The organism is Providencia stuartii, assembly GCF_029277985.1.
GTDB lineage: Bacteria > Pseudomonadota > Gammaproteobacteria > Enterobacterales > Enterobacteriaceae > Providencia > Providencia zhejiangensis.
Window position 1 is genome coordinate 1 of sequence record NZ_CP119546.1, and the last position, 57671, is coordinate 57671.

A 57671-nucleotide genomic window follows, 5' to 3' on the forward strand; every position below is an offset into this window, starting at 1 on the left:
GTGTCACTTTCGCTTTGGCAGCAATGTCTTGCCCGATTGCAGGATGAACTACCTGCCACAGAATTCAGTATGTGGATACGCCCTCTTCAAGCTGAATTAAACGATAATACACTGGCACTTTATGCCCCGAATCGTTTTGTCCTTGATTGGGTAAGAGATAAGTACATCAATAATATCAATGAATTATTGAATGACTTTTGTGGTACTGATGCACCAGTACTACGTTTTGAAGTGGGGAGCAAACCAATAACGACTCCTCCAGCGAGTACGCAATCTCGCCATGCTCATGAAGTGCCTGCGATTGCCATTCCATCGGCACCTGTGAAACCAAGTTGGGACAACTCAACCAAAGCACAGCCTGATGTCGCCTATCGCTCAAATGTGAATCCAAAACACACATTTGATAACTTTGTTGAGGGTAAATCAAACCAACTCGCTCGCGCTGCTGCGAGGCAAGTAGCTGAAAATCCCGGCGGAGCCTATAACCCTTTATTTCTTTATGGGGGAACGGGTTTAGGTAAAACGCACTTATTACACGCCGTTGGTAATAGCATCATGCAACACAAAGCAAATGCGCGCGTGGTGTATATGCATTCTGAACGTTTTGTTCAAGATATGGTCAAAGCTTTACAAAACAATGCGATTGAAGAGTTCAAACGCTATTACCGTTCTGTCGATGCATTGCTTATCGATGACATCCAATTTTTTGCGAACAAAGAGCGTTCTCAGGAAGAATTTTTCCATACCTTCAACGCATTACTAGAAGGTAATCAACAAATTATTTTAACTTCCGATCGCTACCCTAAAGAAATCAACGGGGTCGAAGATCGTTTAAAATCGCGTTTTGGCTGGGGGCTAACTGTCGCCATTGAGCCACCAGAGCTAGAAACTCGAGTCGCGATTTTGATGAAAAAAGCCGATGAGAATGAGATCCAACTTCCAGGAGAAGTGGCCTTTTTTATCGCAAAACGCTTACGTTCCAACGTTCGTGAGTTGGAAGGGGCGCTAAACCGTGTTATTGCAAATGCAAACTTTACAGGCCGCGCCATCACCATCGATTTTGTACGTGAAGCGCTGCGAGATTTACTAGCACTACAAGAAAAACTGGTAACTATTGATAACATTCAGAAAACTGTCGCTGAATATTACAAAATAAAGGTTGCAGATTTACTTTCTAAACGCCGTTCCCGTTCTGTCGCTCGCCCGCGTCAGATGGCAATGGCACTGGCGAAAGAACTGACGAATCATAGTTTGCCTGAAATCGGGGATGCCTTTGGTGGCCGTGATCATACAACGGTATTGCATGCTTGCCGTAAAATTGAACAATTACGGGAAGAAAGCCATGACATCAAAGAGGATTTTTCTAATTTAATCAGAACTTTATCATCTTAATTGCTATGAAATTTACTATTGAACGCGAGCAGTTATTAAAACCGTTACAACAGGTTAGTGGTCCATTAGGCGGGCGTCCAACGCTACCTATTTTGGGCAACCTTCTCTTACAAGTTAAAGAAGGTGCTTTGCTATTGACGGGAACCGACTTAGAAATGGAGATGATGGCCAATGTTCCTTTAACACAGGAACATGACGTTGGAGCAACAACCGTTCCAGCACGCAAGTTTTTTGATATCTGGCGTGGGCTACCTGAAGGTTCTGAAATTCGAGTCGAACTTGATGACGACAGATTGCTCGTTCGCTCTGGACGTAGCCGTTTTTCACTGTCAACCTTACCGGCGACCGATTTCCCAAATTTAGATGATTGGCAAAGTGAAGTTGAGTTTTCACTTCCACAGTCAATCCTTAAGCGCTTAATTGAAGCAACCCAGTTTTCAATGGCACACCAAGATGTTCGTTATTACCTCAACGGCATGCTATTTGAAACAGAAGGTCAACTTTTAAGAACCGTTTCTACCGACGGTCACCGCCTTGCCGTCTGTGCCATGGATATCGGACAAGACTTACCTTCTCATTCAGTCATTGTGCCGCGTAAAGGGGTGATTGAATTAATGCGCCTGTTAGATGGCGGCGATTCTCCGGTACAATTACAGATTGGTAGCAATAATATTCGCGCGCATGTCGGTGACTTTATTTTCACGTCAAAACTCGTTGATGGCCGGTTCCCTGATTATCGCCGTGTACTGCCGAAAAACCCAGACAAAACATTAGAAGCTCGCTGTGATTTACTCAAACAAGCGTTCTCACGTGCAGCGATTCTATCCAATGAAAAGTTCCGTGGTGTTCGTTTGTATTTCAGTGAAAATCAACTTCGCATTACCGCGAACAACCCTGAGCAGGAAGAAGCGGAAGAGATTGTTGATGTGAGCTATCAAGGCACAGAAATGGAAATCGGTTTTAACGTGAGCTACATCTTAGATGTCCTCAATGCGCTGAAAAGTGAAAATGTCACTCTGTTTTTAACCGATGCCGTGTCGAGTGTTCAAATTGAAGACTCCGCCAGCAACGCAGCGGTTTATGTCGTCATGCCAATGCGCTTGTAATTATTTTTATGATACTTTCGCGTTTATTGATCCGCGATTTTCGTAATATTGAAGATGCCGATCTCACTTTAGCTAATGGATTCAATTTTTTAATCGGTCCTAATGGCAGCGGTAAAACCAGTGTACTGGAAGCGATATACACGTTAGGCCATGGTCGTGCATTTCGCAGTATTCAAGCGAACCGCGTCATTCGTCATGAACAAGCGCAATTTATCCTACATGGGAAATTAGGCCATCTTGATGAATCACGCAAAGAACTGTCACTCGGTTTAAGTAAAAATCGTGAAGGTGACAGCAAAGTCAGAATTGACGGGACAGATGGTCATAAAATTGCAGAGCTAGCAAAACTGCTGCCAATGCAATTAATTACCCCTGAAGGGTTTACGTTGCTAAATGGTGGACCTAAGTATCGGCGAGCCTTTATCGATTGGGGGTGTTTTCATAATGAACCCTTGTTTTTTTCCGTTTGGTCAGACTTAAAACGGTTATTAAAACAACGTAATGCCGCTTTACGGCAAGTTAGCCATTATGAACAAATACGCCATTGGGATAAGCAGTTAGCTCCCCTTGCAGAGCAAATTAGCCGATGGCGGGATGAATATATTGCAGGTATTGCGGAGAATATTGAGCAAACTTGCCAACAGTTTTTGCCTGAATTTGTTTTATCGGTCTCTTTTCAACGCGGTTGGGATAAAGAAACCGATTATTCAGAGCTATTAGAGCGCCAATTTGAGCGCGATAAAGCGTTAACCTATACCGCGTCAGGGCCACATAAAGCAGATTTACGGATCAGGGCAAATGGAACCCCTGTGGAAGATATGCTTTCACGCGGTCAGTTAAAACTTTTAATGTGCGCATTAAGGTTAGCGCAGGGTGAGTTTTTCACCCGACAGAACGGGCAAAGATGCCTGTATCTACTGGATGATTTTGCCTCGGAACTTGATTCGGGCCGTCGTCAATTATTAGCGGCTCGACTCAAGGCTACGCAAGCTCAGGTATTTGTTAGCGCAATAACACCTGAGCAAGTTAAAGACATGATTGATGTAAATAGCAAGATGTTTAGCGTAGAACGTGGCAAAATAGAAGTTAAACCACAGGAATAAATATAGCGGGAAACGTTGATGTCGAATACATATGACTCCTCAAGTATCAAGGTATTAAAAGGGCTGGATGCCGTGCGTAAGCGCCCAGGCATGTATATCGGTGATACCGACGATGGTACAGGTCTTCATCACATGGTCTTCGAGGTTGTCGACAACGCTATCGACGAAGCCCTCGCCGGCTTTTGTGACGACATCGTGATCACAATCCATGCTGATAACTCTGTCTCTGTTCAAGATGATGGTCGTGGTATTCCAACAGGTATCCATGAGGAAGAGGGAGTATCAGCAGCAGAAGTTATCATGACAGTTCTGCATGCAGGCGGGAAATTTGACGATAACTCCTATAAAGTCTCCGGCGGTCTGCACGGGGTTGGGGTTTCTGTTGTTAACGCCTTATCCGAAAAATTAGAGCTGACTATCCGCCGTGATGGTAAAGTTCACGAACAAACCTATAGCCATGGTGAGCCACAAGGCCCATTAACCGTGGTTGGTGAAACGGAGCAAACCGGAACACGTGTCCGTTTCTGGCCAAGTATGGATACCTTTAAAGGTGTCACTGAATTTGAATACGATGTTTTAGCGAAACGTCTGCGTGAGCTATCATTCTTAAACTCAGGTGTATCAATCAAACTCATTGATAAACGTGATGGCAAAGAAGATCATTTCCACTATGAAGGCGGTATCAAAGCTTTTGTTGAATATTTAAGCCGCAACAAAACCCCTATTCACCCATCCGTATTTTATTTCTCGACTGAAAAAGACGGCATTGGTGTTGAAATTGCCATGCAGTGGAATGATGGTTTCCAAGAGAATGTTTATTGCTACACCAACAACATTCCTCAGCGTGATGGTGGTACTCACCTTGCAGGCTTCCGTGCTTCAATGACACGTACGCTGAACAACTATATGGATAAAGAAGGCTATCAGAAAAAAGCCAAAGTCAGTGCAACGGGTGATGATGCTCGTGAAGGTTTGATCGCGGTTATCTCTGTAAAAGTGCCTGATCCTAAGTTCTCATCACAAACAAAAGAAAAACTCGTCTCTTCAGAAGTTAAAACCGCTGTTGAAACGATGATGAACGAACGTTTTGTCGAATATCTTTTGGAAAATCCAAATGATGCCAAAATCGTTGTGGGTAAAATCATTGATGCGGCCCGTGCTCGCGAAGCTGCTCGTAAAGCACGTGAAATGACTCGCCGTAAAGGCGCATTAGATTTAGCGGGTTTACCGGGTAAATTGGCAGACTGCCAAGAACGTGACCCTGCACTTTCTGAACTTTACCTTGTGGAAGGGGACTCAGCGGGCGGCTCTGCAAAACAAGGCCGTAACCGTAAGAACCAAGCGATTTTACCTCTGAAAGGTAAAATTCTGAACGTCGAAAAAGCGCGTTTTGATAAGATGTTGTCTTCACAAGAAGTGGCTACGCTAATCACTGCATTAGGTTGTGGTATTGGTCGTGACGAATACAACCCAGATAAACTACGCTATCACAGCATCATCATTATGACGGATGCTGACGTTGATGGTTCACACATACGTACCCTGTTATTAACCTTCTTCTATCGTCAAATGCCTGAAATTGTTGAACGCGGTCATGTTTATATCGCTCAGCCACCACTGTATAAAGTGAAGAAAGGCAAACAAGAGCAGTATATCAAAGACGATGAAGCGATGGATGAGTACCTGATTTCGATTGCGCTTGATGGTGCTGCTCTACATTTAAGTGCTGATGCACCGGCAATGAAGGGTGAAGAGCTAGAAAAACTGGTGGTTGAATACAATGCCGCGCATAAAATTATCCGCCGCCTTGAACGCCTCTATCCACAAGCTCTGCTGAATAGTTTGGTATATCACTCAACATTGACAGAAGATGCGCTGAAAAACAAAGAACAAGTTGAAGAGTGGGCGAAAACATTAGTTCAACGTTTAGAAGAAAATGAACAGCTTGGTAGTACTTATAGCTATTTCATTAAAGAAAACCGTGAACGCCAGTTGTTTGAACCGACTATTCGTATTCGCACCCACGGTGTCGATACCGACTATAATCTGGACTTTGACTTTGTTCATGGCAGTGAGTACCGTCGTATCACGCATTTAGGTGATATGATCGCCGATTTAGTAGAAGAAGGCGCTTACATCGAGCGTGGCGAACGTCGTCAGAATATCAACAACTTTGAAGAAGCATTAGCATGGTTGAGTCGTGAATCACGCCGTGGACTTTCTGTACAGCGCTATAAAGGTCTTGGTGAGATGAACCCAGAGCAACTGTGGGAAACAACCATGGATCCAAATACACGCCGTATGATGCGTGTGACCGTAAAAGATGCGATTGCCACTGACTTGCTGTTTACCACATTAATGGGCGATGCTGTTGAGCCACGCCGTGCCTTTATCGAAGAGAATGCTCTGAAAGCGGCGAATATTGATATTTAATTACCGCCGATAAAAAATGTTATAAAACAGAAAACCTCGTGTAAAAACATGGGGTTTTCTTTTTTTATGACTTAACATAACGCTAGTTTACAGTTTTTTACCCCCTCAATATTAATTACACACGCATTTTTTATGTTATAAACGCTTAACACATACCTAATTAACTAAAAGTAATACCTATTGGAATTTTTATTAAGCAAGGTATCTAGAACACTATTATTATTATGCGTTTATTTATCATTTTAGTTTATTTTTTACTGATCTCCGCTATCCCTGCATTATTGAGTGGTGATATTAGTTTACTTTCCAAGCTAGCTATTACGGTAACTGGCACCCTAATTATGTTACTGTGCGCAGGGAGCTATAAAACGCTAGTGGGTAAAATTGCCACCGTGTTTGTTGCCTTTTTATGGGCGCTCAATCTCTCGGTTTCTTTTTTCTTTTACCAAAAACATGACATCCGCTTTTCCTCATCAATAGCCGAAACCTTTATCAATACAAATAGCAGTGAAACAGTCGGTATGCTTTCCTACAATAAATACTACGTACTGTTTTATCTTGTTGTGTTTACTGTTTATTTTCTCAGTATTCATAAGTGTGCTAAATACCTTAATCGTAAGGTCACTTTAGCTAGTTTTGGCCTATTCTGCGTCTATCTTGCGGCAGTTCCCGCCTATTATTCTGCATTATTCGCAAAACAAGATAGCTACCTACTGTTAGGGGAGCAATACCTCTCCCATACGCCTTTTTATAACGCCTCGGCACTGATTAGGAATCTCTATGAAAATCGAGGTATTAGAAAAATATCTAGCCATGTCGTTAAATATCAATATGATAAAAAACAACCTGATGCCGATATTTATGTGCTCATCATTGGTGAATCAGTACGTCGTGACCACCTTAGCCTTTATGGTTATGAATACGACACCACGCCGAACCTCAATCGACGTAAACAACAAATGTTAGTGTTTCAACAAGCCTACTCCCCTGCACCAGTCACCATCTTATCGGTTCCTGTATCGCTTTCTAATATCAGTTTTTCGCAAATGCAGGATAAGCAACATTATGCAGATAACATTATTGCCTTAGCTAACCATGCTGGTTTTGAAACCTATTGGATTAGTAATCAAGGTAAGACAAATAAAAAAACCAGTGTCATTTCTTCCATTGCCAGTATGGCAAAACACAAAAAATGGAATGAATTCGTCGGTTACGATGAAGAAATTTTGGATTATGTTGAGCACGCGATAAACACTGAGCTGGATGATTCTAAAAAGAAAAAACTGATAGTACTACACACCTATGGTAGCCATGAGCCATCCTGTAACCGCTTCCCTGAAGAAGAATATCAGGCATTCAGTGAGCAAGAGGATGATAATTGTTATGACAGCTCTATCGCCTATACCGATAAATTTATCGATAAAATTCTACAGCAGCTGGAAGGAAAATCAGCTTCGGTGATGTATTTTTCTGACCACGCTTTACAACGGTTAGATAGTGATAATCAAATACACTATCACCATGGCGTCAATAGCCCGCGTAGAGAAGCTTATGAAATTCCGCTATTTATATGGTACAGCCCCAATGCCACTAGGCCTGAATTAAATGAGCAGGTTCTACATCAACCATACTCAACAGCGAATAATTATTGGCTAATGAGTGATTGGTTAGGCATACAACAAAAAGCGGCGAAAGCCTGTTTATCTCCCTTACGCCATTGCTACCAACCACAAAAAGAGATCAATATGATCGATGGAAATCGTAATCTATTGAATTTGAAAACATTACCATCTGAGTTATCCTCTCCACAATAAGCATAAATCACTCCCTGTGATGCCATGGGGGAGTGATTGTGCTTAATCTTCACCGAATCGTTCGGGAAAATCTTTAACTGTCATTTCTACGGCATTCTTCGCTAGGCTGTCTAAAAAACCAAATAACTGTTGTGCATTTTGCTCGGTTAAATCAGCCGCCAAGTAATCATTCCATTTGTTTAATTTGTGATTTAACTCATCGACCACTTTGTTTCCCAAAAGGGTCAACGAAATATGATACGCACGTTTATCAACATCACTATTTTTCTTTTCCACCCACTTTTGTTCGAGAAACTTGCTGATCCCTCGCGTGGTGACTGACTTATCAATCACCATCGCTCGCGATATTTGCTCAAGCGTAGATTCATCATATTGTTGAATATGAAGTAACATCAAACACTCGATGGCATTAAGCCCATAAGGCTCCCCCATCCATTTCATATAACGGTGAGCCGCACGACTGATGATCCCAAAAACACGAGCTTGGTCTGTACGCATAAACACCTCATTAGTTGATTTTATCAACTATTTAGTTGATAATTCGCTATCCATTTAGTTGATATTATCAACTAATCTTATTATTCACACGCAGATATTACTCATATTCAATACTTTATGTCACATAATAATGCCTTATTGCAGCGTTTAGGGTTTAGCCCAGATCGTTTACGTTTTGCCACAATTACGGCTTGTGCCTCCATTATTGCGCTATTTATCGCACAATATTTTCAGCTCGTTCATCCGCAGTGGGCGGCAATGACAGTATGGGCATCGGCGCAACCTTGGCGTGAAAACCTACTCGAAAAGAGTTGGTGGCGTTTTGCTGGCACCGTCAGTGGTGTACTCGCGGGCGTATTGCTTATTTATCTGCATATGCTTCATCCCCTCTTGTTTATCCTTGGGCTTGCCGTCTGGTTAGGCGCATGTAGTGGCATTGGCCAATTACAAAAAGGATTCGTTGCCTATGGTACGCTACTTGCAGGCTATTCAGCCGTCATGGTGAGTATGCTTAGCGTACATGATACCAATAATATTTTTATGGTCGCATGGGATAGATTTTGGACAATCCTGGTCGGTGTGCTATCTGCCGTTATTTTTAATTACCTGTTTACCCCTAAGCGAGATCAAGCACCAGCAACCGTGCTAAAAAATCAAATTGACCAACGATTTTATGCCGTTTTGCATCATGCATTAAATAAAAAAGAGTCGGTTAAACAAGAGGATATTGACACGTTATGGCAACAAATTGCCAGTTATGATGAGTTGCTTGAAGCAAATCGTATTGGTTGGCGTTACCATCGAAAACAGGTGGTTCAGGCTCGACAACGATTAATAGCACAAAGCCAAATATTACTTCATCTCGCCCAATTTAGATCCATTGCAGCATTCCCTTTTCCTGAACATGAGCCTTCAGAAAAAGAATGGAAACATTTACTGTTCCTTTGCCCTAACGGTCCATTAAAAAGTCTTTTAATCACGCTTTATTACGCCATTAAAGGCACATCCATCAAAAGAGTTAGCCGCATCGATAAGTTAAAACTACATCAAGACAAAATATCGGCATGGCATGCCTTCACGCGTTCATTTATCACCATTGGAGTGGTTGGGGTACTTTGGTCACTCACGCAATGGCAAACACTCGCTTATCTCACTCTAGGGCTCTCCGTGATGTTAACCATATTTGCCTCATTCGATTACCCTGATAGGTTTATGAAAAATGTCTTTATGGGGCAATTTTTAGGTGCTGTTGCGGCATTAATCTGTACTTGGTTCCTATGGCCCTTTGCAAATTCATCGTGGCAGATGGCCTTATTCATTATCCCTGTTATCGTTAGCGGTATTTTAGTTTTTGCTCACAGTCGACTGATTTTTATCGCTTTTGACTACATCATGGTGTCCTTGATTTTACTGCAACCAAGCTACCCATTTTCCCTCTCGTTACCAACAAGTATCGGGAATGCAATAGCCATTGTTTGCGGCCCTCTGGTTGCTATGGCGGCGTTTATGTGGATCTACCCTACTAATCCGCAAAAACGATACCAGCACCTACTCAGGCTCGCACATCGGCAATTTAAGCAGGGTATTTTACAACTTGCTCAGGGTAATAAGCCGTCAACGACTCGAATAATGCACCGTTTATTAAATGGATTAGCACTCGCCAAAAAAAGTGAGTTTCCCTTTAAGTCGACCCTTGAATTTTTCGAAATAAGACATGGCATTTGGTTAGTTTTATTAATGCTATATAAGCAGTTTTCACATAATCCATCGAAAAAACGCGCATTAAATGTATTAGTATTTCGTCTACAACACGACAAAATAACCCCATACAATATCGAACGCATTATGCAGCGATTACAACGCAACGAAAATTCAAATAGAGTGGTGTTGTTACACCGCTATTTAAATAAATTATCTGCGGAAAAGATAAGCTAGCTGCACCTCAACGCTGAGGTTTCAGGTGCAGCGATAATTGAATGCATTTACAGCAAAATATTTAACATACGACGCAGTGGCTCTGCTGCTCCCCACAATAGTTGGTCACCAACAGTGAAGGCTGACAGGTATTCAGGCCCCATATTCAATTTACGAAGACGACCAACAGGTGTACTTAATGTACCTGTTACCGCCGCTGGAGTAAGTTCACGCATAGTGATTTCACGATCATTAGGGACGACTTTGACCCACTCATTATGCGATGCCAGTAGCTGCTCAATCTCATTAAGTGCAATATCTTTTTTGAGTTTTAGTGTGAATGCTTGGCTATGGCAACGCAGTGCACCAACACGAACACAAAGCCCATCAACAGGAATAATATTGTTACCTGTCGCCAAAATTTTATTGGTTTCTGCTTGGCCTTTCCATTCTTCGCGGCTTTGGCCATTTTCGAGTGCTTTATCAATCCATGGGATCAAACTACCGGCTAAAGGTACCCCAAACGCATCGGCTGGCATCGCGCCGCTGCGTGTAAAGTCTGTCACTTTTTTCTCGATATCTAAGATAGCGGATGCTGGGTCTTGTAGCTCTTTAGCAACTTGAGTATGCAAAGCGCCCATTTGTATCAATAATTCGCGCATGTTACGTGCACCAGCACCTGACGCGGCTTGATAAGTTGCTACAGAAGCCCATTCAACTAAATTATGAGTAAATAAGCCGCCTAATGACATGAGCATTAGACTGACGGTACAGTTACCGCCAACAAAGGTTTTGATCCCTTTATTCAAACCGTCTTGGATATGTTGTTGGTTGACCGGATCAAGAATGATGATCGCATCATCTTTCATACGTAATGCTGAAGCAGCATCAATCCAATAGCCATCCCAACCTGCCGCGCGCAATTTAGGATAGATATCATTGGTATAATCACCGCCTTGACAACTAATAATGATATCTAACGCTTTTAATGCATCAATATCATTGGCATCTTGTAGTGTACCGCGATGACCGCCATACGCTGGAGCTTCTGCACCATGCTGAGAAGTGGTAAAAAATACAGGATGAATTGCGTTAAAATCACCTTCTTCTACCATTCTTTGCATTAAAACTGAACCGACCATGCCCCGCCAGCCGACAAATCCTACATTTTTCATTGTGTTCACCCTGTCCATTTAAACATTTTTACCCAAATAAATTTCGAGATCCCCTGTATCCCTTCTTTCTTTATTCACAGAAATTAGAAATTCATTAGGTACATTAAAGCTGACAAAATATGAACCAGTGTGCAAGTGAAATTATTCACTAATAATAAGAAGATTAGTAATATCGCTAATATACTTGCCATACGGCCAGGCTTAGAACGACTCACTAAACTCAATATTTGACTTACCTTCTACTTTACTGGCTCTAAATCGTTATCCATATGCCCGCCTGCTACCGAAAAAACCGGCTATTGAGTCGCCTTTTCTTTCCAAAACAACAATAAAAAATGCTTTTTTGTTATTAATTAATATCATGAATGATCACTTTTGATTAAAATCCCCACCTGCTTTTCTCAGGATACTCTTTGCCCTATGATCAAATATGTTCTTTTTAGTTTCTGGATAGTGTTAATTTATCCTTTAGGTGTCGACCTGCATCTAACAGGTATTCCGCTCATCGCCGCAGACCTACAAGCAACTGAAAGCCAGTTGCATATGGCCTTCTCTATTTATCTCGCGGGGATGGCATCAACAATGTTAATTGCTGGCTGGTGCGCCGATCATATTGGGCGTAAACCTGTTGTTCTGGTGGGTGCCATGATATTTGCGGCCTCATCCATCATGGCTGGCACATCCACTACCGCTAATTTCTTTTTGATTGCTCGTTTTTTACAGGGAATTGGGGCGGGATTCTGCTATGTAGTCACCTTCGCCATATTACGCGATGTATTATCGGCAAGAGTACGTACTAAGGTACTCGCGATGATGAATGGGATTACTTGCATTGCGCCAGTACTTGCCCCTGTTATCGGTTTTGCCATTTTACTCTTTTACCACTGGTCAGTGATGTTTTACTTTATGGCTGCCTACGCGGTCGTCAGTATTTTGTTTTGCCTTATCGGTATTAAAGAAACCAAACCGGTCATCAATAAAAATCAGCACAATGACACGCTAGCAACCTCCGCCGCAGAGGAACGTTTTCTTAATAGCTTCTTTTTGACTCGCTTGATCATTTCCTGTTTCGGTATTGCGGTGATTTTAACCTATGTTAATGTCTCCCCAATCATTTTGATGGGTAACTTAGGCTTTACAACGGGGCAATTTTCTACGGCAATGACACTACTGGCGATGCTGAGCATGGCAACATCATTTTCCATGCCAAAGCTGATTTCTTTATTTAAGAGCCAATCACTTATTTATACTGCCCTCAGTTTATTTTTAGTCAATGCGCTGATTTTGCTGTCCTACTTATCAGGCATTGAACATATTGCGCTGCTATTTGTTGTGTTTGGTTTTTGCGGTGTAGGCTTTTCAATGTTATTTGGCATTATTATGAGCCAAGCGCTCTCACCCTATTCAAGGAAAGCGGGTATCGCCAGTTCTATTCTCGGTATTTCACAACTGAGCTTTGCTTCTCTTTATATCTGGATTATGGGTTGGATTGGCGTACAGTCCATGCATATGCTGTTGATCATTTTATTAGCGGCGGGTCTTATCAGTATGATATTACTAAGAATATCAGCCCAATCAAGTTTGAAAACTGCAACGATAGAGTCAATATAGCCCCTTTAATCGATAAAAAATAACCATCGCGGCACAGGACTGCGCGATGGTTCAGGAAAACGGAAGCAAGTTCAATAGCCACTCACTGTTCTTCCATAAACACATTATTCAAATTTCCCATCGACTTTTACGCCAATTTATTAACGTATTGATGATTTATTCCGTTGTGAACATCCCTGGCATTTAAGGCAAATCAGCGTTTTTTCTTACAACCTTGGACAGCTTTAAAACGTGGGTTGGTTTTACAAATAACATAGACACGGCCACGTCGGCGTACGATTTGACAATCAGGATGGCGCTGTTTCGCCGTTTTTAATGAACTCAACACCTTCATGATTATTTTTCCTCTTTTGACAAGAAGCGAGCAAAACGTTTTTGGAACTGTGCCGTTTTCCCTTCTTGTGAAATCATTTTTTGTTTACCTGTATAAAACGGATGTGATTGTGAAGAGACATCCAGCGTGACATAAGGATAGGTTTCCCCTTCAAATTCAATGATTTTTTCCGTTTTAATCGTCGAACCTACTTTAAAATAGGCATCAGCACTTGTGTCGTGAAATACAACAGTTCGATATTGTGGATGGATACCGTCTTTCATCTTAATACACCATTTGTTATGTTATAATATAACAATATTAAATTTAAAATGATGATGCAACCTTTTTGTGAAAAAGAAAACGCATCAACGAATCAATTACTTGTTTTCGTTAGAAAATAGCCACAGATAAACCGTCTTCTTTATTTTGCATATTGAGTATTTATCCTGTTAATGCAGCAGTGAGTTGCTTAATAGGGTTACCGACGGAGAATATGAAGTTATTCAGCTAACAACAAATAAAGTTCAATCGAGAGAAATCGTTCTTTTTGGCTTATTGGTGATGACGTATGTCCATACAAGAAGAACATCATTGATAGGTAAGCGAGAAAACGGTGGATTCGAACATGCCTCTTCCACATTCACCGTAGAGAAATGAGCATATCCATCGCACCTAGCATTTCAATCCCCGTAAAAAATAAAGATCAAAACGCTAATTCCCCCTATCAAGAACTTTTGTATAATTAGGCAAACACACACTATTCATTTATTATTTATCAAATAGATACAGTAGTATTAATGATGAATTAACCACAAAGGGATAACAAAATGTATTACGGCTTTGATATGGGCGGTACTAAAATTGAACTTGCTGTGTTTGATGAGTCACTCAACCCTATTTGGCAAAAACGTGTGCCGACACCTAAAGAAGATTATCAAGCTCTTTTACATGTCTTCCAAAGTCTTACTGAAGAGGCCGATGCAAAATTTGCTTGTCATGGAAAAATAGGCGTCGGCGTGCCAGGTATTGTGAATCATGCCAAAGGAACGGTGTTTACCACTAACGTTCCCGCAGCGCAGTACCAACCTTTGATACAGGACTTAGCGAATACCTTACAGCGCCCAGTCAAAGTCGAAAATGATGCTAATTGCTTTGCACTTTCAGAAGCTTGGGCCCCCGATTTCACTCGTTATCCTACCGTACTCGGCCTAATATTAGGCACCGGTGTTGGTGGTGGTTTCGTTACGCAAGGTAAAGTACTTTCAGGAAAAAATGGTATTGCAGGTGAAATTGGTCATATGAATATTTCACTGCAAGGCGCTCGACGCCTCGGTGATAGTGTTCCTGAAATAACTTGTGGTTGTGGAAAGAAGGCTTGCTTTGAAACCTATTTGTCCGGCCCAGGTTTTGAGCGAATTTATGCTTCTTTTACTGGTGAAAAAAAATCAGCCATCGAAATCATTCAGCTTTATCAGCAAGGTGATGTTGCCGCTAAACAGCATGTTGAACGTTATATTGATCTATTAGGTATGTTTTTAGGCCAAGTATTAACGGTTCTTGATCCTGATTTAGTCGTGATTGGTGGTGGCTTATCTCAATTTGATGGTATTTATCAGTTATTACCCGATGTACTTCCACAATACTTATATGGCATCGCTAATCTGCCTGCGATTGAAAAGGCGCGATATGGCGATTCAGGGGGAGCAAGAGGCGCTGCTTGTTTAAACTTACGCGATTAATGATATTCAAAAATAGCCTATTTTTCTTATACTAAAAAAACTGAAGCAGCGCTAAATACATCGTGTCTCTTTTCGTTGTTTCAGTTTTTTAAATAGCGAGATCGGGAACCAAAATACCGTAAAACACCCCATTTTAATGTTCAAAAAGAGGTTCACCCATTCACATTTGGCCTTGTTATTTTTAACAGCGCCTAGACAAATATTCCAAATCTATCAATAGATAGATTGATTAATAGATAGATTGATTAAATATTCATTAATGGCAATCTCATCTTTTTTATCAATTGATTATTGTCACCGTTAAAAATGATGTATTGGTTTTTAATTAAACCTCAAACATTAATGTTACATACTGTTTTTATTGGTTTTTTTCGTGTTAATCCCAATAACTAAATTTAAATTAATGATTGAGTTCGTTGACGTTAATCCCTATGAATAACTTAAACATACAGTTAATTATAATATAGCCTCATTTTTAATCAGGCGAAATTTAGCTTAAATAATCAAATAACGCCATAAGTCATCGCCATTTAATAAATTGATAATAGTCCGTTATATTAATAAAAAAGAGGCGTTATCATCCACATATGAGGGAACAACCATTTAAAATGCCCTAACGATTAAACAATAAAACATGACTAACTACATCACTATTTTATTAATTGTTTGATTAGAACACACGACCGTCTCTTACTCATTTTGAATTATAAATAAAGCAAAATAACCATGAATAAATGATTGTTAAGTTTTTTGCCAACTTCATCACAAAAAAATAATTATAATTCATGATTAAATTAAATATGAACTATATGTTTATTATTGCTAGGGCTCATTAAAATTATTAGTGGCCTTAGCAGAACTTATCGGTTATCAGATAAACCAGTCCTTTTAATCTTTAAATACAGAACATCACTTATCAGATATTTTCAAATATCAATTGATTAGTGACTGTGATTATAATGGTAAAAGATAACTCCGATATTATTTAAATAAGCTTTCTGTTTCATCTGATTAATTAAATCATATGAAATAAAGCATCACATTTAATCAATGAGGTATATCATGAACTTTAGTCAATCACCTTTAGTCATCAATAATGCAAATAAAAAACAATCCAGCTCTGACTTGATTGTACAAAGTAGTTGCCGATCCGTTCTGCAACAGCCATTTGTTAATTTCACTAATAATCCATCATTAATTAACTTACAGCAAGATGTCAATTCTGCATTAGGCATAGCAAAAGAAAATTCAAATTATTATCTTGATACTATACAACCAATGATAATTAGTAATATTTCTAGCATTAGTGCTTACTATACCATGCATAATTCAATAGCAACCCAAGTTCCAGCGGGAACAAGTATTTCTGATTGGCTAAATATTTTAAGTGCGATTAGAGATCAATCAAAAACATATGCAAGTGAGGCGCATATCACTAGCACGCTTTTGTCACAATTTAGTCATAAGTTAGATAATAGTGTATCGAGCTTCTATAGTGTTGTTGATAAATTAAACGCCGCTATACTGGGTGATAACGGTGCGCTAGCTCAAAATAGAAATAAATTAATCGATATACAAACACAAATAGCTGTTGATGAGGTAGGTATAACACTTGGTGCGATAAGTATTGTGGGAGGGCTTATATCGATTGTTGTCGGGATTGCAAGTTCCTTTTTTACCGGAGGCGCAACAATTACCATGGTGATAGGTGGGGGAGTGGCAATAGCAACGGGTGTTGCTGGTATTACAGGTGCCACATTAAAACTTAAGGGTGACCTTAAATTAAAAGAGATCTTATTAGTTGAGGATGCTAATTTGAAAAATGAGGTTAGAGTCGCTCAAGCATGTTCAGCTGGAAATGCACAACTGGCAGTGTGTATATCACAAGCAGCTCAATCTTCACTTGATATGTCAAATGCATGGGGTTTTCTCTCTAATGATATAGAGAGCCTTATTAATGATCTAAATATGGGGATTATCAGTGGTGATAAGGTTAGAGAGTTATTCTTATCAAGTGCGAATAACCAAGTTAAGATCGTCTTAAAAGATACTGATATAATTAAATCACAAATGAGTGGTATTGAATATGTCATTAACCCTACAAAGTATACTTATGATTTAATTAATGTTAATTAAAAGTAAGCCCTGAAAATAGCAGTGGAAGTTAATAACATGAAGTAAAATTAACTCAATCATATGGTGAAAAATATGAACATTTTAAGTTATAAAAGCCTAATGTTTAATTATCTAGGTATAATAGGCAAGTACAATAATGCACAATGGAATTTGCCCTTCTATGCCCAAAAAATAATTGTCTCAATTAATAACTCAATGCTTATATGTGAAAAAATTATTGAGCTTTCATCAGCTCAAATCCAAAATTGGATTAACGAACTTAAATCAATATCCAATTTTATAAATATGAATGACATATCGAGTTCTCGTGAAGCATTATCTAAAATGCAACTTGATTCATCTAATGTCATTAATGGTATATTGTTACAAATAAGTGTCCTGAAAGACTGTGTTCATACTATAGAAGACATCATGTCAACACCTGAAGTTTTCTTTGGAGATCCTGAAATTAGCGAACTAAATGAATTTAAAAATGATGTGATTGGCTTTTTTAATATTGAAGTCAACTTTCAAGTCTATCTATTTGGATTATTGTCGGATTATAAAACGCTAAATAATATCTTTAGCATAAGTATACAACCATACAACTATGAACAATATAATTCGATGTCAGTTGTTAAAGTGCAAACCGAAGCATCATTTGTAAAAGTGAAGGAATTAAGATTGTCACTTTAAGATTTAGGGATCAACGGAGTTTATTGCAAAAGTGCATTAATGTGACGTTATTGCTCATTACTGAGGAGAATAACCATGTCACTGAATGATTTCAAATGGAAGTATTTTGCGCCCTCTATCACCTTTTGGTGTATACGTAACGATGATTCAATATCTCAGAGCTATACCGATGTTAGTGATATTTTGGCTGAACGAGGCGTTTTTTCATCGTTCAGCCATTTATCGCTATTTTATCAACGATACTCCGATAGAAGATGTCAGAGATATCAAGTAAATCTGACCCAGTGATGACCTACTGATAGCGGCGTATAGGTGAACTATTTTCATAATACGAATTAAGTGAAAGATCGCCATCGGTCTATTGGCAAATTGTAGGTAAAAATAGCAATGCTTGATGTGAATTGGCGAACGTCTAGTTAACCATGAAAATGGATCGGCTTACTGGTTTTTTGAGTCCATAGCACACCGCTAATCTCACTTTTTTCCTTTTAATAATCATTTCATTGTTTATCGCTAGAAAAAATATAATCAAAAAAATAACATTATTGTATTAATTAATTTTTCAGACTCTTTTAATCTTACCGCTTCAATAAATTATAATATAATCTTACACATTGCTGTTATGATTCATTATCTTTTATTAACAATTAATGGCAAAATAACCTTTATCTAGCCTGTTTTTATCAGTCATTAATGAAATTGAAAATATTTCATGAATAACTCATAAAAATCAGCCAGATAATAAAGACTAGTCCTATATTGATAATCATTAAATCTAATATGATCAAATTAAAGGTTATAGTCATCACCAAGTTACAACTCTAAATATTATAGCGAGAACAACTATGAGTTTGTTTCTACAAAACTGTCTGGCCTTCCCCGCTGTTCTTTTTAGCGGGTTACTGATTATTGTCATGTTTTATTGGGTTTGTGCTGCTTTTGGGTTGTTAGATATTGATTTATTTAATGTCGATACATCGGTAGATAGCGGAGGTTTTGATGCCACAGGCTTTGCAGGATGGCTGACAAAATTAGGGCTAGCAGGCATTCCTGTCACCATTATTCTCACTCTATTTACACTATTTGGTTGGCTACTGAGCTATTTTAGTGTTCATTGGTTTATCCGATTTATTGATATTACCCTGCTACGCTACCTCGTGGGTTTCGTCGTGTTATTGGTCACGGCCTTTATTTCAATTCATCTTACTGCCTTATGTCTAAAACCATTACGTGAAAAATTAGCTAAATCCTCTTCCCCAAAAAGCGTAAGCCAATTAATAGGCAAGCTTGCAACAGTACGTTCCGGTGATGTAACTGAGCATCGAGGAGAGGCTATTTTAGAAGATGGTGGTGCCGGTTTGATCTTACAAATTCGCGCCGCTTCAACTGAAAACATAAAGCGCGGTGACCGCGTTGTCATTATTCGCTATGACGCTGAGTCACACACTTATGATGTGGTGACTGAAGAAGAATTCCGCCGCTAATAATCAACAATACTGTAATTAGTTAACGACGACATTATCGAAACCCATGGAGAGAAAATATGGAATTGGCTGAACTAATGCCCTTTTTGACCATTGTCGGGGGCATCATCGTAGTCATACTTGGATTTTTTGGGCTATTTAAAGCCTTCTATATCAAAGTTCCACAAGGAACAGCGCTGATTGTTAACGACATGTCGTCACAGCCAAAAGTTCACTTTACTGGTGCTTTAGTTTACCCCGTTATCTACAAAAAAGAGTTTATGAGAATATCTCTCTTAACTTTAGAAGTGGATCGCCGTGGGAAAGATGGCTTGATTTGCCAAGATAATTTACGTGCTGATATTACCGTTGCCTTTTATTTACGCGTAAATGAAACAACGGAAGATGTACTTAAAGTCGCTAAGGCGATTGGTGTTGACCGTGCTTCTGACCATCAAGCCGTAAGCACCTTATTTAGTGCTAAATTCTCAGAAGCACTCAAAACGGTTGGTAAGCAGTTTGAGCTGTCTAAACTTTTTGAAGATAGACAAAACTTCCGTGATCGTATTGTTGATGTTATCGGTAAAGATCTCAATGGCTATGCGCTTGAAGACGTTGCCATCGACTATTTAGAGCAAACACCAAAAGCAGCGCTCGATCCAAATAATATTTTCGATTCCGAAGGTATTCGCAAAATCACTGAAATTACCGCAATCCATAATATTGAAACGAACCAGAAAGAACGTGACCAAGAACTGGCAATTCAAAAGAAAAATGTGGAAACCCGCGAAGCTAGCTTAGCACTTGAGCGTCAACAAGCCGATGCAGAAGCCCGTCAAAAACGTGAAATTGAAAATATTCGAGCGCGTGAACAAGCTGAAACATTACGTGTACAAGAAGAAGAACGCTTAAAAGCAGAACAAGCACGGATTCAAACTCAACAAGAAATTGAAATCCGTGAAGAAAACCGTATGCGTGAAGTTGAAGTTGCTCAACAAAACCGTACCCGTGCTGTCACTATCGAAGAAGAGCGAGTCAAACGCGCTCGTGACCTCGAAATTGTTGCTCGCGAACGTGAAGTTGAACTACAACGCATTGAAAAAGAAAAAGCATTAGAAGAAGAACGCAAGAATATTTCTAATGTCATTCGCGAACGTGTGGTGGTAGAAAAAAGTGTTGCTCAAGAAGAAGAGCGTATTAAAGAAGTTCGTGAAATTTCAGAAGCTGATCGTTTAAGACAAGTCACTGTCATTAACGCTCAAGCAGAAGCGGAAGAATCCTTAGTACGTCAAGTGAAGAAAGCCGAAGCCGACGAGGCAAGTGCTAAACACAAAGCTGAAGAGATCAGTACCATGGCTCAAGCCGAGCTTGAAGCCTCAGCAAAACAAGCAGAAGCCAAAAAACGCTTAGCAGAAGGGATTGAAGCAGAACATGCAGCATTAGGCTTAGCCGAAGCACGAGTACGTCAAGCGGCGGCAGAAGCGGAAGAAAAAGAAGGGTTAGTACAAGCTAACATCACAGCAGAAAAACTCCTTGCCGAAGCGAGAGGCTTAAAAGAAAAAGGCTTAACAGAAGCGCAAGTGAGGGAGGCGATGGCGCTAGCAGAGCAACAACAGGGCTTTGCTGAAGCGAAAATCCTTGAAGAGAAATTAACAGCGCAAGCGCGTGGTGAAGAGCAACAAGCGAATGCGAAAGAGAAATTAGGTCTGGCGGATGCAAAAGTACTTGAAGAAAAACTGGCCGCACAAGCTCGCGGTGAAGGCCAATTAGGTGCTGCACAAGCCGAAGTCATTCGTCAGCGTCTAAAAGCAGAAGCTGATGGCTTGACGGATAAGTTCCAATCTATGGATCACCTCAGTGATACAGCTCGCGCCCACGAAGAATTCCGTATGCGTCTTGAGAAAGAGTTTGAACAATCTATGGCTTCAATTGCCGCAAATAAAGAAATTGCTCGCGAACAAGCCGATGTACTGGCAGCAGCCTTAACCAAGACAAATATCGAAATTGTTGGCGGAGATGGTAGCTTCTTTAATACCTTCTCTAAAGCACTTAGCTTAGGCAAAGCCGTTGATGGCTTTATGGATAAAAGCAGTTTTGCGAAGGAGAGTGTCGAAAAGCTGATCAACCGTAAAGACGATAAAAAAATCGACATCGCCGCTTTGCTAAAAAACCCAGAGGTTCAAGATCTGATTAATGGGTTTATGGCTGCAAAAGGTGCAGGTCAACAGGTAAAAACTGTCACAGCAAAACCTGAAAACCAAAGCGATAATCAACTCTAATTAAGATGATAATTCAAAGGCATATACTATATCCTTTAGGTAACAAGTCATGTTGTTGATGTCGATGTAAAAGGTAGCCCAAGAACTTAGACATTTAAGTGACTTGGGCCACTAAATACAAATACATCAACCTTATATTGGCTTGAAGTATCACCTGTATATGTCTTGTGTTTTTGTTATAGCCAAGGAAATCAGCGATACATGTCAATTCAGGAAACAGATCACGAGCAGGAAATACTGGATAGCGCGGTTGCACAAGGTGGCGCATATGAAATATTACGCAAACGCCTCACCGAGCAAGGGCAACAGCTTCATCAAAAAGCAGTGCAGCTCAATGACAGTCGTTTGCAAGAGTTCGGCCAAAGCCAAATGGATATTATTGGTCGTATCCGTATTCGCACAGAAAACAATTGCCAAGCAAGGGATATTGTTCGTGTCGGTGAATGGCTTCTGTTTGGTTATAACGTCTTCTTAGGTCTCAAAAAAGAAACCCACATTGAAGATGTGTTTTCACTGTATCGGCTAATCGATAACCACGGTGAATTTGATGTTGAAGAAGCCCCTTATGAAGGGACATTCCTGAGTGATCCTCGCTTTACCCAAGACTTTACCGAGTTATATACCTACTACAAAAATACCCAACTGCTACAGCTCGTCGAGCGTGATGGAAAACTGTTAGCTAGTTTCCAAATTGGCGATCGTATCACCGATGTCAGGGTCTTCCGCTGGTCTATCTCCAGTGATAAAAGCAAAATCGATTATATCGATAACCGGGGTGAACGTGATATCGCACTACCTCCAGCCTATGATTTCGAATGGGTTAAAACCACGCGTGAAAATACGGTAAATGGCCGATTTCCACATATTAATATTTTAGATACCGTCTTCGTCGAAACTATCGGGGGTGATCTCACGATTAAGTGTGAAAATAACACGGAAGATGGTCTCGGAATTTATCGAGAAGCGGTTTTAGATAAAAACCAATCCCTCGATGATGCGCAGATTGAATATGCTCAAACTGGCAGCCTTATCTTATTAAAGATATTACCTTATCGGGAAGAAAGTTGGCGCTATCTCGTTTACAACACGCTCACTCAAACCGTTCAACGGATTGATGCTATTGGCCAAGCATGTGTGCAGTTACCTGAAGATCACGGCATTATTTTCCCTGGTGGCTATTATCTACAAAATGGTGAATACAAAACCTTTGACCAACCCATGGATGGCATGCGCTTTCGCCGTTTACGTCGCTCCCCCAATGGTGAAGATGTTCTCTATGTGTTTTATTCACCAAATCAAGGCCGCATTGCCTTATTTAACTACAACTTGATTGAGCGAAAACTGGCTATTCCGCTGATCGGGCATGGTTATGCCATGCTTGAAGATGGAAAAATGGTGTTATTTGAAGGTGAAGGAGATGAAGCCACTCGTGTTCATCCTATGCAAGTCTGGCAAACACCGTTTTATTCCGAAGAATTTGCAGATCAACAACCTCCACGTAGTGGCTTTTTTGGCCGCATTGGTAATGCTGACCTTGTGCGCGGTATTTCAGAAATCTTACATATCGCCAAAGAAATTGAAGGTAATCAAGTTTCCGTTACCCGTTACGAACAACTGAGCCAGCAGCCCAAAAACTTGCTGGATATCTATTATTGGTTCAATGACGAATCGTGTTTAGGTATTGGTAAATTACTCAAAGAGATCACGCAAACTAGCGAATTGGTCTTAGATGAGTATGAAAAAGTCGAGAGTATCCGCCAGCAATCAGCAAAATCGATGAGCGAAGCGGTTAGTCGACAAAAATCGTTGATTTCTTTAACCCTTCCTGAAAGCTGGGATGATATTCAACAGTTTGTTGATGGGTTAAATGCACTGAGTGCACAGCGTGGTCATCTGATTTCTCTACGCGAATTCCGTTATATGGATTTAGCAAAGCTCGCACAAATGGAAGAGGAAATCACCGAAGCGCAACAATATGTTTCCCAATCGACAGCGACGTTCCTAGCCAGTGACAAAGCGCTACAACCGTTTAAAACGCAACTCGCTACGTTTGAAGAACAGGTGGAGAACGCCCAAAATAGCGCTCAGTTAGATATCCCAATGAATGGCATGGAAAAAATGTCTGCCGACTTGGATATGCTATCGAACTTAATGGCCTCTCTAAAATTTGACGATGTGACCCAGCAAACCCATATTATTGATGCTATTTCACAAATTTATGCTCAATTAAATCAGTCTCGCGCTCGCTTACAACAAAAACGTAAATCCCAAAGCAGTGTTGAAACGGTCGCCCAATTCGGCGCACAATTCCGCTTATTCAGCCAAGGTATTACCAACGCGCTCTCTCTTTCTACAGATCCTGAACGTTGTGATGACCAATTGTCACGATTATTAGTGCAGTTAGAGGAATTAGAAAGCCAATTCAGTCATCATGATCAATTTCTCGATGATATTCTCTCTAAGCGCGAAGAGTTGTTAGAAACCTTTGAATCACACAAGCAAACGCTACTGGATGAACGCCAGCGCCGTTCACAAAATTTACAAACCGCAGCAGAGCGTTTATTAGAAAGTCTACAGCGTCGTACTTCACGCTTGCAGTCACAAGATGAACTCAATGCCTTTTTTGCTTCTGATCCATTAGCAGCAAAAACCCGCGAAATCATTGAAAAACTGAGAGAAATCAACGATAACGTCAAGGCTGACGATATTGATGCTAAATTGAAGGCCGCACGTGACCAAGCAATTCGTACACTGAGAGATAAAACAGATATATTTGAAGATGGCGGTAATGTCATTAAATTAGGGCCTCGCCATCGCTTTAGCGTTAATACCCAAGAGCTTGATTTAACCATTTTACCTAAAGATAACCAGCTTTGGTTGTATCTCACAGGAACAGATTTCCAAGAACCGATAGATAATCCACAGTTATCCAAATTGCAGCCTTATTGGACTGCAATGCTTGAATCTGAATCGGATAATGTGTACAGAGCTGAATATCTTGCCTATTCAATTATCTATGCAGCAAGCAAACGCCAAGATGGACTCGACTATAATAGTCTCAAGTCAGCGTTATCTGTACCAGAGAAACTAGAAAAAATTGTCCGTGACTTCGCAGCTCCCCGCTATAAAGAAGGTTACGAAAAGGGAATTCATGATCATGACGCTATAGCGATTTTGAAAAAGTTAATTCCGGTTGGTGAAAGTGCCGATTTACTGCGTTATAACCCAACATCGCGAGCAATTGCGGCGATTTTCTGGGAAAAAATGCAATCTCATGATTACCCAGCACTGTGGCCAGAACGTGCCAGAACAGCGATGAATATTCAGCAATTATTTCACAATGATGATGCGTTACTGGATTTACAAGCTGAAATTGAGGCTGATATTAGCCTCTTTCTACAAGAACACCCTATCGCATGTGAAAGCTATCAACAAACTCAGGCAGCAGAGTATCTCAGTTTTGCTTTAGCGCGCACCCCTATCGAGTTAGTTTACAGTAAATATGCACGTGACTTAGTCGTCGCCTTACAGAGTCGATTAGAAGAAGCACATATGTGGATCGATTTTAATCGTTCACAACAGAACCTTTCAGATCGCTATGCTCAGCGCTGGGCCTTGATTCAAAATTGGTTAAAAGGGTTATGCTCAAATTCAGAATTTGCCCATCTCACGCCTTATATTCCTGGCGCAATCGCCATTATTATCTTAGATAAGGTCGCTTCTGCACGTTATAGTGAGGCGGATCTCTATTTCAAAGTGAGTGGTTTGCTTGGCGAGCATCCAATGATTGAGAACCAAACGCTGTCATTGAGCTTAGATAACTATTTCAGTCGCATGCGTCAGCAGAGAAAGCAATTTATACCGGCATTCCGTGAGTACCAAGCCCTACGCCAACGCATTGTTATTGATGAACGTCGTCGTTTGAAGTTACATGAATTCAAAGCACGCCCGTTAAGCTCTTTTGTACGCAATAAGCTCATTAATGATGTCTATTTACCCATTATCGGCGACAATATGGCAAAACAAATCGGTGCTCTCGGTGAGGGCAAACGTACCGACTTGATGGGCCTACTTTTAATGATCTCCCCGCCGGGCTACGGAAAAACGACGCTCATGGAGTATGTTGCTGACCGTCTAGGCCTAATTTTCATGAAAATTAACGGCCCTGCATTAGGTCATGAAGTGTTATCGCTCGACCCTGAACAAGCTCCCAATGCAACCGCAAGACAAGAGCTAGAAAAACTCAATTTAGCCTTAGAAATGGGCAATAATGTCATGCTGTATGTTGATGATATTCAGCATACCCATCCAGAGTTCTTACAGAAATTTATTTCTTTGTGTGATGGCACAAGACGCATTGAAGGGGTTTGGAAAGGAAAAACCAAAACATATGATATGCGCGGGAAAAAATTCTGTGTTGTTATGGCGGGTAACCCCTATACAGAATCCGGTGAAGTGTTCCGCATACCTGACATGCTTGCAAACCGAGCTGATATCTATAATTTAGGGGAAGTCCTTGGTGGCATGGATGATGCCTTTGCATTAAGCTACATTGAAAACAGTTTAACTTCAAATTCAGTATTGGCTCCACTTGCCTTACGTGACCTGAATGATCTCTACCTGCTCGTAGATAAGGCTATGGGGAAATCAATCTCCACCAATGCGTTAAACTACCCTTATTCAGATGCAGAAATCAGTGAGATCGTTGCAGTGATTAAGCATCTAATCACCTTGCGGGATATCGTGCTTAAAGTAAATCAGCAATATATCGCGAGTGCTGCGCAATCCGATAAATATCGAACTGAACCCGCCTTCCGCCTACAAGGTAGCTATCGCAACATGAATAAATTAGCTGAAAAAGTTTCATCCGTTATGAATGAGGAAGAACTTGAGCGTTTATTAGATGATCACTACCTAGGTGAAGCGCAATTACTCACGACAGGGGCTGAAGAGAATTTACTCAAACTAGCCGAGATCAGAGGTAGGCTTACTGAACAAGAAGCTGCGCGTTGGCAACAAATCAAGAAAGACTTCATGCGCAATAAAGCACTTGGTGGAGATAATGCCGATATTGGTGATCGAGTTGTTGCCCAACTCGCCGATCTGGTTGAAAGCGTACAAGCACTAGGCCAGCACTGATGATGAAGCAATGGCTAAGTCAGCGTTTAAAATTACTCGCTATTTTAGCTGGGCTATTGGTTATCATCCAAGTAATCAATAGCCTAACCGGTTATGCTCTCACGCGCTTCGGTATTATCCCGCGAGAGGTAAATAGTTTAATCCGTATTCCACTTGCCCCCTTTATTCATGGTAGTTGGGGGCATTTACTGAGTAACCTACCACCTTTACTGATCCTCAGTGCAATCCTTATGCATAGAACTATTCGTGAATATGTATATGCCTCATCATTTATTATTATTACCAGCGGATTAGCGGTTTGGCTGGTTGGTCGCTATGCCATCCATGTGGGTGCAAGTGGTTGGATTTTTGGGCTTTGGGGACTACTGATTGCTCAAGGCTTCTTTAGACGCCAACTTGTCGATATCCTCATTGCATTATTGGTACTCTTTTATTTTGGTGCCATGGCAGCAGGCTTACTCCCTATTCATCAATATATTTCGACTGAGTCACATATAGCTGGTGCAATATCCGGCATTTTCTATGCTTGGTGGATTAATCGCCGTAAAAAAAAGCCCCTTTCATCTACAGAACGCTAATTTACAACTAATGTGATTAGATTCACTTTTAATATTTTTTTATTTTTTATGTATCCTTTTTTATCTACTTAGTTCACATATTAATAATTTAACCATTATTTAACCCTTCATTTACAAATTAGTGATTGTTAGTCTCATAATACAATAAAAAATGGAGGCTCATCTGATGAAGAAAAATAATATATTATCTGCAATGGTTATTTTTGGATTCGCAACACTTGCATCCACCAGCTACGCTGAACCGAATAAAATAAAGATAGATCGTGATAGCTACGGTGTTCCACATATCTATGCAGATGATGTTTATAGTCTTTTTTATGGTTATGGCTATGCCGTCGCCCAAGATAGACTTTTCCAAATGGAAATGGCCAAACGCAGTACACAAGGCACGGTTTCGGAAGTACTAGGTAAAGATTTCATTGCTTTTGACAAAGATATCCGCAGTAATTACTGGCCAGATTCTATCCATCAACAGATCGACAACCTTCCCAAAAAAGAACAAGATATTCTACGAGGCTACGCCGATGGCATGAACGCGTGGATAAAACAAGTCAATACCACACCTGATAAACTCATGCCTAAACAGTTCATGGATTATGGTTTTACCCCCTCTCAATGGAACAGTTTTGATGTTGCTATGATTATGGTCGGTACCATGGCTAACCGTTTCTCTGATATGAATAGTGAAATCGATAATTTAGCCTTATTAACCGCCTTAAAAGATAAATATGGTGAACAAAAAGGGTTAGCGGTATTCAACCAAATAAATTGGCTGAATAATCCTAATGCCCCCACCACTATTGACGCTCAAGAATTCACTTATCTAGATACAAAAAATAAAAACAATCAATCACAGGTGAATCAAATAGGTGATTATCGCCTAATGCCGCCGATGTTTGAACGTCCTGCTAAAGATGCCTCTGGCAAATTAATCGCATTAACAACACAGCAAAATAGTCAATTGATAGCCAAACAATATGCGCAAAGTGGTGCAAATGGCTTAGCGGGTTATCCAACAACAAGTAATATCTGGGTTGTCGGGAAAGCAAAAGCTGATGGCGCCAATGCAATTTTGCTAAACGGCCCACAATTTGGTTGGTTTAATCCTGCTTATACCTACGGGATTGGTTTACATGGCGCTGGTTTCGACTTAGTGGGTAACACCCCCTTCGCCTATCCCGCCATATTATTTGGTCATAATGGCAATATCGCGTGGGGATCAACGGCTGGCTTTGGGGATGGCGTTGATATATTTGCAGAAAAATTGGACCCACAACGCCCTGATTATTATCAACACCAAGGCCAATGGAAAAAAATGCTCAGCCGCCAAGAGATAATTAATGTGAAAGATGCCCCGTCCGTTACATTAGATATTTATCGAACAGTGCACGGTAATGTCATGAAAACAGATGATAATGCCAATATCGCGTACAGCAAGGCACGTGCATGGGATGGAAAAGAGGTCTCTTCTTTAATGGCATGGGTAAAACAAGCACAAGCCAAAAATTGGCAACAATGGCAAAATCAGGCACAGAACCAAGCCTTAACCATCAATTGGTATTATGCAGATAAAGACGGCAATATTGGTTATATCCATACTGGGCATTATCCTGAACGCCAAGAAAATCATGACCCTCGACTCCCCGTTCCCGGCACTGGTGAATGGGACTGGAAAGGCATGCAGCCCTTTGCTAATAACCCGAAAGTGTACAACCCTAAATCGGGTTATATTGCTAACTGGAATAATTCCCCAGCAAAAAATTACCCCGCGAGTGACTTGTTTGCGTTTTTATGGGGATCTGCTGATCGCGTCACAGAAATCAATAAGCTAATAGAATCAAAGCATCTGTTAAATCAAGAGGACATGTGGGATATTCTAAAACAGACGAGTCGTGTTGACCTGAATCATCGCCTATTTACCCCTTATATTCTGCGTGCGACACGCGATTTACCTGCCGATGACGATGCCGTAAAACTTGCATCTATTCTTAACCAATGGAATGGAATTAATTATCTTTCAAAAGAGGGCAAACATTATATTCAACCAGGCTCAGCAATATTGGATATTTGGCTAAAAGAGATGCTAAAAGCCACGCTGGGCCAAACAGTCCCCGCTCCTTTTGATAAATGGTATTTAGCCAGTGGCTATGAAACAACACAAGAAGGTCCTACAGGCTCATTAAATATTAGTACAGGCGCAAAAATCTTATATGAATCATTATTAGGGCAACAATCTGCTATTCCACAAGCTATTGACCTATTTTCAGGGAAATCACAAGATGATGTTATTCGCCAAGCATTACGTACAACTTATCAGCAAATGACCCAGCAATATGGTCATCATCCTGCGAGTTGGCAAACTCCAGCGACAGCACTAACTTTTAGAGCCAATAATTTCTTCGGTGTTCCTCAAGCTAATAGCGCAGAAAGTCTACACCAAAATGAATATCATAATCGAGGAACCGAAAATGACTTGATTGTGTTTAGCGACGATAAGGTGAAAGCTTGGGATGTTGTTGCTCCAGGACAAAGCGGTTTTATTTCACCGCAAGGAAAACCATCTCCTCATTATCAAGACCAATTATCCCTTTATGAACAGTTTGAAAAAAAACCATTGTGGCTCACTGCTGAAGAATTGGCTCCCCATATCGAAACCAGTGAATTGATTGAAGTTACAAAATAGTCTCTCAACATGGCCGAGAGCAAACTCTCGGCCTTTATTTTATTTTCTGAATACGGTAAACACAGCGCCCACCACCATTGAGTAAATACTGCTCTCGCTCAATCGTAACTTCATCGCCCATAATTTCACGAAATAATTGTAATTCGGAGCGACAAAAATTTTGGCAAACAGTCGCCGCAGCACAGATTGGGCAATGGTTTTCAATTAATAACCAACTGTCCCCCTCTTGTTCAATACGTGCCATATAACCCTCTTCACTACGAATATCGGCTAATGCCTGTAGTCGTTCAATAAAAGGTCGCTGCGCACAACGAGATAGATATTTGGTTTTAATTGCACTTTCTCTTTGGCTAATCAGTTTTTCTAGCCCTTCATTCCCAAAAATACTTTTTACTGAATCAATGAGCTGCAACGTAAGCTGTGCATGCGTATCTGGAAAACGCTGATGTCCTAATTCAGTCAGCACCCAATTCTGCCTCGGTCGACCAGCACCTGTTTGAGAAGTGCACTGCACCCCCTCAACTAAACCTAGTGATAGCAATTTTTGAAGATGTTGGCGGACAGCTTCCCCCGTCATGGCTAAGTCTTTTGCAATCACAGCGGTTGAGATAGGCGCTTTAGTTTTGATACAAAACAACACTTTATCAACCGCTTGGCTGAGATTTAAATTATCAAAGTAATTACTTGCATTAATCATGATGCCACTCTAATATCCAAGCTAATACTTGGATATTAACTTTTTTTTAACTCTCTCGTCTAGCAGGTCTCGCTATGAGCAATGATCCATCAACGACAAATCAAGCCAAATGGGCTGATTTACTCAGTGGCACTAATGCATTACTGACTATCGCCCTTACTGGTGGTGTCGCACTCCATACGATCAACATTTATATCGTTACAACGATTCTTCCGAGCATTGTCAATGATATCGGTGGCCTAGAATATTATGCATGGAATACCACTATATTTGTTGCCACCTCTATTGTCGGCTCAACATTATCAAGCAAAATCCTCAACCAATTAGGACCTAAATTTGCTTATTTAACCGCCTTATTTTTATTTTCATTAGGGTCGATTTGGTGTGCCGCTTCCCCTTCAATGCTAACGTTACTTGTCGGACGTGCGCTTCAAGGGCTAGGGGGCGGTATTTTATTTGCCTTAAGCTATGCATTAATTCGCATTGTTTTTACCGAAAATCTCTGGTCACGTGCTATGGGGGTCGTTTCCGGTATGTGGGGAATTGCCACGCTCTGTGGGCCTGCAATTGGTGGGATATTTGCCCAAGGTGGACATTGGCGCTGGGCTTTTTGGTCATTATTGCCAGTTGCTGTTTTTCTTACTTTAATTGTTGTTAATCAATTACCTAAAAAAACAAACCAACAACCACAAACCAGTAAATTGCCTTTTCTTGCTATTACATTATTAGTTGCTTCTGTGTTAGCGATTTCGATCGGAAGTTTATCTCAAGAACTCATATTTAATGTCGTGGGTCTGCTAGTTGGCATCACCATGCTGATTACCATTGCTCTCATTGATGGTAAGCAAGGTAAACGCTTACTCCCTACAGGCACTTATTCATTCAAAAATCCGCTTGCTATCATTTACTTAACGATGAGTTTACTGGTTGGTGGTATGACAACGGAAATTTATGTCCCTTATTTCTTACAAACTATCCATCAATTTTCTCCATTATCAGCAGGTTATCTCACCGCAATTATGGCCGCAGGTTGGACAATTGGCGCATTACTTAGTGCGAATAAAACGGGTCCACTCGTATTAAAAATACTTCGTTTAGGCCCAATTATTATATTTATCTCATTAATCTTACTGGCTATTTTAACGCCTAATACAAAATTAGTGGATTCAATACTTCTGTTTGCCATCTATTTAATTGCCATGATGGGAGTTGGTCTAGGAATTGGTATTTGCTGGCCACATCTTGTTTTAAAGGTTTTTAACGTCGCCCCTAACGGCGAAGAGAATCTTGCATCCTCATCAATTATTACCGTTCAACTGTACGCAACAGCACTATCAGCTGCATTAGTTGGTGTAGTAGTCAATAATAGTGGACTTATTAGCCCTGGAGGGTTAGCTGGAGCCCAACAAGCTTCAATCTGGTTATTTGCGCTATTTGCTATTTGCCCCTTCTTTGGTGCATTACTCATCAGAAAGATTCAATAACCCTGTAGGCCAAGAAGCAAATATGCATTCATTGCAGAGATAAATAAGAGATTATTATCACAATAGGGAAGTGTTTTTGATGGCACTTCCCTTTAATTATTAGCCTTTATGTTTTGCGAAAAAAATGAGGAATAACTAATGAGCAAAGAATCAAAATAATAATTGTTGATATCATTACGCCACCAAATGCTTGATCGAAAGCAGTATGCGCTTGGTTAATCAAGATATTTGCACTCTCTTGTGGCAAATGCTCCGCGATAATAAAAGCTTCATCAATGCTATCATAAGCTTTCTCATCCACCGCTAAGTTGTCTGGTAACGATAGCTTCATTGTATAAATGGCGCTCATCAATCCCCCCATAAAAGTCACCCCCAACACACTACCGATTTCATAAGCGACTTCTTCAATTGACGCTGCCATACCCGCTTTTTGATCAGGTGCATTCAACATCACTGTGGTTGAGGCGGTAGTAAAAATCACACCAAGACCAAAGCCAATCAAAAATAAGTATGCCAATAATATGAAACCGGTAGCAGTTTGGTAAACATAATTAAGGCCGATGACACCGATCAAGGTACAGACGAAACCAAATATTGTTAACCGTCTCTCGCCAATTTTATGTAATAACATTCCAGCTAATGGGCCAGCCAATACCGAGGCGATAGGGATAGGAATAATATACAGAGCCGCTTGAAACGGTGTATATCCCATCACAAGCTGTAATCTTTGGCTTAACAGAAGCTCGACGCCAACAATGATGACCATCGATAATATTGCCATTAAGATACCCGCACTAAAGCGTGGGTTAGCAAATAGCTTAAAATCAATCATTGGCGAATCAGATGACATTTGTCTACGGCTAAAGATACACAAGAACCAAACACCTATGATGCCTGCAACAATAAACGCCCACCAATTCGTATAAGGCTTACCAAGCTCTTTTAGGGCATAAATAGTACCAACTAACCCAATAAGCACTAACACAGAGCCGATATAATCGATTTTTTGTGAACCTTCTCCGCCACATTTAGGAATTAAAAAGTAAGCGAAAGGCAATACGAATAATACTACCGGTACATTGATTAAAAATACAGAGCCCCACCAAAAATGGTTAAGCAATATACCGCCAACGAGTGGACCGATAGCGGCGCCACCTGACGCAACAGCCGACCAAATCCCTATCGCAAGAGCACGCTCTTTTGGATCTAAAAAAACATGCCTAACAATTGATAACGTTGCGGGCATGCTCATTGCAGCCCCTACGGCCAAAAAGCCTCTTGATAAAATCAAGCTCAATGCAGTTGGGGAAAATGCAGCGCACAAAGAGGCGATGGCAAATAAAGGTAACCCTAAAAGAAACATCACCTTATGACCTATACGGTCACTAAGCATCCCCGCTGCCGGTAATAATCCCGCGACAATTAACGGATATGCATTCATAATCCATAATTTTTCGGAGGATGTGGCGCCTAAATCATGTGTTAATCGAGGTAGAGCCGTGTATAACACCGTTACATCGATCACAATGAGAAACAGTACACTTGATACTAAAAGTAAAATAATCCAGCGTTTATAATCAGCTAGCATAAAATCATCTCAACAAGTTTATTTAATCATCATTTATTAATGATTGTGCTACAATATAAATCCATACGTATGTATTGAAAAGGGGTTTTGTTAAATGGGACGTCAACGAACAATCGATCGAGATAAAGTGCTCGATGCTGCTGAAGAGATTGTGCTCACACAAGGAGCCGCCGCTCTAACCATTGATGCCGTGGCCAAATCCATGGGAATTTCTAAAGGTGGTGTGCAATATTGCTTTGGTAACAAAGATGCTCTCATCGATGCGATGTTTGAACGTTGGGGATATACCTATGAACAAATATTCAATCGTGAAATAGAAAAAGATAATTCACCTGAGAATCGAATTAATGCCCATCGGCTCGCGACGTATGAACACGATAAAGTCGCTATGGCGAAAGGGGCAGCATTGATGGCAGCTTTATTACAAACGCCAGAATACCTAGAAAGTACACGTCATTGGTATCGCGACAGATTGCGTCATTTAGACACCTCGACCGAACAAGGAAAACGCGCTCGATTGATGTTTCTTGCCACTGAAGGTGCTTTTATGTTGCGCTATTTTGGATTGATGGAAATTGATGAAGATGAGTGGCAATCCATGTTTAACGATATGTCACGATTATTAAGCTAATCATCTTACAACTCAATGACAGGCTGCTAACCGCTGAATTATCGTCATCAATAATATCATCCTCTCTGACTACCCCAGAAAACCCTCGGTTTGATAACATTAAATAATAAAAAACCCGACTATATAATTAACGATATAATCGGGTTTAAGCTATTCACGTCTTTATTTCACAGTATTATTCAACTGTCACTGATTTAGCTAAGTTACGAGGCTGATCAACATCGGTTCCTTTGATCAACGCCACATGATAAGACAATAGCTGTAGTGGCACAGTATAGAAAATCGGTGCGATAAGCTCTTCAACATGTGGCAGAGAAATAATTTTCATATTTTCACTCGCCTCAAAGCCCGCATCTTGATCAGCAAATACATATAACAAGCCACCACGTGCACGAACTTCTTCAATGTTAGATTTTAATTTTTCTAACAGTTCATTGTTCGGTGCAATGATAATCACTGGCATATCTGCATCAATCAGTGCCAATGGGCCATGTTTTAACTCACCAGCTGCATAGGCTTCAGCATGAATATAAGAGATTTCTTTGAGCTTCAACGCCCCTTCAACGGCTATTGGGAACTGCTCGCCACGGCCAAGGAATAAGGCATGGTTTTTATCCGAGAAATCTTCCGCCAGCGCCTCAATCACTTTATCGTGAGATAACATACTTTCAATGCGTGCTGGTAACGCGTGTAACGCATTCGCGATGTTCTCTTCTAACTCTGGATTCGCGCCTTTAATGCGCCCCATATACGCAACCAACATCAACAGTACCGTTAATTGAGTGGTAAACGCTTTCGTTGAAGCAACCCCAATTTCAGCACCAGCCTTAGTCATTAAAGCAAAATCAGATTCACGCACTAGCGACGAACCCGCTACGTTACAAACTGCTAAAGATGTTAAGTAACCTAATTCTTTCGATAAACGTAACGCTGCTAATGTATCCGCGGTTTCACCTGACTGAGAAAGCGTAATCATTAAGCTGCCTTTACGGTGAGCAGGCTTACGATAGCGGTATTCAGAGGCAATCTCTACATCACAAGGAATTCCTGCTAAAGATTCAAACCAGTAACGAGCCACCATTCCCGCATTATAAGAGGTTCCACAAGCAACAATTTGAATATGCTCAACTTGCGATAAAATATCTTCTGCTTTAGGGCCTAATTCACTAAGGTCGATACCATTGTCTTTACTAAAACGCCCTTCAAGGGTGTTTTTGATCGCCATTGGCTGCTCATAGATTTCTTTTTGCATATAGTGGCGATAAATACCTTTATCACCTGCATCGTATTGAACATTTGACTCTATTTGTTCACGTTCAACTGGTTCACCTTGATGATTAAAGACACGTACTGTACGGCGAGTCACTTCCGCAATATCCCCTTCTTCGAGATAAATAAAACGACGTGTCACAGGTAATAATGCCAATTGATCCGATGCTAAGAAGTTTTCGCCAACACCGAGCCCAATAACTAATGGGCTTCCCGAGCGAGCAGCGACTAATAATTCAGGAGTACGGCTATCCATGATCACGGTACCATAGGCACCACGTAACTGAGGGATAACACGTTGAACAACTTCAACTAAAGAACCGCCTTTTTGTTGCTCATGATGAACAAGGTGAGCAATCACTTCAGTATCAGTTTCAGAACTAAAGACATAACCGAGCTGTTTCAGCTCTTCTTTTAATTCCAGATAATTTTCAATAATGCCATTATGTACAACAGCAATGAAACCAGAAGTATGCGGATGAGCATTACGTTCGCTTGGAACACCATGAGTAGCCCAACGCGTATGCGCTATACCTGTACCGCCAGATACTGGGTTTTTCTCTGCTTCTTCCGCCAGCATTTGAACTTTACCGACTTCACGTAAACGCTGAAGATGACCTTCATGATCAACAACAGCCATACCTGCCGAGTCATAACCACGGTATTCAAGACGACGAAGACCTTCAATGAGAATTTCTGCGATATCACGTTGTGCGACAGCACCTACAATTCCACACATATTTAATTTATTCCTAAACAAAGAGCCGTAGCCCTTACGATGTCGCTACCTGATTGTTATTACAGCTTTTGCTGTTTCCCCAAGCCTTGTAGAGAATGGGGTTATTATATTTTTATCTATTTAATACTAATAAATGGAGGAGAAACTTCGTCTCCTCCTTTAAAATTTATCTTATTTTTTCTTGACTGGACGTTGCCAGTTTTTAATGTGCACTTGTTTAACACGGCTAACCACTAACTCACCTTCATTAATATCACGAGTGACTGTCGTGCCTGCACCAATGGTTGCGCCATTTGCAACAGAAACTGGCGCGATTAGCTGGGTATCCGATCCAACAAACACATCATCGCCGATGACCGTTTTATATTTATTCGCGCCATCGTAGTTACACGTAATCGTTCCTGCGCCAATATTTACATTATCACCCACTTCTGCATCACCTAAATAGGTCAAGTGGCCAGCCTTGGAGCCGAGGCCTAATGATGCATTTTTCATTTCAACAAAGTTGCCAACATGGGCTTTAGATGCCAATTTAGCACCAGGACGCAAACGAGCAAAAGGACCTACCGTACATTCGGTAGATAATTCAGAGTTTTCTATCACTGAATAAGGGCTGATCACTGAGTTATCACCAATAACACAGTTTTTCAAAATACAGCCAGATTGAATATGTACGTTATGACCTAAAGTGACATTTCCTTCAATGATCACGTTAGTATCAATGATCACATCTCGACCATGGGTTAAGGTTCCGCGTATATCGAAACGTTCAGGATCAATTAGCATCACGCCGGCTAGGAGTAATTTCTCTGCCTGCTCTTTTTGATAAACACGCTCAAGAGCCGCTAATTGTAAACGGTTATTGACCCCTTCCATTTCGCTCAAACGGCTAGGATGAACAGTTTCTATCTTATTACCTTCTTTATGTGCCAATGCAATAACATCAGTAATATAGTATTCACCTTGGGCATTATTGTTATTCAGTTGAGCTAACCAACGTTTGAAGTCTTTACCACTCGCAACCATGATCCCAGTATTGATTTCTTGAACCTTAAGTTGTTCTTCTGTAGCATCTTTTTGCTCAACAATACCAACAACTTCACCCTGTTCACGAATAATACGGCCATAACCCGTTGGGTTATCTAAAATCACCGTTAATAAACCAATCCCCCCTTTAGGCTTAGCATCAACCAAGCGCTGTAGGGTATCTTGAGCGATCAATGGCACATCACCATAAAGCATAATGATGTCTTCATCGTCTTGAAAATGAGGTGCTGCTTGTTGCATGGCATGCCCTGTTCCCAATTGCTCTGCCTGCAAGACCCAATTAAGGTTTTGTTCACCCAATTTCTTTTTCAGTAAATCGCCACCATGCCCATAAACGAGATGGATGTCTGATGCCCCAATTGATTTTGCAGTATCAATAACATGCTGAACCATTGGTTTGCCTGCCAATAAATGCAAGACTTTAGGCAATTCTGAATACATTCGAGTGCCCTTACCAGCAGCAAGAATGACGACACTTTTTCTTTGCACAGTCATAATTTCCTGAAACTCCAACTTTAGGGTGAAAGTAAACCTATTTCCTACGTAAAATACTACATATTTCGCACAAATAAAAAAGCCAGTCAGGGATTAACCGACTGGCTTTTCTTTATACTGCCTTCATTACATCAGCTTTTTAGTTAACTCGATCACTCGAAGTTTCGCTATTGCTTTCGCAAGTTCTGCCGATGCCTGAGCATAATCAACATCACCGTGAGCTTTACGGACATGTTCTTCCGCTCTGCGTTTAGATTCCAGCGCACGCGCCTCATCTAAATCTTTACCACGGATAGCTGTATCAGCCAGCACGATAACGCCATTTGGTTGAACTTCTAAAATACCTCCGGAGAGGTAAATTAACTCTTCTTCACCAAACTGCTTAGTAATACGTACCATGCCCGGTTTTATGGCAGTCAGCAGTGGGGTGTGCTGTGGGTAAATACCCAGTTCACCTTCACTACCTGTCACCTGAATTTTTTGTACCAGTCCGTCAAACATCTGTTTTTCAGCACTGACAACTGTCAGGTGGTATGTCATTGCAGCTACCATATCAACCTCCCGTCAGCCAGATTAAAGCTTTTTAGCTTTTTCCACAGCTTCTTCAATGGTACCAACCATGTAGAACGCTTGTTCTGGCAGGTGGTCGTAATCGCCGTTCAGAATGCCTTTGAAGCCACGGATAGTGTCTTTCAGGGATACGAACTTACCTGGTGAACCAGTAAAGACTTCCGCAACGAAGAATGGTTGAGACAGGAAGCGCTGGATCTTACGAGCACGAGCAACAACCAGTTTGTCTTCTTCAGACAACTCATCCATACCTAGAATTGCAATGATATCTTTCAGTTCTTGGTAGCGCTGAAGGATAGACTGAACGCCACGTGCAACATCATAGTGCTCTTGACCAACAATGAGTGGATCAAGCTGACGGCTGGTGGAATCCAGAGGGTCAACCGCAGGGTAAATACCCAGAGAAGCGATTTGACGGCTCAGAACCACGGTTGCGTCCAAGTGAGCAAAGGTTGTTGCTGGTGATGGGTCAGTCAAGTCATCCGCAGGTACGTAAACAGCCTGTACTGAGGTGATAGAGCCCGTCTTAGTAGAAGTGATACGTTCTTGAAGAACACCCATCTCTTCTGCCAGTGTTGGCTGATAACCTACAGCTGAAGGCATACGACCTAACAGAGCGGATACTTCAGTACCTGCCAGTGTATAACGGTAGATGTTATCCACGAACAACAGAACATCACGGCCTTCGTCACGGAATTTTTCAGCCATAGTCAAACCGGTCAGTGCAACACGCAGACGGTTTCCTGGTGGCTCATTCATCTGACCATAAACCAGTGATACTTTGTCAAGAACGTTAGAATCCGTCATTTCATGATAGAAGTCGTTACCTTCACGGGTACGCTCACCAACACCAGCGAATACTGAGTAACCTGAGTGCTCAATCGCGATGTTACGGATAAGTTCCATCATGTTTACTGTTTTACCAACACCCGCACCACCGAACAGACCTACTTTACCACCTTTAGCGAATGGACAAATCAAGTCCATGACTTTAATACCGGTTTCTAGCAGTTCTGTTGAACTTGATAGTTCTTCGTAGCTTGGCGCTGCACGGTGGATAGACCAACGCTCTTCTTCGCCGATGTCACCTTTCATATCAATAGGGTCACCTAGAACGTTCATGATACGTCCTAAAGTTGCTTTACCTACTGGTACTTCAATTGGGTGCTCTAAGTTTTTAACTTCTAAACCACGGCTTAGGCCATCTGATGTCCCCATTGCGATACAACGGACAACACCACCGCCTAACTGTTGCTGAACTTCCAGCACCAGCTTTTCTTTACCGTTAATAACCTCAAGAGCATCGTACACTTTTGGTACTTCATCTTGAGGGAACTCGACGTCCACAACGGCGCCGATTACCTGGATAATCTTTCCAGTAGCCATCTTGAATCCTCTACGTAATTCGTAAACCTAGCTGTTAAACCGCGGCAGCACCCGAAACAATTTCGGTAAGCTCCTGAGTAATGCTGGCCTGACGAGCTTTGTTGTAAACCAACTGCAACTCTTTGATCAGGTTTCCACCATTATCGGTAGCTGCTTTCATTGCTACCATTCGTGCGGCCTGCTCACTAGCCAGGTTTTCAACGACGCCCTGATAAACCTGCGACTCGATATAACGACGCAGCAGGGTATCCAGCAACGCCTTAGGATCGGGTTCATATAAATAATCCCAAGATTTTTTCTTCAAGGTTTCATCATTACTTTCAGGTAATGGAAGAAGTTGAAGAATAGTTGGCTCCTGAGACATTGTATTGATGAACTTATTGGTCACCACATACAGTTTATCCAAACGCCCTTCATCATAGGCTTGTAGCATAGAGTTAACTGGACCGATCAAATCAGAAAGCGTTGGGTTATCCCCCATTCCTGTAACCTGAGTGACGACATTGCCGCCGACAGATCCAAAGAATGAAACTGCTTTAGAACCGATCAAAGCCAAATCAACTTGAACGCCTTTTTCAGACCATGTTTTCATGTCTGATAGTAGTTTTTTGAACAGGTTAATGTTCAAACCACCACACAAACCACGGTCTGTAGAAACAACCAAATACCCAACACGCTTAACTTCACGCTCTTCAAGGTATGGGTGTTTATATTCCAGATTACCTAACGCAAGGTGACCAATCACACTGCGCATAGTTTCTGCATAAGGACGGCTGGCCGCCATGCGTTCCTGCGTTTTACGCATTTTGGACGCCGCGACCATTTCCATCGCTTTAGTGATCTTCTGCGTGTTTTGCACGCTGGCGATCTTGGAACGTATCTCTTTTGCGCCGGCCATTTCTGCTTCTCCTTATTAACCAGACGGCCCATTAAAATTCACGGGCCGAATAGTATTACCAGGACTGAGTTGCTTTAAATGATTCGAGCAGTTGTTTCAACTTACTTTCGATATCATCGTTATAGTTACCCGCCGGGCCGATTTGATTCATAAGGTCAGCATGCTCGCGCAATGCATAAGAAACTAATGCAGCTTCAAATGCACCAATTTTCGCTAACTCAACATCTTCCAAATATCCACGTTCTGCCGCAAACAGAGACAGTGCCTGCTCTGCAACTGACATTGGTGCATATTGTTTCTGTTTCAGCAATTCAGTTACTTTCTGACCATGGCTCAACTGCTTACGCGTAGCGTCATCAAGGTCTGAAGCAAACTGGGAGAATGCTGCCAGTTCACGATACTGAGCGAGTGCTGTACGGATACCACCAGACAGTTTCTTGATAATTTTTGTCTGAGCAGCACCACCAACACGCGAGACTGAAATACCTGGGTTAACCGCTGGACGAATACCAGAGTTAAACAGGTTAGATTCCAGGAAGATCTGACCATCTGTAATCGAAATTACGTTAGTCGGAACGAATGCAGAAACGTCACCAGCCTGAGTTTCAATGATAGGCAACGCTGTCAATGAACCCGTTTTACCTTTAACTTCGCCTTTTGTGAAGTTTTCAACATACTCAGCGTTAACACGAGCAGCACGCTCCAGCAAACGTGAATGCAGATAGAAAACATCACCAGGGTAAGCTTCACGTCCAGGTGGACGACGTAGCAACAGAGAAATCTGACGATACGCAACGGCTTGTTTAGACAGGTCATCATAAACAATCAGTGCATCTTCACCACGGTCACGGAAGTATTCACCCATCGCACAACCAGAGTATGGTGCTAAATATTGCAGAGCAGCTGATTCAGATGCCGTTGCAACAACAACGATGGTATTTGCCAGTGCACCATGTTCTTCTAGTTTACGAACAACGTTAGAAATTGTTGACGCTTTCTGACCGATAGCGACGTAAACACATTTGATGCCTGAGTCGCGTTGGTTGATGATTGCATCGATTGCCAAAGCAGTTTTACCTGTTTGACGGTCACCGATAACAAGCTCACGCTGACCACGACCGATAGGAATCATCGCATCGACTGATTTATAACCAGTTTGTACAGGCTGATCAACCGATTGACGGTCGATAACACCTGGAGCAATGACTTCTACAGGAGAGAAACCATCGTGCTCAACAGGGCCTTTACCATCAATAGGCTCACCCAGTGTATTCACTACACGTCCTAGCAGGCCACGGCCAACTGGAACTTCAAGAATACGACCAGTACATTTTACTTTCATGCCTTCTGCTAAATCAGCATAAGGACCCATTACAACAGCACCAACGGAGTCGCGCTCCAAGTTCAATGCAATTGCATAACGGTTGCCAGGCAGTGCGATCATTTCACCCTGCATGACTTCGGCTAAACCGTGAATACGAATGATACCGTCACTAACGGATACAATCGTACCTTCGTTGTGAGCTTCACTCACAACATCGAACTGAGCAATACGCTGTTTGATCAGTTCGCTGATTTCGGTGGAATTCAGTTGCATATGCTCCAGTCCCCTTAAGACTGCAAGACGTCAGTTAAACGCTCTAAGCGACCGCGGACACTCCCGTCAATAACGAGGTCTCCAGCACGAATAATCACTCCAGCAATAACAGACTTATCAATTTTGCAATTCAGCTTAACTTTGCGTGACAGACGTTTTTCCATCGCTGCAGAAATTTTGGCTAACTGCTGTTCATTCAGTTCGTTGGCAGAAATTACATCAACTTCAATCGTTGATTCCATGGTATCACGCAATTGGATAAATTGAGTTAATACTTCTGGTAGCGTACTTAGACGCCCGTTTTCAGCCATAATACGAATCAGATTTTGAACATGCTCGTCAATTTCATCTCCACAAACAGAGATAAACGTTTTTGCTAATCTTTCTGGCGCAATAGAACCAGAAAGTAGCTCACCAACCTGTTCATTGCGCGTCACCTCAGAGGTGAAGGCCAGCATATTTTGCCATTTTTCAACAGACTGGTTTTCCACAGCAAAGTCAAAAGCTGCTTTGGCGTAGGGGCGAGCTACAGTAGCGATTTCAGACATGCCCCTCCCTCCTTACAGTTCAGCGACTAGTTTATCAACGATGTCGCTGTTAGCAGCTTCATCCACGGAACGTTCAATGATCTTCTCGGCACCTGCGACAGCAAGCATCGCAACCTGTTTACGTAGCTCTTCACGTGCACGTTTGCGCTCAGCATCAATTTCTGCTTGAGCTTGTGCGACGATTTTTGCACGTTCTGTTTCAGCTTCTGCTTTGGCTTCTTCAATCATCTGGCTGCGTTGTTTATTCGCTTGTTCGATGATGACCTGAGCTTCTGCTTTTGCTTTTTTCAGTCGGTCGGTTGCGTCGGTTTGCGCCAGTTCCAGGTTCTTTTTAGCACGTTCTGCGGAAGATAAACCGTCAGCAATTTCTTTTTGACGTTTTTCTATGGCCGCCATAATCGGTGGCCATACATACTTCATACAGAACCAAACAAACAGGACAAACGCGATAGCCTGGCCGAGGATTGTTGCATTTAGATTCACAGACAATACCTCTTGTTAATTAATAAGTTAACGTTCTAAGTGTTCTGTAACTAAAGTTAGGCAACAGCGAACATTACATACAGGCCCAGACCAACAGCAATCATCGGAATAGCATCGACAAGACCCATTACGATAAAGAACTGAGTACGCAGCAGAGGGATTAAATCTGGCTGACGAGCAGCACCTTCTAAAAATTTACCACCTAGGATGCCGATACCGATCGCAGCACCGATCGCCGCTAAACCCATCATAATAGCAGCAGCCATGTACAGCAGATCCATATTCAGGTTTTCCATGACAGTCTCCAGTTTGTTTCAGTTAAGACAATATTGATAGTTAAATTAATGCTCTTCAGATGCCATCGACAGATAGACAACAGTCAGAACCATAAAAATAAAGGCTTGTAGCGTAATAATCAGTATGTGGAAGATAGCCCAAGGCAGGCTTAGCAACCACTGTGACCACCACGGAAGCAGAGCCGCGATAAGAATAAAGATCAATTCACCTGCATACATGTTACCAAACAGTCGCAGACCGAGTGATACAGGTTTTGACAGCAGGCTTACCCCTTCAAGAATTAAGTTAATAGGAATAAAGACTGGATGATTGAAAGGTTGAAGAGTCAACTCTTTCGTAAATCCACCGATTCCTTTCATCTTAATGCTGTAGAAGAGGATCAGGATAAACACGCCAATCGCCATAGATAGAGTGACACTAACATCTGCGGTTGGTACTGCACGTAATGCAGGTAACCCGAGATAATGCTCAGCAATATACGGTAGGAAATCGATTGGGAGTAAATCCATCAGGTTCATTAAAAATACCCAGACGAACACAGTTAATGCCAAAGGAGCAATAACCTTGCTCTTACCGTGATACATATCACGGACTGAGTTATCAACGAAACCAATGATCAGTTCTATTGCAGTCTGTAACTTACCGGGTACGCCACTAGTCGCATTAACTGCAACTCTTCTAAATAGCCACAGGAACAAAGCCCCGAGAACTACTGAGAAAAAAAGCGAGTCAATGTTCAACGTCCAAAATGTTGGACTAGCGTGGGGATCGACCAACTTAAAGGTACTCAGGTCCAACTGAAGGTTTTTCAGGTGGTGGCCTATGTAATCCTCTGTAGTCATCACTTCTCCTGATGCAGACATGATGCCTCTTACCCTTTTGTAGTTTAAAAATACTTACCGCCTTAAAACGGCTGGTGCAACAATCTGAACAATTAGCACCGCTAAATAGGTCAAACCCAGTGGTGTCAATGACGCTTTAAACACACCGAAAGCAATGACTAACACAGTAATGGTTGTTACAACCTTTAGCCCTGCTCCTAATGCAAAGAACCAGGCAATGCGGACAGGTTCATCCTCTTCTTTTGCTTTCTGAAAATGGGCTAGCAGCATAAATACGATATTAGGTAACCAGCATGCTAAACCACCCGCAAGAGCAGAGGCCCCCCATTCTATACTATTTGCACAGAAAGCCCCACTGAGGATCACAAAAGTTATTAGCTGAAATGACAACTGCTTTACTGCATGCTTGTTGTCGTAAAGGGATACAGACATAACTTTTTGTACTCCCAGCTGTTCTCAGCCTCAGAAACGCTAAGTGTTGTATAAAACTGTCTTTGCTTAAATGTGTCAAGAGACAAAAACGAGCAAATTATACGGGCAGGCGAAATGAATTCAATCAGTAAGTAGCGAAAAGGTGAATAAATATTTAATTTTTTCGAGATAGCGCAGAAATGTGGCAATAATAATTAATAAATAGTTAATGACTCGACAATCAAAAACATTTTTCTGTGATACAAATCACATTTCATGTTAGTTACATTATTAACGGGGTCAAGGTTTCTAATTAAGAAAAAAAAGATTTAAGCTTTAAATCAAATAATTAAAAACGTTATTTTTCAATCGAAAAAAAGATGTAATAAATCAAATATTTCATTATTAATGATCTTAAACATCCAAGTGATTTATCTAAAATCTCTGTTTAGCGATATTTTTTAATGTCTAATGTGTATTTTTGATAGTTATTCGTTATTACCGTGTAAAAGTAACGTAAAATCCGAATTGGTAAAATCCCCCTAAAAATAAAAATAGCAGTAACATTGTAAATGTGACTGCTAAAGCTCTAAAAGATAAAATTTAATTGATAAAAAGCAACTTTATTTTAAAGATAAAATCACTAAATGACGTTGCTCATCAAGATCAGGGACTTTCAACTCAGTGATAGAGTCAATGGAAAATGGGTTAGGTAGGTCAGAAAGTTCATCCTCACGCACGACACCTTTCAATGCATAAAACTTCCCAGACGACTTAGGAAGATGGTGACACCAGTTCAACATATCGCTTAAAGAAGCAAATGCGCGGCTAATCACACCATCAAAACCGATTTCGGGTTGATACTCTTCGACACGAAATTGCACTGGCTCAATATTACTTAGCCCTAACTCATGTTGAACCTGTTTCAGGAAGCGAACTCGCTTCCCTAGGCTGTCAAGTAACACAAAATGTGAGTCAGGACGAACAATCGCAAGAGGAACTCCCGGTAAACCGGGTCCAGTTCCAACATCAATAAATGATGTCCCCTTTAGCTGACCGTTCACCACTATGCTATCCATAATGTGGCGAATAAGCATTTGTTGAGGATCACGAACAGAAGTCAGGTTATATGCCTTATTCCATTTATTAAGTAATTCCACATACCCAACTAACTGTTGTTTTTGTTTCTCCGTTAATTCGATATTCGCAAGTGTCGATAAACGCGTTAGGTGCGCTAATAAACTCATTTTTAAGCACTCCTACGTAGCATGCCTTGCTTTTTCAACCAAACAAGCAAAATGGAAATAGCCGCTGGGGTAATTCCTGAGATACGTGAAGCTTGGCCAATTGAAGTTGGTTTATGATCATTCAATTTTGCCATCACTTCATTTGACAGCCCTTTCACTTGCTTATAATCAAGGTCGACAGGGAGTAATGTATTTTCATTACGTAATTGTCGTTCTATCTCTTCTTGCTGACGAGCGATATAACCTTCATATTTAACTTGTATTTCAACTTGATCAGCAGCTTGAGGATCTGTGATCCCCGGCGCAAAACGGCTCAGTGACGTCAATAATTGGTAATCCATTTCTGGACGACGCAGTAAATCTTCACCATTGGCTTCTTTAGAAAGTGGTACTGACAATATTTGGTCTATTTCATCATGGCCTTCTGCTTTAGGATGAACCCAAATGTCTCTCAAGCGCTGACGCTCTTTTTCAATCAATTCCACTTTGTTATTAAAGTGAGCCCAACGTACATCATCAACGAGGCCTAATTCACGACCTTTTTCGGTTAAGCGAAGATCCGCGTTATCTTCACGTAGCATTAATCGATATTCTGCACGGGAAGTAAACATACGGTATGGTTCTTTGGTACCTAACGTACAAAGATCATCAACCAACACGCCCATATAAGCCTGATCGCGACGAGGGAACCAGCCTTCTCGATCAAAGGCATATTGAGCAGCATTCAGTCCAGCGAGTAAGCCTTGTGCTCCCGCTTCTTCATACCCAGTTGTACCATTGATCTGGCCAGCGAAAAATAAGCCATTAATAAACTTGCTTTCAAGAGTTTGTTTGAGATCTCGAGGGTCAAAGAAATCATATTCGATAGCATAACCTGGACGTATGATCCTCGCGTTTTCCATTCCTTTCATTGAGTGAACTATTTGCATTTGCACATCAAATGGAAGGCTGGTGGAGATACCATTTGGGTATATCTCATTACTTGTTAATCCTTCAGGCTCTAAAAAGATTTGGTGTGCATTGCGATCAGCAAAGCGCATCACTTTATCTTCGATAGAAGGACAATAACGAGGACCGATCCCTTCAATGATCCCTGCATACATAGGACTACGATCAAGGTTATTTCTGATCACATCATGCGTTTTTTCATTGGTATGAGTGATATAACAGGGTACCTGCTGTGGATGTTGATCTTGTGATCCTAAAAAGGAGAAAACAGGCATGGGATCATCACCAAGTTGCTGAGCTAATTGGCTAAAGTCAATTGTTCTAGCATCTATTCTCGGTGGGGTACCTGTTTTTAAGCGATTGACCCGTAAAGGCAGTTCTCTTAAACGCTGTGAAAGAGAAATAGAAGGTGGATCACCTGCTCGGCCACCGCTGTAGTTTTCTAAACCAATATGGATTTTTCCATCAAGGAAAGTTCCAACGGTTAGCACAACGGCTTTAGCTTTAAATTTTAGCCCCATACGGGTAATAGCACCCGTTACCGTATTGTTTTCAACAATTAAATCTTCAACAGGTTGTTGGAAGATCATTAAGTTAGGCTGGTTTTCTAAAGCGGTTCTGACGGCTTGACGATAAAGTACTCGGTCTGCTTGTGCACGTGTTGCACGAACAGCAGGCCCTTTACTGGCATTCAACGTTCTAAATTGAATACCCGCTTTGTCAGTTGCAGTGGCCATTAAGCCACCAAGGGCATCGATCTCTTTAACCAGATGTCCCTTACCGATCCCACCGATGGCTGGGTTGCAGGACATCTGGCCCAAAGTATCAATATTGTGAGTCAGTAATAGGGTTTGACGCCCCATACGTGCAGCTGCCATTGCTGCTTCAGTACCGGCATGACCACCACCAATTACGATGACGTCAAATTGCTCTGGATAAAACATGTGTGAACCTTAACGTTAGAAAAATGCTGACTGTTGCATTCGAGGAGAGAATTCTACTCAAGTTTTAAGGATAGACCAAGCTATGTTGATCCGAGCCTTATAATATAAAGATCTTTTTATTTAAAGATCTCTTTATTAGATCTTTTATTAGGATCATCAGTATCTGTGGATAACTGAATATTCACTATAAAGATCATAAAACTGTAAAGGATCATATACTGTGAATGATCCGTGATCCTTTTGCGTATAAGCTGGGATCTAAAAGGGTAGTTATACACAGCCCATGGCGACATTAAAACTTATACTCTGGATAACTACCGGTTAATACCGAGATCTTACCAGAGTTATCCACATCTGATCGTTGTTATTTTGAACAAATCAGAGTTCGATCGCCCAAGTTTTAACCCATTCACCTGCTGGATCTTCAGGAATTTCATGTTGCTGAACATCAATTTCGAGTGGTTCGCCGATCCTTTTAGCACCATGATCGATTAATAAGGTGTTTAATTTATGAATTGCGCCACAAAAAGTGTCATATTCAGAACTGCCAATTCCTACACTGCCAAATTGAACCTGACTGAGATCAGGCGATTGACTTTCTATTTGTTCAGCGAGAGGTTGAATATTTTCAGGAAGATCACCCGCACCGTGCGTTGAACTCACCACCAGCCATAAACCTTCACGTGGTAGTGAATCTAGGTCTGGTCCATGTTGCACTTCGGTTTCATGGCCAAGTTCTTCTAAGATCTCTGCCATATGTTCTGCAACATACTCAGCACTCCCCATTGTGCTGCCGCTTATTAGGGTTACTTTTGTCATGGTGATTCCCGATCGCTACATTAGGGCGCTATTGTACGCTGTGAATGAGCTGGGATCTACCTGTGGATAATGTGGTTATAGAAATTTTTTTTTATGGGCTAATTGTTCTCATGATCGGGTTCTGTAGCGAGATCAGTGTTTCTGTGGACTGAATTTCATCTATCGTTTGAATTTTGTTGATAAGTACGTCTTGGAGGGCATCAATCGATCGGCACATCACTTTAATAAAAATGCTGTACTGCCCAGTCGTATAGTAGACCTCAACCACTTCTTCTAGGGCGTCTAATTTTTTGAGGGCGGTGTGATAATCTTTAGCACTTTTCAAAATAATGCCAATAAAGCAGCACACATCAAAACCGAGTTGTTTCGGGCTGATATCAATACGTGTTCCTGTAATGATTCCTGCCTGTTTCATTTTTTCTACACGCACATGAATTGTGCCTGGGCTGACAGAGAACTTTTTAGCCAGTTCTGCGTAAGCGGTACGTGCATTTCTCATTAATTCGTGAAGTATGTCACGGTCGAGATTATCGATCTGATAATTTTCAGGCATTATTGCCTCCTTAATTTAACGAATTCTTATTTTTATACCCATTTTTTTAGATAAAATAAATGTGAAAGTGTTTTTTTAATGAAGTATATTGAATTCCACCCCTGTTTTGTTGCTTAATCTACACATCGGCTAACGCAGCTAACAAATTATGGGTGAATACAATGGACAAATCATTTATCGAACAACAGCAACAAATCAGCTTTGTAAAATCTTATTTTTCACGTTTACTTGAAAAAGAACTTGGCTTGATTGAAGTTCAAGGTCCTATCTTAAGTCGTTTAGGTGATGGTACTCAGGACAACTTGTCTGGCCATGAAAAAGCGGTTCAAGTAAAAGTAAAATCAATTCCGGATGCAACCTTTGAAGTGGTTCACTCCTTGGCAAAATGGAAGCGTAAGACATTAGGTCGATTCGATTTTAAGCCAGGCCAAGGTCTCTACACTCATATGAAAGCGTTACGTCCAGATGAAGATCGCTTAACCCCAATTCACTCAGTCTATGTTGATCAGTGGGATTGGGAAAAAGTGATGGGTGATGAGGAACGTACTCTTCCTTATCTGAAGCAGACAGTGGGTAAAATCTATCAGGCAATAAAACAAACAGAAGCCGCCATTAGTAGCGAATTTGGACTGGCACCGTTCCTGCCAGAACAAATTCACTTTATCCACAGTGAAGAACTGCTACAACGTTATCCTGATTTAGATGCAAAAGGTCGTGAACGTGCAATTGCAAAAGAATTAGGTGCCGTTTTCCTTATCGGTATCGGTGGCAAACTTTCTAACGGTGAAGCGCATGATGTTCGTGCTCCAGACTATGATGATTGGACAACCGAAAACGAAGAGGGTTATAAAGGCTTAAACGGTGACATCATTGTGTGGAACCCAGTGTTGCAAGACGCATTTGAAATCTCGTCAATGGGGATCCGTGTTAGCCCTGAGTGCCTGACTCGTCAGCTAAGCTTAACAGGCGATGAAAAGCGCATGGAGCTAGAATGGCACCAAGCATTAGTCGAAGGCAAAATGCCACAGACTATCGGCGGCGGTATTGGTCAGTCACGTTTAGTGATGTTACTGCTCCAACGTCAGCACATTGGCCAAGTTCAATGTGGTGTTTGGTCTCCAGAAACTCGTGAATCTGTTGCGGGTATGCTGTAGTTAGCGACTAAAGCGGCGCAATAACCTGCTTTTTAATCCGGTATCAAAGCGCCAGATATGATCAAATATCTTCATGATACCGGGTTTCCCATAATTTGAAACAGATACCGCATGGAAGCGGTATTTCCCTGCCTTTTGTAGTGTTCTTATTTTTTGTATTAATTCGTCAGGTAAACGTTGCGCGACAAAGTCTGAAATAATCACAGTGTCAGCATCCACCCACGATGGTGATTCAAGTTGTTTGACGGTTTCTTGCAAGCAACTAGCCAAATCAGTTCCGCCACGAAATGTCTGATGCAAAAAGCGCATACATTGTTCTAACCCGTCTGCGGAGACTAAGTCATAGTGAACGATTTCAGTAGAAAATAACATGATGTGACATGAACGGTTATCCGCCAGCGCAATTTTTAATAATGCGAGGCAAAAGGCTTTGGCACAACGTTCATTGATTCCCCCCATCGAACCTGACGTATCAATACAGACAATGAAAGGCCCTCTAGGCTGTTCTTCATGATGATGATGAGTGATAGGGCGAAGTACTCGCCTTTCTTGCCAACTTTCCCCCTGTAATCGATAGGTCATTAACTGTTTTTCAAGCAACTTACGATAGAATTCAAACTCAACGTCTTCTAACCCCAACATAGCTAATTCTGTGGGGAGTAAGCGTAAAATATCATTACTTTGATTAAGTCCATTGACTTGCTCAGGTACCGTTTCTGGTACTTTTTCTAAGAGGGTCATCGGTTCGAGAAGTACGCTATTTTCAGGTAATGAACGCGCAGATTGGCTACGACCTAATAGTTGAGCTATTTTTTCCAATTCAGGCTGTTGGCGTAAAAAATCACTGTAGTGGTTCAATAACTTATCATTATAGACTGATGCGGTATTGAGCCCTTTGCTTAAATCCCATAGCCGGCCTGCTGCTCGTTCATTCTCACCGAGAATTTCTTCTAGATTACCACTTAGTGCAAGTCGCCTTTGTAATTCAGCTAATAATTGTTCTTTTTCTTGTTCTAACAACTCTTTATGTAATGTTGTGACTTGTAAGATTAAATTAATACGCCAACGCTGAATGAATAGGCTTTGTCTCGCACTATAATTATCAATTTTACCCGTCGCTAGTTTGCGGGCTTCTGGATAAAAAGGTGAATCTAACTGCTCTAGTTTTGTGATTAAATCCGGTAATTGGTTAAAAAACAGCTCAGTTGCCTGACCTAGAGCGCGTTGGTAAAGTTGAAACTCCTCAGCGAGTTGAGCAGGCACTAAGGCATCTTGCAGCTTTTGTTTAAGATCTTTTTTCCATTCCGATAAATCTTTTAATAGTGCTTTCTTGAGCCGAGGATGTTTTTCAAAGAAAACGGCTAATTGCGGTGTGGCGAGAAGCGATATAATGATCTCTTCGATTAATTGGCTTTCATTAACTGAAAGCAATAGGTCTAGCGTGGCTAAACTCAGCATGGTTAATCCACCACTTTACCTATGATTTGGTTACGCAAATGAGTTAATTTCTCCGTTAACTTAATAAAGCTCTCTTCTATGCCAGCCAGCCACTTTGATTCAATAAATAAATTGGGTTGTTGTTTTTCAAATTGGTAACGTGCCGATTGAATATCTTGTTGGATTTTATCTAGTTTTTCTAGCCATACTTGATTATCTGTTTTATCACTGCGGGTTGTTAACGCCTGTAGATAGAGGGTTGAAGCTTGATGGCTAACATCCAATAACTGAATTTGATTCATATTGTTTATTTCAGCTGCAATTTCTTGTGCGAACCCAATACCATTAAGGTGAGCTGATAGGGTTGTGCCTTTAGTGAGAAAATGAGTGAGCGATTTTTTATCTGTAGTAATAAATGTCACTTTTATATCATGCAATTGCAGGGGCTTATGCAGAAACAGTGTTAAACGACCTTCTTTGATCTCTTCAGGCAACGTATAGGTAGGGCGGCGAGCAAACATCGCCGTGCTTTTAGTGACTTTAAAGGCATTTTGGTTATTTTGTTCTTGTGTTGATGATGTCCATTCTTGATAGAGCATTTCCATTTCACGAGTGTATTTTCTTTGCTGCCAACCATCTTCCTCTAATATTGATTTGATTAGCTGAGGCAATGTATTCATTGATTGCATGTCATGCCATAAACAATCTTTCAGTAGCACAATATCAAGAGGCGAAACTTCACTTCTACCATTAAAAAATGCGCTTGCTTGTAATAAATAAACGGCTTTTTTCCAACGCCTATCAGATACATAAAGCTGTTTATCCGTGACATCTAATTGTTGGCGAAGCTGATAAATGAGTTCAAAACAATGATCGGGCAGCGTTATTTTTGGTATGTGTTGCTGCCACTCAGCATATTCATCATCACTGATTTTTAAATGATCAGGTACGAGTGATTCCTCTTTTGGCGGTTTACCGGTTAATAGCGCTCTAAAATTTTGTTTTTCTTGTACTTTATCGAGCCAGATACGAATAAGCATTCTATCAAATAAGGCTTCTAAGCTATTATCTGCATCGGGAAGTTCGTTAGATGCGGTCACTAATAAACGCATTGGAATAGCGCTTTCATCATCACCATTTCGAAACTTTCGCTCGTTGATTGCCGTTAAGAGCGTATTCAAAATAGCGGGGCCGGCTTTCCAAATTTCATCAAGAAAAACAACTTCAGAATCGGGTAAATAGCCTTTTGTCAGTCGTTGATAGCGCCCTTCATCCTTAAGAGCTTGTATGGATAATGGACCAAAAATTTCTTCAGGAGTCGAAAAGCGCGTCATCAAATATTCGAATGCATTAGCATGACGAAAAGCATACTTCATACGGCGAGCTATCAAGCTTTTAGCGATACCTGGAGGACCTAAAAGAAAAACGCTCTCGCCACTTAATGTGGCCAATAAGCATAAACGTATCGTTTGCTGGCGTTCATACAGTCCACTTTCAAGATAGTTACTCAGTTGGGCAATTCGTTCCGCTAGCTGCATATTGGTTCCTTTATGATTACTTAGGCAACATCTCGTCATACTTCAAGTTATCGCTTTGTTAGCTGTTCGTATTATCCATAGAGAGTGAGCCACTCATTGACGAATTAACTGCTTCTCGAATTATTGAGAGTATATATTGTTAGGTTATCTATCCTGAGATAATTTGTGCAATGTCTTTTGTTATTTTTTCTTTGATTCCTAATAGTGAATCACAAAAACGATTCAGCTTTAACTAATTCAATAAGTTCACCTTTCTATCTTTTTTCCCTGTTAACGAAACGTTTCGATAGCGATCACAAATCTTAGTCAATAACGTTGAGTTGTTGACTTTCTTATCTATATTAGATTGAGCGAAACGTTTCGCTCAGACAGGAACAGTGGAAACAATGAAAAAAGGTATTTTGCTTAATTCCAATATTACGTCAGTCATCGCCAAGTTGGGCCATACTGATCATATTGCCATCGCTGATGCAGGGTTACCTATACCACAACAAGTTGAGCGTATTGATTTAGCCATCACACAAGGATTACCCGATTTTATGTCTGTACTGAGTGTTGTTACTCAGGAAATGCAGGTTGAAAAAGTGATTCTGGCTGAAGAAATTATGACGGTAAATCAAAAAATGGAGCAAGCCATATTAGCACACCTGAAAGCATTAGAGCTTACGCAAGGAAAGCCAATCGAAGTGGAATATTGTCGTCATGAACACTTTAAAAAAATGACGCACGATAGCAAAGCGGTGATTAGAACAGGAGAGTGTTCACCTTTTGCGAATGTGATCCTCTGTTCCGGTGTGACCTTCTGAGGTGTGTATGCAACCTTTATTAGAACTTATCGGTATTGAAAAATCTTTTCCGGGTGTAAAAGCGCTAAATGGTGCTTCACTTAATGTCTACCCAGGAAAAGTCATGGCGCTGGTTGGGGAAAATGGTGCCGGCAAATCAACCATGATGAAAGTACTCACAGGAATTTATAGTAAAGACGCAGGTGCTATTCGTTATTTAGGGAAAGAGGTTACATTTCATGGCCCTAAAAACTCTCAAGAAGCAGGGATTGGTATCATTCACCAAGAACTTAATCTGATACCTGAACTTTCTATTGCCGAAAATATTTTTCTTGGCCGCGAGTTTGTGAGTCGATTCGGTAAAATTGACTGGAAAACCCTATTTAGTGAGTCTGATAAGTTACTAAAACGTCTTAACCTTGATTATGACAGCCATCAATTGATTGCTGAACTATCAATTGGCGAACAACAAATGGTTGAGATAGCAAAAGTCTTAAGCTTTGAATCTAAAGTCATCATCATGGATGAACCGACCGATGCGCTTACTGATACAGAAACGGCATCACTCTTTCGCGTTATTGAAGAATTAAAAGCACAAGGGTGCGGGATTGTTTATATCTCTCACCGCTTAAAAGAAATTTTTGAAATTTGCGATGATGTAACTGTGTTTCGCGATGGGCAATTTATCGGCGAAAAAAGTGTAAAAACGTTAAAAGAAGAAACGCTCATAGAGATGATGGTGGGGCGTAAATTAGAAGATCAATACCCGCGTATTAGTGTGCCCGTTGGGGATGTACGTTTACAAGTTGAAAATCTATCAGGCCCAGGGGTCGATAATGCCAGTTTCTCATTAAGAAGTGGTGAAATTTTAGGCGTGTCGGGACTGATGGGGGCTGGTCGTACAGAACTAATGAAAATCATCTATGGTGCCGTAAAGAAAAAATCCGGTGAAGTGCGCCTTGATGGCAAAAGTATCACATTAAAAACCCCACAAGACGGCTTAAATAACGGCATTGTCTATATTTCAGAAGATCGTAAGCGTGATGGTTTAGTACTAGGCATGTCCGTCAAAGAGAACATGTCGTTGACAGCACTTCGTTACTTTAGCCGTGCTGGCGGCAATCTTAAACATAAAGAAGAACAACAGACGGTCGGTGACTTTATTCGCTTATTTAATATCAAAACCCCTTCCATGGAGCAGATTATTGGCAACCTATCAGGAGGAAACCAGCAAAAAGTCGCGATTGCGCGTGGCTTGATGACAAGGCCTAAAGTCCTGATTTTAGATGAACCAACTCGAGGTGTGGATGTAGGGGCTAAAAAAGAGATCTATCAATTAATTAATCAATTCAAAAAAGAAGGGCTGAGTATCATTTTGGTCTCTTCTGAAATGCCAGAAGTGATTGGAATGAGTGACCGCATTCTGGTTATGCATGAAGGGCGTATTAGTGGTGAGTTTTCAGCTCAACAAGCCACCCAAGAAGTGTTAATGGCTGCCGCTGTTGGCAAAAATTACGGCTCAGTTCAGGAGTTATCCGTATGACATCGAATACCACAACCTCAAAACGTTGGTTCAGCAAAGCATGGCTAATGGAACAAAAGTCATTAATTGCGTTATTAGTATTAATAGCTATCGTTTCATCGCTTAGCCCGAATTTTTTCACCCTTAATAACCTGTTTAATATCCTGCAACAGACATCGGTTAACGCCATCATGGCGGTGGGGATGACGTTGGTGATCTTAACGTCCGGTATTGACCTATCTGTTGGTTCATTACTGGCCTTAACTGGGGCTGTTGCGGCATCGATGGTGGGGGCTGATGTGAATGCCTTCGTCGCCGTTGCGGGAGCATTAGCCCTTGGTGCTGCTATCGGTGCATGTACAGGTGTGATTGTGGCTAAAGGCAAAGTGCAAGCCTTCATTGCGACCTTGGTCATGATGCTATTACTGCGTGGAGTAACCCGTGTTTATACCGATGGCAGCCCAATCAATACTGGTTTTAGTGATAATGCGGATCTGTTCGGTTGGTTTGGTATCGGTCGACCATTTGGGGTTCCAACACCAATTTGGCTGATGATCATTGTCTTTGCTGCGGCATGGTATTTATTACATCACACACGTTTAGGCCGTTATATCTATGCACTAGGTGGGAATGAAGCGGCAACTCGACTATCGGGTATTAATGTTGACCGAATAAAAATTATTGTTTACGCCTTATGCGGGTTACTTGCTGCATTAGCAAGTGTGATTGAGGTTGCCCGCCTATCTTCCGCACAGCCGATGGCGGGTAATGGCTATGAACTTGATGCGATTGCTGCCGTTGTTCTCGGAGGAACAAGCCTTGCTGGTGGTAAAGGGCGTATTGTTGGCACGTTGATTGGTGCGCTGATCTTAGGTTTTCTTAACAATGGATTAAACTTATTAGGTATCTCGTCAAACTATCAAATGATTGTGAAAGCAGTCGTTATCTTATTAGCAGTGCTGGTTGATAATAAAAAGTAACCTATACCCTACAGGAATACGATGATGAAAATGAAAAAACTCGCAACTTTACTTTCAGCGGTCGCTTTGAGTGCCACCGTTAGTGTGAATGCAATGGCTAAAGAGAGTATTGCTCTGGTGATCTCTACCCTCAACAATCCATTCTTTGTGACGATGAAGGATAGCGCCCAAAAAGAAGCTGATAAATTAGGTTATGAACTCATTGTTCTGGACTCTCAAGATAATCCAGCTAAAGAGTTAGCCAATGTTCAGGACCTAACCGTTCGCGGTACTAAGCTAATGTTAATTAACCCAACAGATTCAGATGCTGTTGGTAATGCTATCGTTATGGCAAATAAAGCGAATATTCCAGTTATTACTCTTGACCGTGCGGCAAATAAAGGCGAGGTGGTCAGCCACGTTGCTTCAGATAACCGTATGGGAGGAAAAATGGCGGCCGACTTTATTGCTCAAAAAACAGGTAATGATGCCAAAGTTATCCAATTAGAAGGGATCACCGGAACTTCAGCGGCACGTGAGCGCGGTGAAGGTTTCAATACGGGAGCTAAAGAGCATAAATTTAATGTATTAGCGAGCCAACCTGCTGATTTTGATAGAACTAAAGGTTTAAACGTTATGCAAAACTTGCTAACAGCGCACCCTAGCGTACAAGCGGTTTTTGCACAAAACGATGAAATGGCTCTAGGGGCATTAAGAGCGTTACAAACC

General features: G+C 41.2%; 45 protein-coding genes (1 of these 45 running past the window's edge). 22 read left to right on the forward strand and 23 right to left on the reverse strand.

The genetic code is table 11. From position 1 onward, the window contains the following. The 5 genes from dnaA to P2E05_RS00025 all read left to right on the forward strand — a co-directional run bounded on the left by dnaA (nucleotide 1) and on the right by P2E05_RS00025 (nucleotide 7848). Nucleotides 1–1392 carry a chromosomal replication initiator protein DnaA gene (gene dnaA, locus P2E05_RS00005; protein ID WP_163860443.1) on the forward strand — a complete coding sequence of 464 codons (1392 nt, stop codon included), beginning with the start codon at nucleotides 1–3 and terminating at the stop codon, nucleotides 1390–1392. Between the two features lie 5 nt (nucleotides 1393–1397). Continuing rightward, nucleotides 1398–2498: a DNA polymerase III subunit beta gene (gene dnaN / locus P2E05_RS00010; RefSeq protein ID WP_154623501.1), complete on the forward strand. Its 1101-nt coding sequence runs from the start codon at nucleotides 1398–1400 to the stop codon at nucleotides 2496–2498. An 8-nt stretch (nucleotides 2499–2506) separates the two neighbouring features. Beyond that, nucleotides 2507–3601, forward strand: coding sequence for a DNA replication/repair protein RecF (gene recF / locus P2E05_RS00015; RefSeq protein WP_163860444.1), 1095 nt, complete (start codon nucleotides 2507–2509; stop codon nucleotides 3599–3601). An 18-nt stretch (nucleotides 3602–3619) separates the two neighbouring features. Continuing rightward, complete coding sequence (gene gyrB / locus P2E05_RS00020) at nucleotides 3620–6034, forward strand: DNA topoisomerase (ATP-hydrolyzing) subunit B (RefSeq protein WP_154623499.1); 2415 nt, start codon at nucleotides 3620–3622, stop codon at nucleotides 6032–6034. Between the two features lie 224 nt (nucleotides 6035–6258). Further along, a complete protein-coding gene (locus tag P2E05_RS00025) occupies nucleotides 6259–7848 on the forward strand; it encodes a phosphoethanolamine transferase (protein WP_154623498.1) in 1590 nt (529 codons plus the stop codon). 42 nt (nucleotides 7849–7890) lie between these two features. On the opposite strand, the gene P2E05_RS00030 is transcribed toward P2E05_RS00025, so the two are convergent. After that, nucleotides 7891–8346, reverse strand: coding sequence for a MarR family winged helix-turn-helix transcriptional regulator (locus P2E05_RS00030; protein WP_154623497.1), 456 nt, complete (start codon nucleotides 8344–8346; stop codon nucleotides 7891–7893). A 117-nt stretch (nucleotides 8347–8463) separates the two neighbouring features. Between P2E05_RS00030 and P2E05_RS00035 the strand changes: the two genes are divergently transcribed. Then, nucleotides 8464–10281 (forward strand): FUSC family protein, encoded by a 1818-nt coding sequence (locus P2E05_RS00035; protein WP_154623496.1) that lies wholly within the window; start codon nucleotides 8464–8466, stop codon nucleotides 10279–10281. Nucleotides 10282–10328: 47 nt separating this feature from the next. Here P2E05_RS00035 and asd read toward each other — a convergent pair whose 3' ends face one another. Then, nucleotides 10329–11435, reverse strand: a complete 1107-nt coding sequence (gene asd / locus P2E05_RS00040; RefSeq protein ID WP_154623495.1) for an aspartate-semialdehyde dehydrogenase — start codon at nucleotides 11433–11435, stop codon at nucleotides 10329–10331. A gap of 420 nt (nucleotides 11436–11855) precedes the next feature. Here asd and P2E05_RS00045 point away from each other — a divergent pair, with 420 nt between their 5' ends. Further along, on the forward strand, nucleotides 11856–13046 hold the full coding sequence (locus P2E05_RS00045) for an MdtL family multidrug efflux MFS transporter (RefSeq protein ID WP_154623494.1): 1191 nt from the start codon (nucleotides 11856–11858) through the stop codon (nucleotides 13044–13046). Nucleotides 13047–13239: 193 nt separating this feature from the next. Here the strand turns inward: P2E05_RS00045 and ykgO are convergent, their stop codons facing one another. Beyond that, the gene (gene ykgO / locus P2E05_RS00050) at nucleotides 13240–13380 is read right to left on the reverse strand and encodes a type B 50S ribosomal protein L36 (protein ID WP_154623493.1); all 141 of its coding nucleotides are present in this window, start codon (nucleotides 13378–13380) and stop codon (nucleotides 13240–13242) included. Nucleotides 13381–13382: 2 nt separating this feature from the next. Beyond that, nucleotides 13383–13643 carry a type B 50S ribosomal protein L31 gene (locus P2E05_RS00055; RefSeq protein WP_163860447.1) on the reverse strand — a complete coding sequence of 87 codons (261 nt, stop codon included), beginning with the start codon at nucleotides 13641–13643 and terminating at the stop codon, nucleotides 13383–13385. Nucleotides 13644–14189: 546 nt separating this feature from the next. Here P2E05_RS00055 and nagK point away from each other — a divergent pair. The 8 genes from nagK to P2E05_RS00095 all read left to right on the forward strand — a co-directional run bounded on the left by nagK (nucleotide 14190) and on the right by P2E05_RS00095 (nucleotide 30054). After that, nucleotides 14190–15101, forward strand: coding sequence for an N-acetylglucosamine kinase (gene nagK / locus P2E05_RS00060; protein ID WP_154623491.1), 912 nt, complete (start codon nucleotides 14190–14192; stop codon nucleotides 15099–15101). A gap of 1062 nt (nucleotides 15102–16163) precedes the next feature. Continuing rightward, nucleotides 16164–17237: an HBL/NHE enterotoxin family protein gene (locus P2E05_RS00065; RefSeq protein WP_230085790.1), complete on the forward strand. Its 1074-nt coding sequence runs from the start codon at nucleotides 16164–16166 to the stop codon at nucleotides 17235–17237. A gap of 72 nt (nucleotides 17238–17309) precedes the next feature. Then, nucleotides 17310–17912, forward strand: coding sequence for a hypothetical protein (locus P2E05_RS00070; RefSeq protein WP_272657976.1), 603 nt, complete (start codon nucleotides 17310–17312; stop codon nucleotides 17910–17912). An 845-nt stretch (nucleotides 17913–18757) separates the two neighbouring features. Beyond that, nucleotides 18758–19396: an OB-fold-containig protein gene (locus tag P2E05_RS00075; protein WP_154622059.1), complete on the forward strand. Its 639-nt coding sequence runs from the start codon at nucleotides 18758–18760 to the stop codon at nucleotides 19394–19396. Nucleotides 19397–19455: 59 nt separating this feature from the next. Next, a complete protein-coding gene (locus P2E05_RS00080; RefSeq protein ID WP_154622058.1) occupies nucleotides 19456–21654 on the forward strand; it encodes a hypothetical protein in 2199 nt (732 codons plus the stop codon). Between the two features lie 201 nt (nucleotides 21655–21855). Further along, complete coding sequence (locus P2E05_RS00085) at nucleotides 21856–26793, forward strand: DNA repair ATPase (RefSeq protein WP_272657978.1); 4938 nt, start codon at nucleotides 21856–21858, stop codon at nucleotides 26791–26793. A gap of 2 nt (nucleotides 26794–26795) precedes the next feature. Next, a complete protein-coding gene (locus P2E05_RS00090; RefSeq protein ID WP_154622060.1) occupies nucleotides 26796–27371 on the forward strand; it encodes a rhomboid family intramembrane serine protease in 576 nt (191 codons plus the stop codon). Nucleotides 27372–27537: 166 nt separating this feature from the next. Further along, nucleotides 27538–30054: a penicillin acylase family protein gene (locus P2E05_RS00095; RefSeq protein WP_196714140.1), complete on the forward strand. Its 2517-nt coding sequence runs from the start codon at nucleotides 27538–27540 to the stop codon at nucleotides 30052–30054. Between the two features lie 34 nt (nucleotides 30055–30088). On the opposite strand, the gene P2E05_RS00100 is transcribed toward P2E05_RS00095, so the two are convergent. After that, complete coding sequence (locus tag P2E05_RS00100) at nucleotides 30089–30751, reverse strand: helix-turn-helix transcriptional regulator (protein ID WP_154623586.1); 663 nt, start codon at nucleotides 30749–30751, stop codon at nucleotides 30089–30091. A gap of 74 nt (nucleotides 30752–30825) precedes the next feature. Between P2E05_RS00100 and P2E05_RS00105 the strand changes: the two genes are divergently transcribed. Continuing rightward, nucleotides 30826–32235: an MFS transporter gene (locus tag P2E05_RS00105; protein ID WP_276122964.1), complete on the forward strand. Its 1410-nt coding sequence runs from the start codon at nucleotides 30826–30828 to the stop codon at nucleotides 32233–32235. 106 nt (nucleotides 32236–32341) lie between these two features. Here the strand turns inward: P2E05_RS00105 and P2E05_RS00110 are convergent, their stop codons facing one another. Next, nucleotides 32342–33823 carry an MFS transporter gene (locus P2E05_RS00110; protein ID WP_154623588.1) on the reverse strand — a complete coding sequence of 494 codons (1482 nt, stop codon included), beginning with the start codon at nucleotides 33821–33823 and terminating at the stop codon, nucleotides 32342–32344. A 94-nt stretch (nucleotides 33824–33917) separates the two neighbouring features. Here P2E05_RS00110 and P2E05_RS00115 point away from each other — a divergent pair, with 94 nt between their 5' ends. Beyond that, nucleotides 33918–34454, forward strand: a complete 537-nt coding sequence (locus P2E05_RS00115; protein ID WP_154623589.1) for a TetR/AcrR family transcriptional regulator — start codon at nucleotides 33918–33920, stop codon at nucleotides 34452–34454. A 175-nt stretch (nucleotides 34455–34629) separates the two neighbouring features. On the opposite strand, the gene glmS is transcribed toward P2E05_RS00115, so the two are convergent. From glmS to asnC, 15 genes are all read right to left on the reverse strand, one after another. Further along, nucleotides 34630–36462: a glutamine--fructose-6-phosphate transaminase (isomerizing) gene (glmS, locus tag P2E05_RS00120; RefSeq protein ID WP_272657980.1), complete on the reverse strand. Its 1833-nt coding sequence runs from the start codon at nucleotides 36460–36462 to the stop codon at nucleotides 34630–34632. 171 nt (nucleotides 36463–36633) lie between these two features. Further along, nucleotides 36634–38004 carry a bifunctional UDP-N-acetylglucosamine diphosphorylase/glucosamine-1-phosphate N-acetyltransferase GlmU gene (gene glmU, locus P2E05_RS00125; RefSeq protein WP_154623591.1) on the reverse strand — a complete coding sequence of 457 codons (1371 nt, stop codon included), beginning with the start codon at nucleotides 38002–38004 and terminating at the stop codon, nucleotides 36634–36636. Nucleotides 38005–38130: 126 nt separating this feature from the next. Beyond that, complete coding sequence (locus tag P2E05_RS00130) at nucleotides 38131–38556, reverse strand: F0F1 ATP synthase subunit epsilon (protein WP_154623592.1); 426 nt, start codon at nucleotides 38554–38556, stop codon at nucleotides 38131–38133. A gap of 21 nt (nucleotides 38557–38577) precedes the next feature. After that, on the reverse strand, nucleotides 38578–39960 hold the full coding sequence (gene atpD, locus P2E05_RS00135; protein ID WP_154623593.1) for a F0F1 ATP synthase subunit beta: 1383 nt from the start codon (nucleotides 39958–39960) through the stop codon (nucleotides 38578–38580). Between the two features lie 34 nt (nucleotides 39961–39994). Beyond that, nucleotides 39995–40858, reverse strand: a complete 864-nt coding sequence (gene atpG, locus P2E05_RS00140) for a F0F1 ATP synthase subunit gamma (RefSeq protein WP_154623594.1) — start codon at nucleotides 40856–40858, stop codon at nucleotides 39995–39997. A gap of 55 nt (nucleotides 40859–40913) precedes the next feature. After that, nucleotides 40914–42455: a F0F1 ATP synthase subunit alpha gene (gene atpA / locus P2E05_RS00145; RefSeq protein WP_154623595.1), complete on the reverse strand. Its 1542-nt coding sequence runs from the start codon at nucleotides 42453–42455 to the stop codon at nucleotides 40914–40916. Nucleotides 42456–42469: 14 nt separating this feature from the next. Further along, complete coding sequence (gene atpH, locus P2E05_RS00150) at nucleotides 42470–43003, reverse strand: F0F1 ATP synthase subunit delta (protein ID WP_154623596.1); 534 nt, start codon at nucleotides 43001–43003, stop codon at nucleotides 42470–42472. Between the two features lie 12 nt (nucleotides 43004–43015). Beyond that, nucleotides 43016–43486, reverse strand: a complete 471-nt coding sequence (gene atpF / locus P2E05_RS00155) for a F0F1 ATP synthase subunit B (RefSeq protein ID WP_163860454.1) — start codon at nucleotides 43484–43486, stop codon at nucleotides 43016–43018. Nucleotides 43487–43542: 56 nt separating this feature from the next. Next, nucleotides 43543–43782: a F0F1 ATP synthase subunit C gene (gene atpE / locus P2E05_RS00160; protein WP_004393045.1), complete on the reverse strand. Its 240-nt coding sequence runs from the start codon at nucleotides 43780–43782 to the stop codon at nucleotides 43543–43545. Between the two features lie 45 nt (nucleotides 43783–43827). Continuing rightward, nucleotides 43828–44646 carry a F0F1 ATP synthase subunit A gene (gene atpB, locus P2E05_RS00165; RefSeq protein ID WP_163860455.1) on the reverse strand — a complete coding sequence of 273 codons (819 nt, stop codon included), beginning with the start codon at nucleotides 44644–44646 and terminating at the stop codon, nucleotides 43828–43830. A 33-nt stretch (nucleotides 44647–44679) separates the two neighbouring features. Beyond that, nucleotides 44680–45057, reverse strand: a complete 378-nt coding sequence (gene atpI, locus P2E05_RS00170) for a F0F1 ATP synthase subunit I (RefSeq protein ID WP_154623599.1) — start codon at nucleotides 45055–45057, stop codon at nucleotides 44680–44682. 602 nt (nucleotides 45058–45659) lie between these two features. Further along, nucleotides 45660–46283, reverse strand: a complete 624-nt coding sequence (gene rsmG, locus P2E05_RS00175; protein WP_154625030.1) for a 16S rRNA (guanine(527)-N(7))-methyltransferase RsmG — start codon at nucleotides 46281–46283, stop codon at nucleotides 45660–45662. Between the two features lie 2 nt (nucleotides 46284–46285). Next, nucleotides 46286–48175, reverse strand: coding sequence for a tRNA uridine-5-carboxymethylaminomethyl(34) synthesis enzyme MnmG (gene mnmG, locus P2E05_RS00180; RefSeq protein ID WP_154625031.1), 1890 nt, complete (start codon nucleotides 48173–48175; stop codon nucleotides 46286–46288). Nucleotides 48176–48553: 378 nt separating this feature from the next. After that, nucleotides 48554–48994 carry an FMN-binding protein MioC gene (gene mioC, locus P2E05_RS00185; protein WP_154625032.1) on the reverse strand — a complete coding sequence of 147 codons (441 nt, stop codon included), beginning with the start codon at nucleotides 48992–48994 and terminating at the stop codon, nucleotides 48554–48556. 91 nt (nucleotides 48995–49085) lie between these two features. Beyond that, the gene (gene asnC, locus P2E05_RS00190) at nucleotides 49086–49547 is read right to left on the reverse strand and encodes a transcriptional regulator AsnC (RefSeq protein WP_154625033.1); all 462 of its coding nucleotides are present in this window, start codon (nucleotides 49545–49547) and stop codon (nucleotides 49086–49088) included. A gap of 161 nt (nucleotides 49548–49708) precedes the next feature. Here asnC and asnA point away from each other — a divergent pair, with 161 nt between their 5' ends. Then, nucleotides 49709–50701: an aspartate--ammonia ligase gene (gene asnA, locus P2E05_RS00195; RefSeq protein WP_154625034.1), complete on the forward strand. Its 993-nt coding sequence runs from the start codon at nucleotides 49709–49711 to the stop codon at nucleotides 50699–50701. On the opposite strand, the gene viaA is transcribed toward asnA, so the two are convergent. Continuing rightward, nucleotides 50702–52159 (reverse strand): ATPase RavA stimulator ViaA, encoded by a 1458-nt coding sequence (gene viaA / locus P2E05_RS00200; protein WP_276122965.1) that lies wholly within the window; start codon nucleotides 52157–52159, stop codon nucleotides 50702–50704. Between the two features lie 2 nt (nucleotides 52160–52161). After that, nucleotides 52162–53676, reverse strand: coding sequence for an ATPase RavA (ravA, locus tag P2E05_RS00205; RefSeq protein WP_154625036.1), 1515 nt, complete (start codon nucleotides 53674–53676; stop codon nucleotides 52162–52164). A gap of 386 nt (nucleotides 53677–54062) precedes the next feature. Between ravA and rbsD the strand changes: the two genes are divergently transcribed. The 4 genes in view from rbsD to rbsB are tightly spaced (at most 24 nt apart) and all read left to right on the forward strand, a layout consistent with a single transcriptional unit that may run on beyond the window. Next, nucleotides 54063–54482: a D-ribose pyranase gene (gene rbsD, locus P2E05_RS00210; RefSeq protein WP_154625037.1), complete on the forward strand. Its 420-nt coding sequence runs from the start codon at nucleotides 54063–54065 to the stop codon at nucleotides 54480–54482. A gap of 7 nt (nucleotides 54483–54489) precedes the next feature. Then, nucleotides 54490–56004 carry a ribose ABC transporter ATP-binding protein RbsA gene (gene rbsA, locus P2E05_RS00215; RefSeq protein WP_196714145.1) on the forward strand — a complete coding sequence of 505 codons (1515 nt, stop codon included), beginning with the start codon at nucleotides 54490–54492 and terminating at the stop codon, nucleotides 56002–56004. Continuing rightward, nucleotides 56001–56963, forward strand: a complete 963-nt coding sequence (rbsC, locus tag P2E05_RS00220) for a ribose ABC transporter permease (protein ID WP_154625039.1) — start codon at nucleotides 56001–56003, stop codon at nucleotides 56961–56963. The genes rbsA and rbsC overlap by 4 nt, the downstream gene beginning before the upstream one ends. A gap of 24 nt (nucleotides 56964–56987) precedes the next feature. After that, nucleotides 56988–57671 carry the 5' portion of a ribose ABC transporter substrate-binding protein RbsB gene (gene rbsB / locus P2E05_RS00225; RefSeq protein WP_154625043.1) on the forward strand. 207 nt of this gene lie beyond the right edge of the window, so only the first 684 of its 891 coding nucleotides appear in the window; the start codon lies at nucleotides 56988–56990; its stop codon lies off the right edge, out of view.

Coding starts and splice junctions, on each gene's coding strand:
- dnaN (WP_154623501.1), top strand. CDS start 1,398: ATGAAATTTACTATTGAACGCGAGCAGTTATTAAAACCGTTACAACAG.
- recF (WP_163860444.1), top strand. CDS start 2,507: ATGATACTTTCGCGTTTATTGATCCGCGATTTTCGTAATATTGAAGAT.
- gyrB (WP_154623499.1), top strand. CDS start 3,620: ATGTCGAATACATATGACTCCTCAAGTATCAAGGTATTAAAAGGGCTG.
- P2E05_RS00025 (WP_154623498.1), top strand. CDS start 6,259: ATGCGTTTATTTATCATTTTAGTTTATTTTTTACTGATCTCCGCTATC.
- P2E05_RS00030 (WP_154623497.1), bottom strand. CDS start 8,346: ATGCGTACAGACCAAGCTCGTGTTTTTGGGATCATCAGTCGTGCGGCT.
- P2E05_RS00035 (WP_154623496.1), top strand. CDS start 8,464: ATGTCACATAATAATGCCTTATTGCAGCGTTTAGGGTTTAGCCCAGAT.
- asd (WP_154623495.1), bottom strand. CDS start 11,435: ATGAAAAATGTAGGATTTGTCGGCTGGCGGGGCATGGTCGGTTCAGTT.
- P2E05_RS00045 (WP_154623494.1), top strand. CDS start 11,856: ATGATCAAATATGTTCTTTTTAGTTTCTGGATAGTGTTAATTTATCCT.
- ykgO (WP_154623493.1), bottom strand. CDS start 13,380: ATGAAGGTGTTGAGTTCATTAAAAACGGCGAAACAGCGCCATCCTGAT.
- P2E05_RS00055 (WP_163860447.1), bottom strand. CDS start 13,643: ATGAAAGACGGTATCCATCCACAATATCGAACTGTTGTATTTCACGAC.
- nagK (WP_154623491.1), top strand. CDS start 14,190: ATGTATTACGGCTTTGATATGGGCGGTACTAAAATTGAACTTGCTGTG.
- P2E05_RS00065 (WP_230085790.1), top strand. CDS start 16,164: ATGAACTTTAGTCAATCACCTTTAGTCATCAATAATGCAAATAAAAAA.
- P2E05_RS00070 (WP_272657976.1), top strand. CDS start 17,310: ATGAACATTTTAAGTTATAAAAGCCTAATGTTTAATTATCTAGGTATA.
- P2E05_RS00075 (WP_154622059.1), top strand. CDS start 18,758: ATGAGTTTGTTTCTACAAAACTGTCTGGCCTTCCCCGCTGTTCTTTTT.
- P2E05_RS00080 (WP_154622058.1), top strand. CDS start 19,456: ATGGAATTGGCTGAACTAATGCCCTTTTTGACCATTGTCGGGGGCATC.
- P2E05_RS00085 (WP_272657978.1), top strand. CDS start 21,856: ATGTCAATTCAGGAAACAGATCACGAGCAGGAAATACTGGATAGCGCG.
- P2E05_RS00090 (WP_154622060.1), top strand. CDS start 26,796: ATGAAGCAATGGCTAAGTCAGCGTTTAAAATTACTCGCTATTTTAGCT.
- P2E05_RS00095 (WP_196714140.1), top strand. CDS start 27,538: ATGAAGAAAAATAATATATTATCTGCAATGGTTATTTTTGGATTCGCA.
- P2E05_RS00100 (WP_154623586.1), bottom strand. CDS start 30,751: ATGATTAATGCAAGTAATTACTTTGATAATTTAAATCTCAGCCAAGCG.
- P2E05_RS00105 (WP_276122964.1), top strand. CDS start 30,826: ATGAGCAATGATCCATCAACGACAAATCAAGCCAAATGGGCTGATTTA.
- P2E05_RS00110 (WP_154623588.1), bottom strand. CDS start 33,823: ATGCTAGCTGATTATAAACGCTGGATTATTTTACTTTTAGTATCAAGT.
- P2E05_RS00115 (WP_154623589.1), top strand. CDS start 33,918: ATGGGACGTCAACGAACAATCGATCGAGATAAAGTGCTCGATGCTGCT.
- glmS (WP_272657980.1), bottom strand. CDS start 36,462: ATGTGTGGAATTGTAGGTGCTGTCGCACAACGTGATATCGCAGAAATT.
- glmU (WP_154623591.1), bottom strand. CDS start 38,004: ATGACTGTGCAAAGAAAAAGTGTCGTCATTCTTGCTGCTGGTAAGGGC.
- P2E05_RS00130 (WP_154623592.1), bottom strand. CDS start 38,556: ATGGTAGCTGCAATGACATACCACCTGACAGTTGTCAGTGCTGAAAAA.
- atpD (WP_154623593.1), bottom strand. CDS start 39,960: ATGGCTACTGGAAAGATTATCCAGGTAATCGGCGCCGTTGTGGACGTC.
- atpG (WP_154623594.1), bottom strand. CDS start 40,858: ATGGCCGGCGCAAAAGAGATACGTTCCAAGATCGCCAGCGTGCAAAAC.
- atpA (WP_154623595.1), bottom strand. CDS start 42,455: ATGCAACTGAATTCCACCGAAATCAGCGAACTGATCAAACAGCGTATT.
- atpH (WP_154623596.1), bottom strand. CDS start 43,003: ATGTCTGAAATCGCTACTGTAGCTCGCCCCTACGCCAAAGCAGCTTTT.
- atpE (WP_004393045.1), bottom strand. CDS start 43,782: ATGGAAAACCTGAATATGGATCTGCTGTACATGGCTGCTGCTATTATG.
- atpB (WP_163860455.1), bottom strand. CDS start 44,646: ATGTCTGCATCAGGAGAAGTGATGACTACAGAGGATTACATAGGCCAC.
- atpI (WP_154623599.1), bottom strand. CDS start 45,057: ATGTCTGTATCCCTTTACGACAACAAGCATGCAGTAAAGCAGTTGTCA.
- rsmG (WP_154625030.1), bottom strand. CDS start 46,283: ATGAGTTTATTAGCGCACCTAACGCGTTTATCGACACTTGCGAATATC.
- mnmG (WP_154625031.1), bottom strand. CDS start 48,175: ATGTTTTATCCAGAGCAATTTGACGTCATCGTAATTGGTGGTGGTCAT.
- mioC (WP_154625032.1), bottom strand. CDS start 48,994: ATGACAAAAGTAACCCTAATAAGCGGCAGCACAATGGGGAGTGCTGAG.
- asnC (WP_154625033.1), bottom strand. CDS start 49,547: ATGCCTGAAAATTATCAGATCGATAATCTCGACCGTGACATACTTCAC.
- asnA (WP_154625034.1), top strand. CDS start 49,709: ATGGACAAATCATTTATCGAACAACAGCAACAAATCAGCTTTGTAAAA.
- viaA (WP_276122965.1), bottom strand. CDS start 52,159: ATGCTGAGTTTAGCCACGCTAGACCTATTGCTTTCAGTTAATGAAAGC.
- ravA (WP_154625036.1), bottom strand. CDS start 53,676: ATGCAGCTAGCGGAACGAATTGCCCAACTGAGTAACTATCTTGAAAGT.
- rbsD (WP_154625037.1), top strand. CDS start 54,063: ATGAAAAAAGGTATTTTGCTTAATTCCAATATTACGTCAGTCATCGCC.
- rbsA (WP_196714145.1), top strand. CDS start 54,490: ATGCAACCTTTATTAGAACTTATCGGTATTGAAAAATCTTTTCCGGGT.
- rbsC (WP_154625039.1), top strand. CDS start 56,001: ATGACATCGAATACCACAACCTCAAAACGTTGGTTCAGCAAAGCATGG.